The sequence below is a fragment of the Myxococcus dinghuensis genome, assembly GCF_024198235.1.
Lineage (GTDB): Bacteria > Myxococcota > Myxococcia > Myxococcales > Myxococcaceae > Myxococcus > Myxococcus dinghuensis.
On record NZ_JAKCFB010000011.1, the window covers coordinates 57,013 to 114,683 of the forward strand.

The following is a 57,671-nucleotide window of genomic DNA, read 5'->3' on the forward strand; positions in this document are numbered from 1 at the left end:
TCGATGACCTGGTCCGCGATCTCACGCAGGTCCCGGAGCTCCTCGCGCTCGGCCTTGATGCCCTCGGCCACGGTGCCGTTGGGGGCCAGCGGGTGGCGGCGGCGCGTCTCGCTGAAGCGGCGGATGAGGCTGTCGTCGCTGGAGTCGAGGAAGAGCACCTCCACGTGGTGCCCGGCGCGGCGCAGCTCGTCGAGGATGCGGGGGGCCTCCTTGAGGAAGACGCCCTCGCGCACGTCCATCACCAGCGCCATGCGCTCGATGTGCCCGCCCCCGGCCAGCTCGGTGAGCTTGGGGAGCAGCAGCACGGGCAGGTTGTCGATGCAGAAGAAGCCCGCATCCTCCAGCGCCCGGATGGCGGTGGACTTGCCGGAGCCGGACATGCCGGTGATGACGACCATTTGTTTCGCGGACGCGGTCACTCGACTTCTTCTCCAAGGGTGCGGCGCATCGCCCCTTCGGCGATGGCCCGGTTGAGCCGCTCGGCGAACTCCCGCGCCGAGTGATGGCCCTGTTGCTTCAGGAGTTGGTTGCGGGCGGCCACTTCGATGATGGTCGCCATGTTACGACCGGGGCGCACGGGTACCACCGACAGCGGGATGTCCACACCCACAATCTGCAGGTGTTTGTCTTCCACGCCCAACCGGTCGTACTCCTGATGCGGATCCCACTCCTGGAGTTCGATGACCAGTTCGATCTTCTTCTGCTCGCGGACGGCCGCGACGCCGAACAGGTCCTTGATGTTGATGATGCCCAGGCCGCGGATCTCCATGTGGTGCTTGATGACCGGGTTGCCCGCACCGTAGACGGCGCCCTTGCGGCGGATGACGTCGACGATGTCGTCGGCCACCAGACGGTGGGCGCGCATCACCAGGTCCAGGGCAATCTCACTCTTGCCGATGCCGCTCTTGCCCAGCAGCAGGATGCCCACGCCGAAGACGTCCATGAGCACGCCGTGCAGGCTGCTGGACTCGGTGAGGGCCTCGTCGAGGAAGGACTGGACCCGGGTGATGAACTCGCTGGAGAGCAGCGGCGTCTTCATCAGGGCCAGGCCCCCCGCCTCGCAGGACTCCACGAGGATGGGGGGAATCTCCAGCTCCTTGGTCACCACCACACACGCCAGGTCCTCCTGCTGGAAGAGGTTGGCCAGGGCCTCGCGCTGGCGCGGCTCCGGCAGCGTGGCCAGGTAGGAGATTTCCGTGTTGCCGAAGACCTGGACCCGGCGCGGGTGCAGGTGTTCGGTGAACCCCGCCAGGGCCAGGCCCGGCTTCTGGATGCGCGACGAGTCCACCGTGCGCGACAGTCCACTGCCTCCCGCCACGAGGGTGAGCCGCAGGTCGTAGTCGTGGTCCTCGAGCAGCTGGGAGATGCGGATGGATTTCATCGTCAGCGCCTGGATATCACCGGCGCGACGTTTTGAGGCGCCCGCCTGGAAGGGAGGCCCCCTACCTCCCCGCACACCTGCTCGCCGAGCCCATTCCCCGGCGCCTCGGGCGTTGCTAAGCCCACCCCATGTCCGACTGCCTCTTTTGCAAGATTAGAGATGGCCTCATCCCGGCCAAGGTCATCTACCAGGATGACGAGTGCCTGGCCTTCGAGGACATCAACCCCCAGGCCCCGACCCACGTCCTGTTCATCCCCCGCAAGCACATCCCCACGGTGAACGACATCTCCGTGGAGGACCAAGCAACGGTGGGGCACCTGTTCGTGGCGGCGGCGAAGGTGGCGAAGGAGCGCAGCCACGACAGCAACGGCTACCGGGTGGTGATGAACACCCACCGGGACGCGGGGCAGACGGTGTTCCACATCCATCTGCACCTGCTGGCGGGCCGTCCTCTCATGTGGCCGCCGGGGTGACGGTGGCTCGTCGGCCCGCCCGCCCTGGTGGAGTGGGCCGCGCCCCCGGGACATCGGGCGGGTGCTAGCGTGACGGGCACCGCCCGGTCGCATCGGCCATGCCCTTCTCCACTGAATCCACGCCCGCCAACCGCCGCGCGTACACGGTGCTCGCCTTGCTGCTCGCGGGGGTCGCCGGCGCGGTGAACGCGACGGGGTTCGTGGCGTTGGGCCTGCACACCTCGCACATGTCCGGGAACATGGCGTCGCTGGGGGAGTCGCTGGCGCTGGGGGAGCGGCGGATGGCGGTGCTGGCGGCGCAGGTGCTGCTGGCCTTCGTGGTGGGGGCGGTGACGGCGTCCGCGCTGCTGGACGCGTCCCGGCACCGCTCGCGGGGGCGGCACGTGGCCGCGCTCCTCGTCGAGACGGTGACGTTGGGAGGCATCGGGGTGATGCTCTCCACGGCGCATGGCTCGCGCGAGCCGCTCCTCATGTGGGGGCTGTCGTTCGCCATGGGGCTGCAGAACGCGCTCGTCACGCGGGTGTCCGGCGCGGTGGTGCGCACCACGCACGTCACCGGCATCCTCACGGACATCGGCATCCAGTTGGTGCAGATGGTGGCGTGGGTGCGCGACGGCGCGCGGGGCCGGGGCTTCGCGGGGCTCCTGCGCCGGGTGCGGGGGCTGCCCTCCGCCATCGAGTTCGAGCGCACGCGGCTGCACCTGGGCCTGGCGTGCGCGTTCCTCTTCGGGGCGACGTGCGGCCCGGCGCTCTACGTGCACCACGGGCCCGCGGCCCTGGGGCTGCCGTGTGTGCTGCTGCTGGTGCTCATCGGGCTGGACCTGGGCCACGCGGCGCACCGGCAGCCGAGCCCCGTGGCCCGGGGCTGAGGCGTCAGGGCTGGCCGGGCGTGGCGACGGTGGAGGGGCCGGGAGGGCCGGAGGAGGCCTCCACGTCCATCACCGACATGTCCGGACCGCCATGGCGAAGCACGCGCAGCACGCTGCTGCGGTCGTCCGTCCAGACGAAGTCCGGCTCGCCGCGCAGCCCCAGGCGGCGCACCCGCGCGGTGGCCCGGACGAAGCTGGTCCCCCAGGAGAACTCCCGGTCCGGGCTGAGGATCATCCAGTTGCTGCGCAGGGCGTCGCCCTGCGTGTCGTGGAAGACGTAGGCGGAGTGCATGCCCAGCGCGCGCGCGTGGGCGAGCGTCACCGGCACCAGGTCCAGGTGCACGTTGCTGATGTGCAGCGCCAGCACGCCGTGCCGGGCCAGGTGCTTCTTGTACAGGGCCACCGCCTCCGCCGTGAGCAGGTGCACGGGCACCGCGTCCGAGGAGAAGACGTCGAGGGCGAGCACGTCGAACTGGCCCGGCTCGCCGCGCTCCAGCTCGCGCTCCAGGGAGATGCGCGCGTCGCCCTCCACCACGTCCACCGTGGCGGGCGAGTCGCTCAAGTAGGAGAAGAAGCCGCCCTCCCCTCGCGCCAGGGAGATGACCGCGGGGTTGATTTCGTAGAAGCGGCCCCGGTCCTCCTTCTCCAGCAGCGCCGCGCTCGTGCCCACGCCCAGCCCCAGCACGCCCACGCGCAGCCCCGGCGGCAGCCCCACCACGGCGCGCAGCCGGCGCTGCTCGGCGATGGCCAGCCCCAGGCCGGACTCGCGGGTGAAGTACGTGGTGGGCCGGGGGCGCAGCTCCGGCATGACGTACTGCCAGCCGTGGGTGATGGCGCCGTGGCGCAGGCTGAAGAGGTGGCTCTGCGGCTTGCCCGCGTTCTGCTCCGTCACCCGCACCACGCCGAAGAAGTTGCGCGCGCTGAAGAGCGCCAGGTCCAGCTCGCGGTTGACGGAGGCGAACAGGTTGACCGTCACCATGACGAGCATCGCGCCGCGCAGCACCCGGCGGCCCCTCTGGCTCCACGTCTCCGCCTGCTCGCCCTTCACCATGCCCGCGAGGGCCACCGCGCAGCAGCCGCCGAGCGCCAACGGGTACTCCCAGTAGGCGCGGAAGAGGGCGGTGGCCACGCCGCTGACGAACAGCGCGCCCAGCACGCCGCCGGCGGAGACCCACAGGTAGAACGCGCTGAGGTGACGGGGCGCGGGGCGCAGCCGGTACAGCTCGCCGTGGCACACCATGCAGCCGGCGAAGAGGGACGCGGCGTAGGCCAGCAACTGGAGCGTCAGCGGGAAGTGCGGCCCCGCGGAGTGCGCGTGGGCCACCGCCGCGCCGGAGCCGATGAGCAGCACGGAGTAGACGGGGCGCGAATAGAAGGACTCGCGCGAGAAGGCGATGATGAAGGTGAGCAGGTAGACGGCCAGCGGGAGCACCCAGAGGAAGGGGCCCGCCGCGACGTCCTGTGACAGTTGGTTCGTGGTGGCCAGCAGGAGCACCGACGCGCAAGTGGCCAGCCCCAGCCACTCCAGCGTCGCGCGCAGCCCCGGGCGGGCCTGCGGGTCCACCGGAGCGACCTTGCGGGGCTCGCCTCGCGCCTCGCGGCGCATGGCCTCGAAGGCCTGCTGCTGGAGTGTCCCCACGTCCGGAGCTGACGTGCCCGCGGGGCCCGCGGGGTTTGCGTCATCCATCGCGAGCGCGCCGAGGCCCGCGCCCTCCGAGACACCCTCCGCTCGCGGACTCGCGACCTCAGCGACGGCGTCCGCCGCGCCTGCGGTGACGTGCGACAGGGCACTGCCCGCCTCCGCCGCGCCGACGTGCGACACGGCACTGCCCGCCTCTACCGAGCCGACGTGCGACAGGGCACTGCCCGCCTCCGCCGCGCCGACTTGCGACACGGCACTGCCCGCCTCCACCGCGCCGACTTGCGACACGGCACTGCCCGCCTCCGCCGCGCCGACGTGCGACACGGCACTGCCCGCCTCCGCCGCCCCGGCGGTGACGTCCGCGGAGCCACTCGAGGTCGACGCCGCGGCGCGCTCGTGCCGGAGCACGTCCACCGCGCACACGGCGCACGCCACGGCGAACAACACGAAGCCCACGCCGAAGCCCCAGGCCTGCGCGGCCCGCCCCACCCACGGCTCGACCAGGAACGGATAGCCCAGCAGCGCCAGCAGCGAACCCGTGTTGGACAACGCATACAGCGCATACGGCGAGCGTCCCGGGCGCGCCCGGGCGAACCAGGACTGGAGCAGCGGCCCCGTGGTGCTCAGCACGAAGAACGGCAACCCGATGCTGACCGCCAGCATCCCCAGCAGTCGGGGCACCGCCAGCTCCGCGCTCACCGGACGCCACTCGGGCCCGGGCGCCACCGGAGAGCCCATCCAGAGGGCCCTCGCCACCACCACCGTCACCGCCACCACGAGCAGGCCCAGGTGGACCCGCGCCTGCGCGCGCGGCGTCAGCCGGGACGCCAGCCCGTGGGAATACGCATACCCGCCCAGCAGCGCCGCCTGGAAGAAGAGCATGCACGCCGTCCAGACGCCGGGGGTGCCGCCATACCAGGGCAACGCGTAGCGCCCCGCCAACGGCTGGATGCCGAACAGGAGGAAGGCGCTGGTGAAGATGGCCAGGGCGTAGCGAAGCATGGTCGGACCAGGGCTAGATGGCGGGAGCCGGGGCGGAGGGAGAGCGCGGGGACCGGAGGGCGCGGGCGCCCGCGGCGAAGAGCGAGAGGGCCAGCGTCAGCAGCACCACCGCCACCACCCCGTTGACGCGGGACGCGGCCGAGCTGTCCGGCTGGAGCGCCTCGCGAATCTGGAGCACCAGGCTGGTGAGCGTGACGGCGCCCACGAACAACATGGGCACCAGCGCATAGATGTACGGCCGCTGCGTCCGCTTCAACCAGACACAGACGCCCAGGAGCGACAGCGACGCGAGCAGTTGGTTCGACGTCCCGAAGAGCGTCCAGAACGAGCGCCACGCTCCGGAGCCCGCGAGCAGCACGAACGCCAGCGGCACGCCGCACGTCACCGCCGTGGCCAGCACCGCCGCCACGCGCCCCTTCCGGCCCGCCAGCTCCTGGACGATGTAGCGCCCCAGCCGGGTGGACACGTCCAGCGTGTCGAACACGAAGGTGGAGAAGGCCATGGCCCCGAAGGTCGTGGCGAACACCAGGTGCTCCTTGCCCAGCACCGTCACCAGGAAGCGCCCCAGGCCCGCGCCGTACACCGCGCCGGGCGCCTTGCCGACCAGCTCCGCGCGCGACGCCACCATCACCGTCGCCAGGGCGATGACCGCCACGAAGCCCTCCAACAACATGGCCCCGTAGCCCACCGGCTTGCAGTGCGGCTCCTTGTCGATCTGCTTCGACGTCGTCCCCGAGCACACCAGCCCGTGGAACCCCGAGCAGGCGCCACAGGCGATGGTGACGAAGAGGAAGGGGAACAGCGCGCCCCCCGGTCCGGGCACGGAGAAGCCCGCGAAGGCCGGCTGCTGGATGGACAGCTCGCCGCTCAAGCCGCCGTAGAAGATGCCCACCACGCCCACCGCCAGCGCCGCGTAGAGCACGAAGCCGCCCAGGTAACCGCGCGGCTGGAGCAGCACCCAGACCGGCGTGAGCGACGCCACGAAGCAGTAGGCGAGGATGAGGACCGCCCAGCCCTTCGCGTCCAGCACCAGCAGCGTGGACATGCGCGTGCCCAGGTACACCACGCCCAGCGTGGCCGGCACGAAGACGAGCGTCTGCAACCACAGCGGCGGCTTGAGGAAGCGGTCCACCAGCCCCATCACCACCGCGAGCAGCAGGTACGCGATGGAGGCGAAGGCCACCGCGCCGCCGGGGTTGAAGCGGAAGGTGAGCCCCTCCAGCTCCGCGTCGCCGCTGACGAACGTCGCGGCGGTGGCGTCCGTGAAGGCGACGATGACGTAGATGAGCGCCACCCAGATGAAGGCCAGCATCGCCAGCCCCGCGGAGGGGCCCATGTGGCTGCGCACCACCTCCGCGATGGACACCGCGCCGTGGCGCACGCTCGCCACCAGCGTGGCGAAGTCGTGCATCGCGCCGATGAACACCGCGCCCACCGCGATCCAGAGCAGCGCGGGGAGCCACCCGAACTGCTGCGCGGCCAGGATGGGCCCCGCGATGGGCCCCGCCGCGGCGATGGCGCTGAAGTGCTGCCCCAGCAGGTAGAAGGGCTTCGTCGGCACGAAGTCCACGCCGTCACTCTTCGTGTGCGCGGGCGTCGCCGCCTCTTCGTCCAACCGGAACTGCCGGGAGATGAAGCCACCGTAGAAGCGATAGCCGAGCGCCAGGACCCCCAGGAACACCGCGGCAATCAGGGGAAGACTCATACCTGGAGGGTTCCCCGCCCGCGACTTCCGGTCAACACGCTGACGCGTGCTCCGGCGTGGACCTCGTCGACGACTCGCGTCATGGACCGGGACCTCTCGCGGTGCCCCCCGTCCACGCCCGTCATCGCTCCAACTGCTTCTTCACGTAGTCGTTGAACTTCCGGACCTTGGAGATGAGGTCCTGTGACGGCTCGCCCGGGGTCTCGTCGATCTGCTGCTCCAGGTCCTGGAACTTGTTGCAGACGAAGCCCAGGCCTTCGCAGGAGCGGCTCTTGGTGAGCAGCGCGAAGTTGGCCTTCGCCTCCTTCCACTCCCGCTTGAGCTCCGCCTGGGCCTTGCTCAACGGGGGCGCCGAGGCGGAGCGCGTCTTGGAGACGGCATTCCGCTTCGGCGTCGGGGGCTTGGGCGCGGGGGTCGCGCTCGCCAGCGGCGCCAGGAGGCTGTCGCCGTTGTCATCGTCTTCCGGAGGCGCGGCGACGGGCGCGGGCGCGTCCGTCTTCGTGGCCTCCGGAGGAGCCGCGGCCACCGCGGGCGCGGGCGGCGGGGCCGCGTCCTCCGCCACCTTCTCCGCGGTCGCCGTACCCGCGCCGGGGGCCGCCTGCGCGGGGGCCGCGCCCTGGGACGGAGGCGGCGGGGGCTCCGTCGGCGGGGGCGCGGACTCCGGCTGCGGCTGCGCGGGCGGCGGCGTGCGCGGCGGCGACTGCCCCAGCTTCTGTGCCGGCGTCGGCCCTCCGGGAACGGGCGCCAACCCCAGTTCCATGGCCAGCGCCTGACGCCACTCGGGGAAGAGCACCAGGGCGCCGGCGGCCATGGCGACCAGCAGCACGCCGCCGAGCGTCACCCACAGCGCCGTGGAGCTGCGCCGCGTCTCGCGCCGGGGCACGGTCGTGCGCCGAGTGTCCTCTCCCTGGACCTTCGACGCGGCCTGCGCGGCATTGGGCCGCACGGGCACCGACGTGCGGCGCGTCTCGTCGTGGGAGGGAATCGACACGCGGACGTCCGCGTCCTCCTCTTCCTCCTCGGCGACCCGCACGGGCGCGGACACGGGCCGCACCTGCGAGGAGCCCGTGCGCCGTCCCGAAGAGGACGGGCTCGGGACCGGCGCCATCCCGGGCGACGACGCGCGCGGCAGGCGGCGGGCCCCCGTCTTCGGACGCGAGGCGCGCTCCTCCTCCTCCACTTCGCGCAGCAGGGCTTCGTCCAGCACCACGCGGGGCTGGGTGTCGTCGTGCACGGCGCGCGACGGGCTGGCGGTCGGGCGCGGCGCCCGCGCCTCCGAGGCCTCGGGCGGGTGCGTCAGGCGCGGGTCGGTGTCCGCCTCACGCACGGCGCGGGGCTGCGTGTCCTCGTGGCGCTCCGGGCGCACGGGGCGATTGGCGCGCGGATGGGTGTCCATCTCCGCCAGGCGCATCGCCTGCTCGTCGTGCCCCATCTGCTCCGGCGTGAGCACCGGGAGGTCACCGGAGTCCCGCTCCTCGGCCTCCTCGGCGGAAGCCGCGGGTGCCTGCGAGCGCGAGGACGGGGCCCCCGCCCCCGGCACGAGCGCCTGCATCATCACCTGGCTGGTGCGAGGCGAGGCGCCGGACGTCGGCGGAGGCGCCACCGCCAGCCGCTGCTGGGTCGTCAGCGGCGCGGGTGGGGGCGGCGGGGGCGCGGGCGCGCGGGACGGCGCCGAGGGCGACACCGGACGCGACGCGGCGGCGCGCAGCTCCGGAGACGTGCGGTAGGGCTCGGCCCGGGGCTCGGTGGGCTCCACCATGGAGGCGGGCGGCTCGCCCACGTCCGTCTCGGACGTCACGTCCGGGGAGCCCAGCGCGCCGATGGGCTTGAGCTCCAGCTCCGTGGGCCGGGCGTCCAGCCCCGAGGGGCGCACGTCGCTCGTCGAGAACCGCGGCTCCGGCGCGGGCCGGTGCTCCGGCGCGGGAGGACGCGGCGCGGGCGCGGTGCCCGGGAGGAAGGCCTCCGGCGGGACGACGGCGATGGGGACCTCGCGCGTCATCGACGCCGGACGCGAGGCCGCGGAGGCCGCGGGCGGAGGCGGCGCGGCGGGACGGTCGAGGACCTCCGGCTGCACCTCCACGGAAGGCATGGTGTCGGAGTGGAGGCGCGCGGCGCGGGCGCGGGCCTCCTCCTCGAGGGCCTCCAACGGGAAGGCGGGGCGGGTGGACTCGTCGATGGGGATGCCCGGACGCGTCTCGCCGTCGTTCACCGGCCCGCCCGCCTCGCGGCTGCGGGGCGTGGGGTGGAAGGACAGCGCCTCCACCGGCCCGTCCAACCGGATGGTCTTCGCCGGCAGCATCGCGCCCGCCGGCAGCGTCGGACGGGGCCCGGACGCGCTGTCCTCCGGCTCGGCCCCCAGCGCGCGCACCTCGCCGGTGCCGTAGCCGCCCCGAGGCACCTCCTTGAGGCTGCCCAGGAGCCGGCGCTCGGACTGGAAGTCCGCGGCGAACAGGTCCCGCATGAACTTGCTGACGCTCTCCGGGCCCGCGCTGACGTCGATCTCCAGCAGGCACGCCTGGAGCCGCCCGCGGAACTCCTCCGCCGTCTGGAAGCGCTGCGTCGGGTCCACCTCCAGCGCCTTGCTCACCAGCGCCGTCACCGCGCGCGGGGTGAGCGGCTCCACCTCGTCGAGCGGCGGCACCTTGGGGTTGGCCACCATGGCCATCAGCTCGCCCGGGTGCAGGCCGTCGAAGGGGTTCTTGCCGGAGATGAGCTCGTAGAGGCAGAGCCCCACCGCGTACAGGTCGCTGCGGCGGTCCACCGGCTGGTGCCGCGCCTGCTCGGGGGACATGTAGAGGAACTTGCCCAGGATGATGCTGGGGTTCGTCTTCGCCGCCGACAGCCGGCTCTTGGCCAGGCCGAAGTCGACGACCTTCACCTCCCCCTCGTAGGAGATGAGGATGTTCTGCGGGGAGATGTCGCGGTGGACCAGCCTCAGGTCCTCGCCGTCGTCATCCTTCTTGCGGTGCGCGTAGGCGAGCGCGTCCAGCACCCGGCCCATGACGTAGAGGATGAAGGTGAGCGGCAGCGGCACCTGCCGGTCCCGCACCCGCGCGGCCACCTTGCGCAGGTCCTTTCCGTCGACGTGCTCGAGGGCCATGTAGGCCTCGCCCTCGTGCAGGCCCATGTCCAGCACCTGGGCGATGGAGCCATGGCTGAGGCGCACCAGCGTGCGTGCCTCGCCCACGAAGCGCTCCACGAAGTCGGCATCCTCGGCGAACTGCGGGAGGACCTTCTTGATGACGCAGAGCTTCTCGAAGCCCTGCGCCCCCTCCAGGCGCGCCAGGTAGATTTCGCCCATGCCCCCCGTCGCCAGGTGGGACAGGAGGGTGTACCGACCAAAGGGCTGGGGCCGGAACGGGCGCAGCCGAGCGGGTTGGTTGGAGGCGTTCATCGGGGGCGGGGGACCACCAGGGGAACGCATTGAACCCCGTCCGGCCCCAATCCATCAACCCGTCAACCGGCCGCGAGGGGTGTTCATCGCAGTCCAGGGTTGGTGAGCTGGCCTACATCCTCGTCGAGGACCTCGAAGGCGGCGACCTTGTCCTTGGGGGCGCGCACCACCCGCTCCCCCAGGGGCATGACGTCGAAGCGGGCCCCCACGGAGGCCAGGACCTTGCCCGTCAGGAGAATCTGGCCGGGGTTGCCCGTGGCGGCCAACCACCCCGCCAGCGCCGTGCCCTCCCCCACCGCCGCGTAGTCCGAGCGGACCTCCGTGCCGATCATCCCCACCAGCGCGCGGGTGGTGTGCAGCGCCATCCGCAGGTCGCACCGCTCGTCCAGGGGCTTGCGGCTCAGGGCCCGCTCCCAGTCCGAGCGCAGGGCCAGCGCGGCCCGCACGGCCCGCACGGAGTCCTCCCCCTTGACGAAGGGGACACCGAAGAGGGCCCGCATGGAGTCGCCGAGGAAGCCCTCCACCGTGGCCTCGAAGCTGTAGACGATGCCGCTGGCGCGGGCGTGGAAGTCGTTGAGCAGCTGGGTGGCCTTGGCCGCGCCGATTCGGGTGGCCAGGGCACCGAAGCCCACCAGTTCCACGTGCAGCAGGGTGACGACGCGCTCCTCCAGGCCCGGCAGCTTGCCCCCCTGCCGGAGGGCCTCCGTGACGCGCCGCTCCGCCACGTCCGGCGGGTGGAAGCGCTCCAGGGTGCGGCGCAGCCGCTCCTGGGTGGGGCCGCCGTCGCGCGGGGAGAACTTCTGCACGCCGGTGGCCACCATGTGCGCCACCGCCGAGCACGCATCCAGCATGACCTCCGTGGAGCTGTCGCCCTTGGCGGAGGTGTTGACGTAGAGCACGCCCAGGTACGGCGGCTCCGCGCCGATGGGGATGCACAGCACGTTGTCCACGCCGTAGAGGATGACGCTCTCGCGCGCGGAGAAGCGGCGGTCGTCGCGCACGTCGCCCACCGCGAGCGCGCGGCCCTGGCGCAGGGCCTCGTCGACGATGGCGTCGGAGACGGGCACCTCGCCCTTGGCCAGCTTGCCCCGGTGGCGCACGGCCGCGGGCACCATGGCGCCCGTGGGGTGCTTGAGCAGCACCACGGCGGTGGTCGCGTGGGTGCGCTCCAGCAGGCGGTCCATCGTCGTATCCAGGAAGGTGGACAGCGAGGTGGCCGTCGACAGGGCCTCCGCGATGCGGAACAGCAGCACCAGCGTCTCCTGCCCCACGCGTGGGCTGGCCGTCGCGATGGGCGTGGACGCGGAGAAGTCCTCGAAGGGCATGGGCCCGACGTTGTCGAGCAGGCGCAGCACGTCCGCGTCGCGCACGTTCTTGGCGAGCAGCACCGACGGCCCCACGTCCTGCCCGTGGCCGAAGCGCACCACCCCGCCCGCGCCCAGGTCCACCATCTCCGTGGCCGCGTTCTCCACCGTGTTCGGCTGCCGGACGGAGAGCGTGTTCTCCCCCAGCGCCACGGAGTCACCCGGGGACAACTGTCGAGAGCCCTGGAGGGGCGCGCCGTTGACGCGGCTGCCGTTGCGGCTGCCCAGGTCCTCGATCCGGAGGATGTCCGACTCGACGTAAAGGCGCGCGTGTCTGCGCGACACGAGGTCGCCGCCCAGGACGATGTCGTTCTCGTCCGCGCGGCCCAGGCTCGTCACGCCCTCCGGCAGATCGTAGGACGTGTCGAAGTAGCCGGGCCCGTTGATGATGATCTGCCACATCGAGTGCCCGACCTTACACGACTCTCCCGCTCCAACGGAGTGGGAGCCCATCCACGTGGAGCCGGTGGGGGGGTGACCCGGACTCACGGGCGCGGGCTTCCGCGCCGCGTCAAGACTGACAGTGAGACCGCTCCCTCGCAAGCACTCCCTGCCCTCAACGCGGGCGGTGGATGAAGACGGACTCTCCCTGGCGCACCGCGGTGAAGACGGTGAGGGGACGCTGGGCGGGGCCCTGGAGGACGCGGCCGTCCTGGGCGAAGCGGGAGCCGTGGCAGGGACACTCCGCGACGCCTTCGTCGGGGAGCCAATCCACCGCGCAATCACCGTGAGTGCAGATGCGCCACAGCGCGACGAAACACCCGGGGGTGACGTGGACGAGCACCACGTCGAGGAGGGCCTCGGGGAGGCGGACCTCGGCGTGGCCTCCGGGCGCGGCGAGCGCGGGGTGGTCCGACAGACGGACCTCCACCCAGCCCTCTTGCGCCGTCCCCGGAGGGGGCAGCCCGGAACAGGCGGCCCCCTCGGGAGGCGGGTCGAGCACCACGGCCTGCCGCCACTCCCCGCCGCACCCGCTTCCGAGCGCGGCGAGGGCACACCCTCCCCGCGCGAGCGCGAGGAGGGCCGAGCGGCGGTCCAGCGACGTCACGGGCTGACCCGCACCCGCACCAGCCGCTGGCCGTTCTTGTCGCTGACGCCCAGGAGCAGGTCGGACCCGAGCGCATCCATCCGGACCACGGACGTGCACTGGTCCGCGAAGGTCACGACGGCGGTGCGCTCGCCGACGGTGACCGCGTCGCCGCCGATGCCGGTGGACAGCGCGTAGCGCGACACGTCCGTGGCGACGAAGGTGAAGCTCGCGTCATAGGCGCCGCGCTGCACCGCCACGCCCGCGCCGAACGCGGAGGCCTGGTTGAAGTTGCTGCCCACGTCGAGCTGCGTCTGGTCGCCCAGCGCGACCGGCGCCCCGCCCGTGAGCGCCTGGGTGACGAGCGACGGCGCCACCGCGTGGACCACGTTCACGTAGTCCGGGCTGCGCGAGTAGCCGAGCACCGCGATGCCGTTGTCCGCCACGCTGGTGAAGCCGCTGCTGGCCGCCGCCGCGGGGAAGCTGGCCACCTTGACGGGGGTGAACGGGTTCGCGGACGTGACGAGGCCGAAGACGCCCAGTTCGCCGGAGAGCGTCCCCAGGCCCCCGCCGTTGACGAGCACCGCGCTCGTGTCGCCGGAAGCGAAGCTCGCGGCGGTGTAGTTCATGGGCGCGGCGACGTAGGTCGACGCGGCCGGCGTCTCGATGTCGTAGACGGCGAGGTGGCCCGGCGCGCCCGCGGCCGCCGTGGTGTAGCTGGCGACCAGCCGCTTGCCGTCGTTCACCAGGCCGCTGCCCACGAAGGCGTCGGGCGTGCCCTGGGCCCGGTCGGCCGCGGTGACGACGTCATGGAGCTTCGTGGTGGAGGGCTGGAGGTCGGGCCAGATGCCCAGCGAGTACAGCGCGGCGTCCTTGCCGAAGCCCTTCACCGCGTAGAGAGAGTACGTGGGGCCCGGAGACACGCCCAGCGCGGAGACGTCCGCCGGCAGCGTCACGGACTCCTGCGCCTGGAAGCCCGACTGGAGCTGGAGCGTGCCCAGCTTCGCGTCGTAGGTGGCGGTGTCGCACGGGTCGGAGCCGGCGTCGGTGCCCGCGTCCGTCCCCGCGTCGCCGGTGCCCGCGTCCGTCCCCGCGTCGTCCGTGCCCGCGTCCGGCCCTCCGGGCGTCTGGACGGGCACCGTGTCGCACTTCGCGTCGCGACACACCCACTCCTCCCCCGCGGGAGGCTGGCCGTTGTCGGCGCGGCAGTCGAAGGGGTCCACGCATTCGTCGGCGCAGCCCGTGCCGAGCATCGCCACCGCGAGGGTGGTCACCGCCAGCGAGACGGACTTCATCCAAGGTGTCACACGCGTCGTGTCTACGGTCTTCATTCGCATCCTCGTGCTGTGTTGCGGTCCTGCTCGGCGGGCCCGGTGACTCCGGACCCGCCGCTCTCCGCGGAGGGCCCCGTCCACACGAGTGGTGGAACGGGGCCCCGGCGGTGCTACTCGTCATCCACGGGCGGGCCCTACAGCGCCACGCCGTTCACCACCGCGACGCCATCCAGGTCGAAGCCCGCGGAGGTACCGGCCGAACCGTTGGTGCCCGCGTCCACGATGCGCACGAAGCGCGCTCGGGAGAGCCCCACCGTCGCCAGGTCGAAGCCATCACCTCCAGCGACGGCCGGGTCCGTGGCGCTGATGCCGTTGGCCGGGTTGGCCGTCACTGGCTTGACGCCCGCGCAGCCCGGGTAGCCGCCCGCCGCGTTGGTCGGCTCGCACGGGAACTCGAACCACGTCACGCCGTCGTCGCTGACGGAGACCCGCGCGCGCTCGGTGAAGGCCGCCGGGCCGCCCGCGATGAGGAAGGCGTTCTCGAAGACCAGCAGGTCCACGCCCGGCCCATCCATCACGGCGATGTCCGTGAAGCGCAGGATGATGGAGCCGCCCTTTCCCAGCGACAGCACGTCGAGCGAGCCGCTGTCGAGCCCCGCGCCCGTGGGAGGTCCGAGGACCACGTCCGGGAACCGGTCCTGGCCGAAGCCGGCACCGGGTCCCGGGGTGAACTGGACGACCTCGTCCGCGTAGGGGTCCGCGGGCTTGATCGACCCCGAGTCCTCCTGTCCCGAGTCCGGAACGACGGGCTGCTGCGTCTCGTCGCCACCGCAGCCCACGAGGCCCACGAGCCACGTGAGCACCATGCCGCGACGGAATGCCGTGAAGACGGTTTCGTTCATTGCGCCACCTGGAGCCGCACCAACCGCCGGCCGTTCTTGTCACTGAGGCCCACGAGCAGGTCGGACCCGAGCGACTGCATCGACACCACGGAGGTGCACTGGTCCACGTAGCCCAGCACCGGCGTGCGTGGCCCCACCGTGACGGTGCCGCTCATGGTCGGCGACAGCGCGAAGCGCGACACGTCCGTGGAGACGAAGTTGAAGTCCGCGTCGTAGGCGCCGCGGTTCACCGCCACGCCACCACCGAAGGCGCCCGCCGCGTTGAAGTCGCTCTCCACCGCGATGGGCGACTGGTCACCCAGCGCGAACGGGGTCCCCGTGGTGAGCGCCGCGGAGACGACGGACGGCGCCACGCCGTAGATGACGTTGACGAAGTCCGGGTTGTGGAAGAAGCCCAGCGCCGCGGCGCCGTTGTCCGCCACGGCGGTGAAGCCGCTGGCCGCCGCCCCGCCCGTCGGGAAGGTGGCCACGCGCACCGCGCTGAACGGCGTGGCCGACGTCAGGAGGCCGTAGATGGCCAGCCCCCCCGACGCCGTGTCGAGCCCGCCGCCGTTGACGAGGACCGCCGAGGTCGTGCCGTCGGAGAAGGCCGCGGCGGAGTAGTTCTTCGGCGCGGTGACGTAGGTCGACGACGCGGGCGTGACGGTGTCATAGGCCGCGATGGAGCCCGGCGCGCCCGACGCCCCCGTCGTGTAGCCCGCGAACAACCACGGGCCCTCGACCACCAGGTAGCCGCCCGCGTAGACCGCCGGCGTGCCGGCGCGGTCCGCGGGGGTGACCACGTCATAGAGCTTCGTGGCGGAGAGCTGGAGGTTCGGCCAGGTGCCCAGCGAGTACAGCGCCGCGTCCTTCCCGAAGCCCTGCACCGCGAAGAGCGAGTACGTCGGCCCCGGCGTCGAGCCCACGGCGGCGATGTTGGCGGGCAGCGGCGCGGCCTCGCCGACCACGAAGCCCGGCTCGAGCTCGAGCGTGCCCAGCTTCGCGTCGTACGGCGCGTTGTCGCAGGTCCGGACCCCACCGTCGTCCGGCGTGCCACCGTCGTCCGTCGGGCCGGCGTCCGGCGTGCCACCGTCGTCCGTCGGGCCGGCGTCAGGAGTCCCCGAGTCCGTCGGACCCGCGTCCGGCGTACCCGAATCCGTCGGGCCCGCGTCAGGAGTCCCCGAGTCCGTCGGGCCAGCGTCCGGCGTGCCCGAGTCCGTCGGACCGGCGTCCGGCGTCCCGGAGTCGGGCTGGGGCTGCTCGACCGGGGTGGTCTCGCACTTCTCGTCGACGCACACCCACCGCTCTCCCGCGGGGGGCTCGCCGTTGTCGGCGCGGCAGTCGAACTCGTCCACGCATTCGGGGTTGCAGCCCGTGCCGAGCAGGGCGACCGCGAAGGTGGTTGCCAGGAATGATGCGGACTTCGCCCAGGGAACCGCGCGCTTCCATCCAGCCGTCTTCATCAGCGTCCTCGTTCCTCTCCGCCCCCACGGGCGGGTAGGACTCCGGAGGGACACGGCCGAAGGCGCACCGGGCCACGACCGGGCCCGCGAAGAAGACGAACGCCTCCGCCGCCTCCCCTCGGAGGCCTCGGTGAATGTCCGTGCGTACGGCACGGGTCCTTGGCAGGTTTTCGGACTCGCAGGCGTGGGCGCGTGAGGACACCCACCTACTGGCCGTCGCTTCCCAGCCCTTTCGGGGCCAGTGCTTCTCGTGACGGCGTTCGTTCCTGCATACCGCTGCGGGGCAGTCCCGGATTCACACCGGGTTCCCTAGAGCCGCCGTGAACCCACGACGGCACCAAGAACAGGCGCCGGGATATGGCGGGTGACAGGCATTGTCAATGCCGCCAGGCTTCCACCTCAGGGCAGCGCGGTGACGTCGATGGCATTGGACACCGGGCGCCGTGGATCCAACGGGCAGGCCTCCAGCGCGGGCCCCTTCGCCAGGGGCGTGGAGGAGCCACGACGCTCGGTGAGCCGTCCGTCCCCCACCTCCACCACGAAGACGCGACCGGCGTTCGTATCCGCCAGGTACACCGCGCCCTTCGCCACCGCGAAGCGACTGGCGACGGACAGGTGGCAGCCCGCCGTCCCCACCTCGCAGCCGGGGTTCAGCGCATAGGAGGCCACCACCGCGTCGTCCTTCACGAGCACCAGCCCCGTGGCGCGCACGGACTTCGCCACGTAGCCGTTCGCCTCGTCGTAGATGGCCTCGCCCAGGCACGCCACCACGAGCTGGTCGCCCACCGCCTCCACGTAGCCCGCGTTGAGGCAGCGCTCCGCGCCCAGGTCGATGGCCGTCGCCGCGCCCGTCGCGGGGTCGATGCGCGCGAGCATTCCCGGGCCGTTGGGACGATAGCTATTGAACGGATTGAGATTGGTGAGCGCCACGTAGACGGCCGAGCGCGTCGCCACCACCGAATACGGCAACGCCATCACCACGCCGCCGTCGAAGGGCTTCAGGTCCAGCCCGGTGAGCGGAATCGTGTCCACCCTGCGAGGCTGCTCGGGCTGGGAGATGTCCACCCGCGCCACGGCGTTGCCGAACTTGAACTGGGAGCCGCCCGTCCCGAAGAGCGGGATGTAGAGCATGTCCCCGAAGCGGGCCAGCGCCTGCGGGCTGGTGTTCGCGCCCAGGTGGAGCTGCCCCACCGTGCGCAGCCCCAGCCCGTTGCCGTGCGCGGCGCCCTCGCGCTCGAGCACCTGGAGCGTGTTGTTCACCGAGTCGACGACGTAGACGTAGGGCGGGTCCACGAGGATGTCGTTGGGGGAGCCGGACGTCGCGCCCAGCGAGTCCTCCTCCACCAGCACCCCCAGGGCACCTCCCGCCGCCTGGAGCAGCTTCCCGTTCGTCATGTCCGCGGCGAGCACGAAGCCGTCCCATGACGCGAGCGCCTGCACCCCCGCGCCGAACTGCCGCCGGGGCCCGAGCTGGTCCGAGCCCGCCTGGATGCCCACGAGCTGCCCGTTGGTGAAGCAGGCCGCCACCACGTCGTAGACACACCGCCCCGCGTGACAGGACTGCACGTCCGGACACGCGTTGCCGCACGCGCCGCAGTGGAGCACGTCCGAGCCCGCGTCCACGCACGCGCCCGCGCAGCGCAGCAGCCCATCCGAGCACCCCTCCTGGCAGCGCCCCGCCTCGCACACCTGCCCCGCCGCGCAGGCCAGGCCACACGCGCCGCAGTGGGCGACGTCCGACGCCGTGTCCACGCAGGCACCACCACACGACTGGGTCCCCGCGCGACAGCCGCAGGCGCCGTCCTGGCATACCTCCGCGACACCACACGCGCTGCCACACGCGCCACAGTTCTGCGCGTCCCCCACCAGGTCCACGCAGGCGCCCTCACAGACGGACAGGCCCGCCGTACACACCGCGCCCTCGTCGGGACAGCCCGTGAGCGAGAGCGCGACCACCGACAGCAGCAACACGACCAGCGGCGGAGACTCAGCGGGGCGGGACGCGCGGGGCATGGGAATCCTCGGGGGTGGGAGGTGGGGTGGCGTCCCGGTCCAGCGACACCGCGAGCGACACGTACGCGGCGCGGCCCGGCAGCGGGAAGCCCGTGAAGTCATACGCTCGCGAGTCGAGGAGGTTCTTCACCTCGACGGAGAGCGTCAGGTCCGGCGAGCGCAGGAAGGTGCTGGAGGCCCCCACGCTCAGGAAGGTGCGCGAGGGCAGGCTGCGCGTGCCCGTGCGGTTGACGAGCTGCGAGGACTGGTAGAGCACCTCGGTCCGCGCGTTGAGCCAGTCCGGCCCCGCGCGCACGCGGCCCACCCACTTGTGCCGGGGCCGGTACGGCAGCGGCTGGTTGAAGAAGCGCGGGTCGCCCAACCGGTTCTGCGTGCGCAGCCACGTGTAGCTGCCGCTGGCGGACAACCAGGTGAAGGGCCGGGCCTCGCCCTCCAGCTCCGCGCCCCACACGCGCGCGGCGTCGAAGTTGTATGGGCGCGCCAGCATCGGCGGATACAGCTCGTAGGCGATGAGGTCCTCGTAGAGCGCCGCGAAGCCGCCCGCGGTGAAGCTCCACGCCGCGTCGTCCCGCGCGTCCGGCTGGGACGACCCCGTCACCGCCGCGTCCGCGTACAGCGCGCGCTCGGGCCGCAGCCCCGGGTTCGGAAGCAGCGTGCCCTGGCGGATGTACAGCTCCAGGAAGGACGGCGCGCGGTGCGACTGTCCCGCGTTGGCGCGCAGGCCGAAGCCCCCACCCAACGACACGGAGGCCCCCAGCTTCGGGGACACGAGCCAGTAGGGCCCCACCCGCTCCAGCCGCATCGACGGCACCACGGACACGACGCCGTCGAACAGCCGCCACTCGTCCATGGCCATGACGCTGCCGCGCCACCACGACGCGCGCTGGTCGTCGCCCGTGTTCGTGACGCCCTCCCCCGACGACGCCACCGTCAGGGTGAGCGCGTGCGCCGCGCCCAGGGAAACGCGGCCCTCCAGCTCCACGCCGCCCACCGTGTGCCGCTGCGTGCTCCCGTCGCCCGCGAGCCCGCCGGACAGGTCGAGGCCATCGCTGCGCACGTAGCCCCGCGCGCTGCCCTGCGCCCCCGCGTCGCCGAGCCCGCCGGACCAGCGCAACCCCAGCGAGAGGCGATCCAACCCCTGGCGCCCCTCCGACTGGGGGTTCTGCACCGTGCCGGGAATCGCGCGGTTCTCCAGGGCCAGCTCGGTGAGCACGTCCAGGCGCGAGCCCCCCGGCAGGCGGCGCCGGTAGCGCAGGAGCGCGCCCCCGCCTCGCGCGTCGTTGCGCGCGCGCGCCTCGGAGCTGAGGGGGTTGTCGTCCACGGCGGGGAGCTGGTCGAACTCGTAGGTGAAGTCCCCGTCCGAGCGCCCCGCGTGCACCAGCAGCAGCGCCTGTCCGTCCAGCAGCGGCCCCGTGGCGGCGACGTGGCCCAGCGCCGTGTTCCAGCTCCCGTAGGTGACCTCGCCGCTGGTTCTGAAGGTCGACGAGGGCGCGCGCGTGACGATGTTCACCGCGCCGCCCAGTCCTCCGGCGCCGTAGCGGGCGCCCGCGCCGCCCCGCAGCACCTCGAAGCGCTCCACCAGCGCGGCGGGCACCTGGGACAGGTCCGCCATGCCTCCCGCGCCGTTGAGGGGGATGCCATCCAGGAAGACGAGCACGCCGTTGGACGCGGCGCCGCGCACGACCAGGCTCTTGCTCTGCCCGTACCCGCCGGAGTCCTGCACCGCCAGCCCCGCCGAACCCACCAGCAGCTCCGCGGAGTCACGCGCCTCCCCCGTGCGCCGCGTCGCGTCGATGACGGTGATGGCGCCCGTGGGGTCCCTGCGCTCGGGCGAGTCTGGCGGCGGCGGGGCCTTGCCCCTCACCACGGTGCCGCGCGTCGGCGGCGACTCCGGGGGTGTCGCGGGGGACGGCTCGGCGGGGTCAGCGCCCGTGGCGGTGTCGGTGGACTGGGCATGCGCGAGGGGCGCGACGCCGAGCGCCAGCCAGACGAGAGACCTCGCGAGAAGGGTGCGCCGCATGCCCCGCCTTCCGCTCTCTCCATCGAAGAGAGAAGGCCAGTCGCGCGTGCCGTGGGACGGCACATCGCACCCCGGGGCAGGTCTCCTGACTCATGGGCCCTCGCCGCAGGCGCACAGCGCGTCGGGCTGCCCAATCACAGTGGCGGGACCGCGCCGGATTCGCACCGGCTTCCCTCTTGAACGCCCGACATGGGCACCCCAGGGCCGCCCCCTTCTAGGGGGTCACCCCCCGCGCGTCAAGCGCACCCCGGACGCCAGGGCCCAGGCGTGCGCGTACTGCTCGAAAGCGCTCGCCTGGAGGAAGACCAGCTCCGCGCCACCCAGGCGCAGCGTCGTCATGCTGAACAGCGGCGAGGGCCGACCGGGGACGATGAGCACCCCGTCCTGGAACGTGCCGAAGTGGCTCTCCAGGTCGGTGACGCTCCACAGCTCCGTGTGCGGCTCCGGACGGAACCGCGCGTGCTGCCGGGACACGGAGGGCTCCGACAGGACGATGTCGCAGTCCGGACTGCGCCCCACCGTCACCTCATTGCCCTGGCCGGGGCCGCGCGAGCGCAGCTCGAAGACGACGGGCTCCACGGCCCGGGGAGGGATGCGCCCGGACATCGTGGGCGGCTCCACCTTCGCCAGCGGACGCGGACGGCGCGGCATGGAGTCCCACACCAGCACGGGCCAACCGACATCCCGCATCACGCCTTCCCGGTCGTCCTGGAACTGTCGCAGCAGGGTGGGAAGGCGGTGGACCACGGTGGTTCCTCCAGCAGGGCGGGAGAGCGAGCGCAAGCTGTGCACGCTCCCGTCTGCTGTCCACCCCCATGCTCACGATTGGACGTCTTTGGCCAGAGTCCTCCAGTACCAAGGCTCACTTTCCGGAGCCGCAGGCGCTCCCCAATGCCAGCACGTCCGCGTCGTAGTGCAGCGCCAGCGTCCCCGAGGACTCGATGTGGCGCACGAAGAGGGAGCCGAAGACCTCCGCGTTGCCGCTCAGGTTCAACGTGGCGTCGGGCGCGTAGAGGTTTCCCGCGATGACGCTGCCCGCGGAGATGCCCAGCGCCCCGGTGCCCGCCACGTACACCCGGGTGCGGGCGGGTGCGTCGGGCGAACCCAGCGCAAGCGCGCCCGCGACCGTCATGTCCGCGCCGATGAACAAATCCAGTTCCCCTGGAGGGACCACCTGGATGGAGAGCCGCTCGCCGATGACGACGCCGTCGCGGACGAAGAGGGCGGTGCGCTCGCGGATGACGAGGTCCAGGCGGCCCTCGCCCTCGATGCCGGACAGGTAGAAGCGGCCGCAGGGCAGCTCCAGCGAGCGCTCGCCGGTGAAGCCTCGCAGCGTGTCCGCGTCCAGGCCGATGGCCGCGTTGTGGTTGCGCGTGGCGTGGTTGGCGATGAGGCCCGGGATGTCCATGCGCGTCGACGTGTCACACGCGCACGGCGCCACGGACGCCACCGGCTCGCGGCTCAACTGCGTGGCCTGCACGGCGCCGGACATGACGCGCCCCTCGGGGACGGCGAGCCGCCCGTCGACCTTCAACGACGCCAGGCCGACGTCGCCACGCACCCAGGCATCCCCAATCACCTCGGCGGTGACGTCGCCCGTGAGCGGGCCGCCGCTGTAGAGGAGACCTCGGACCGTCAGCGAGCGCCCCAGCCGGATGCCGTCCAGGCCGCCCGCGCTCAGCTCGCCGCCGACGTCCACCCTGTCGTTCGCGGCGAGCCCCCCGTTGGTCGCCACGCCTCCGCCCACGCCGCCCGGCGTGTACTTGCCCAACGAGCTGCGGAAGGCATCCGTGGTGAGGGAGGCGCTGAAGGCGAGCCGGTCGCACGAGCACAACGCGTGACGGAACGAGCGCTCGGCAAGGTGTCCGGTGCAGACCTTCTCGTCGGTGACGCTGGACCCCTCCAACAGCAACGGCCCGCTCGAGGCACAGAAGGCGGCGAGCTCGTCCTCCGGGTCCTCGCTGCTGCTCGTCCCGCTGTCCGGCGTGGACACCGGGCCCACGCTGCCATCCGGCGCGCCGATGATGGCCACCGGGTCTCTCACGGTGCAGGCACCGAACGGGAGACTCCCCGCCAGACAGGCCCACAGGACGAAGCGCCACGACGCGACGGAGCACGACGGCGGGAGGACGGGACTCATCGACCGGAAATCTCCCTCAGACGCGCACGCGCCGCCACCGCATGGGGCGAATCGGGGTGGTGCGACAGGAACTCCTCCAACGCCTGACGCTCTTCCGCTGCGTTCCCGAGGACACGGTGGGCCTCCGTGATGCCCTGGCGCGCTTCCTGCTCCAGCACTCCGCCCGGCCACGTCCTCAGGGCCGTCTCGAATTGACGGAGCGCGCCGCGCGCGTCGCGCAGGTGTTCCAGGCGCAGCGAGCCGGAGGCGACCCGTGCCACATACGCGGACATCGCCCGTGGCTGGGCGCGGATGACCCGTTGGTAGACGGCCTCCGCCTGCTTCCACTCGCCCGCCGCGCGGTGCGTGTTGGCCAGGCGCATGAGGTCCTCCACCTGCGCGGGAGTCGCCACGGGAGCGACCTGGGCCTCCACCGGGCCCCGCGAGCCCGCGCCACGGGCCACCGAGACCTCCGCCGAAGGGCGCGAAGCACCCTCCCTCCTGGCGCCAATCCCCGTCGAAGCCTCTGCGTCCTCCGCGTCGCGAGGAGCCCCTCCCCGCACCGAGCCCGGAACCGCTTCCACAGCGTCCGACGAGCGAGGGACCGACTCCTGCCCGGCGGGGCTCCCGGTGGGTGCCGAGGCCCGCGCTGGGGAGACGGAGCCCCCCACCCGCGCCTCGGGCCCCGGCGCGCCCTCGTCCGCGTCCGCCCCGGCCCCGTGCCGAATCCCCTCCGAAGGCGCGGACGTGTCCCCTCCACGTGCGCGGGGCGACCCACCGGAAGCGCTCGAGGCGGGCTCCCGGTGGGAGAACCACCACACGGAGGCCGCCGACCCCAGCACGAGGAGGGCGCCGCCCGTCACCAGGACCCAGGGCCACCTCCGTCGAGCCGGGCGCGGCGGTGGCGGGGCCTCCTCGAACGCGGCGAGCAGCGCGGCCTGCACCAGCGCCGCGGACTTCTGTCGGGAGATGCGGCGCGCGGGTCCCTGGCCCCCATCCAACGGTGGGAGCGCGTCCGACAGACCGCCCTCTTCATCCGGGATGTGGCTCATTCAGTCCCCCCGCCCGGCGCGTCCCCATCCTCCCCCACCAGCGCGCGCAGGGCCGCCTTGCCCAACCGCAAGCGGCTGCGAATCGTCTCGAAGGCAATGCCCAGCTCGTTCGATACCTCCACCACGCTCAAGCCAAGCACATGGTGCAGCACCATGGCATGTCGCTGCTCGTCCGGAATCCGGTCCAGCAGCATCACCACCCGCCGCCGGTGGACGTACTCGTCCGGGGGCGCGTCCTCGGACGGGACGGCCATCAGCTCCGCGGGCTCCTCGCCCCGACGCGCCTCGCTGCCTCGCGCGCGCTTGAGCCAGGCGAACGTGGTCCGGGCCACCACCCGGTCCGCCCAGGACTGGAAGCTCCCCTCCCCGCGATAGGTCGACAGCCCCCGCAACAGCGCGATGAGCGCCTCCTGGGAGATGTCCTCCACGTCCACGTCCCCCCGCACGAGGTAGCGGACCAGGTTGCGCACCCGGGGCAACAACTCCAGCAACAGCGACTCGGCGGCCTCCTTCTTCCCCTGGATGGCGGCGTGGATTCGCGGGTCCCCCCCGGGACGCGCTCGACCGATGGCTTCGGGACCCGGGCTCGTCATCGACTCCATGGAGGGAGGCCGCGGCGAAAACGGGTCATCCGAGCTCACGGCAGGACCACCAGCGACACCCCCAGCCGCGGTCGGACGGCCTGCCCCGTGTTGCGAGGGACGAAGATTCCGTTCTCGGAGTACCCGAGCACCGGCCGCCCCACCACCGTGTCCAGCGCGACGCCCACCTCCACCGCCGCCATCCGCGCGAAGCGCCACCGGAACGACGTGTCGGGTCCGACGAGCAGCGCGGGCGTGAAGCGGGGCTGCGTGGCCTCGATGCCCTGGAAGAGCGGGTCCGTGGACCGGTCGAAGACGTGGACGCCCACGCCCGCGCCCAGCCCCCACCGGAACGCGCCAGCCTCGAGCAGCGGCACGTCCGCCCACAGGCCCGCGGTGTACTGCTGCAGGTGCACGACGGTGCGCGAGTCCCGCAGCTTCGAGGGGAGTCCGGCGAGGAACTGGAGGCGGATGCGCACCCACCGCAGCTCCCAGCCGGACGCGAGCAGGATGGCCCGGTGGCCCGAACCGGCATAGCCGTCCCACGCCGTCACCCCGCCCACCAGCAGTTGCCAGTGCACCGTCGACGTGCGCCGGGCCGCGGGGGGCATGGACCACAGCTCCGGCGGGACGGGGACCTCCTCCGGCTCGGGTTCGACGGGGAGCGGCTCGGACGGCGGCGCCACGGCCGTGACGACCTCGCCCAGCGGCTTGCCGGCCTCCACGGCGCGCAGGGCGGAGCGCACCACGAGCGCCACCGCCTCCGCGCCCGCGGACCACTCCAACGTTCCGGGCCGCCCCTCCACGCGCGCGGTGCGGACGAAGAGGTGCCGCCCCCCGGGCTCCAGGAAGTGCACGCGCAGCTCCGGCCCCTCGCGCTCGAACCAGAAGACGGCGCGCGCCTGGTAGGACTCCGCGAGCGACGCCCCCGTGAGCCAGCGCTCCTGGAGTGTCCCCTGGAACGGAGGGCCCGGCATGGCACGCAACTCGACGGGCAGGTCGCTGCCCTGCCCCCGGACCCGCTCGAGCAGCGCCGCGTCCTCCTCGGAGGAGATCCTCGCCAACGCGAGCCACGACGCCGGTTCGCTCGCGCCCGCGCGGAGGCCGACGCACAGCGCGACGGCGAGCACCGCCCGGATCCACACGACGCCCCATGCCATACCGCGAAGGCTAACGTCTCGCGCGAGGGCCCGGGAAGCCCCGGGGCCTCCCGCACCCGGCTCGAACAAGCGCACGGCAAAGACGTGCTCTGTCTGCAACCATCCGGGATGCGGAGGGCTTCACGCCTTGCATTCCGGAGGGCGTGCGCGCCGGGTCAGCGCTGGGCGTTGGGCGCGGCGGCGGCGCGCAGCTCGCGGCTGACGCGCTCCGCCTCGCGGAAAACCCTGAGCAGGTTGCCGCCGAGGATCTTGTGGAGCTGCTCGCGGGTGTAGCCCCGGGCGAGCAGCGCCTCGGTGATGCGCGGCAGGTCCGCCACGGAGTCGATGCCCTCGGGGGTGGAGTTGATGCCGTCGAAGTCCGACCCCAGCCCCACGTGGTCCACGCCCGCCACCCTGGCCACGTGGTCGATGTGGTCGACGAGCGACTCGAAGGGAGGCCGCTTCACCCGCGCGGCCAGCTCACGCCCGAGCGCCGACTCCTCGCGGAAGCGCGTGGCCGCGTCCGCGTCCTTGTTCCGGGCCGCGAGCGCCTGCTGGGCGGCCTCCCGCGCCGGGGCCCCCGCCGCGTACTCCCGCCGGTACGCGTCGTCGATGAACATGGAGAAGAAGTTCACCATGACGACGCCCCCGTTGGCGGCCACGGCCTTGAGCATCTCGTCCGTCATGTTGCGCGGATGGTCCGTGAGCGCGCGCGCCGACGAGTGCGACGCGATGACCGGCGCCTTCGTCACCTTCAACGTGTCGAAGAACGTCTTGTCGGACACGTGGGAGATGTCGACGAGCATGCCCAGCCGGTTCATCTCCCGCACGACGTCCCGCCCGAAGTCGGTGAGGCCGTCGTGGTGCTTCACCTTCTCGTCCTGGAGGTCGCCGGACGAGTCGGCCCACCCATGGGTGTTGGACCACGTCAGGGTCATGTACCGCACGCCGAGCCGGTAGAAGTCGCGCAGCACGCCCAGGTCGTCCTGGATGGCGTGCCCGCCCTCGACCCCCATCAGCGCCGCGAGCTTCTTCTGCTTGCCGGTGCGCGCCGCCACGATGTCCTTCGAGGACAGGGCCAGCACCAGCTGGTCCGGGTGCCGCTCCACCGCCGTCAGCACCGCGTCGATGAGCCGCAGCGCGCGGTGGGTCTCCTGCCCGGCGAACGCCTTGGGCTCCACCCAGATGGAGAAGAACGCCGCGCCCAGGTTGCCGGCGCGCGCGCGGGGCAGGTCCAGGTGGCCCACGTCGCCGGCGGGCGGGGCCGCCAGGTCGAAGCCCTCCTCCAGCATGCGCAGCGGCGTGTCCACGTGCGTGTCGATGACGAGCGCGGACTCGTGGATGGCGCGCGCCTTCGCGGACACGGGCGTGGACGGGGGGGGCGCGGCGAGGACGGGGGCGCCGAACACCAGCATCGCGGCGAGGACGGAGCGGTTCACGCGGGGACCTCGGGGGGGAGGAAGTCCGGGGACTCTCCCACGACCCCCGCCGGGCTTGAAGCCAGGGCTGGCCCCGGGGCGACGCGGGGCCCTCTCACCGCGCGGAAGCCGGGTGTGCGTCCGCGCCCGTCCCCGCGCGTGGACGGCTTCGCGCGCCGTGTACGCCAACCTGCGCCGCGCTCCGAGGAGGACGCCGCTGGCACGGCGACTGCTCAAGCCCGGGACAGACCTCAGGCGGTCGAGCCGACGAGGCGGTCGCGCCGTGGTGGCGCGAGGCGGAGTGTGGAGGTGGCTGATGCTGATGGCGGGGAAGCGGCTGGCGGTGTTCTCCATTCGCGAGGGCAAGGGCGGGAGCATCTGGGTCCGGGCGGGGAGCGCCTTCGTCAACAAGGATGGCTCGCTGAACGTGCTGCTCGACGTGCTGCCGCTGGACGGCAAGCTGCACGTGCGCGAGGCGGCGGAGAAGCGGGAGACGCCCGGCGCGGGCGGGCGGTACGCGGGGGAGCTGGGGCTGGACGCGGTGCCGGCGGGGGGCCATTCGTGAGGGCGGTCTGGGTGGCGCTGGCGCTGCTCTCCCTGACGACCCCGGGCCTCGCGGACGCGGCGCGGCTGCGCACACAGTACTCGGGGGTGGTGAACCTCAACGACGCGACGGCGGCCCAGTTGGACTTGCTGCCGGGCGTCGGAGAGAAGGCGGCGCAGCGCATCATCGAGCAGCGCACGCGGCGGCGCTTCCAGCGGGTGGAGGAGCTGGTGCGGGTGAAGGGCTTCGGCAAGAAGCGCTTCCTCAAGCTCAAGCCCCACCTGTCGCTGGACGGCCCCACCACGCTGAAGGTGGAGCAGGTGCTCCCGCCTCCCGCCGAGGGAAAGGAGGTGGTGGCCACGAACCGATGAAAAGCCTGGATTGAACCCTTCGGAAAGAGGGGCGCCGCCCGCTCGGACGACCTCCGCGGCGGGTGGCGCTCCGTGGGTGCCCGGGAAGCGACCAGGCGGGATGCAAGAGTGGTTTGTATCCGGCCCCCGGCTGATAGAGCATCCGCCGCCATGACCCGACGACTCGCTACCCTGCTCACCGCGCTGCCCGTGTCGGCCGCGCTGGTCGCTCCGCCCGTGCTCGCCTGCACCAGCATGCTGGTCAACAAGGGGGCCACCGCGGATGGCGCCACCCTGATGACCTACGCCGCCGACGCGCACGAGCTGTACGGCGAGCTGTACTACACGCCCGCGCGCCGCCACGCGGCCAACGCCCAGCGCGACATCATCGAGTGGGACACCGGCAAGTTCCTCGGCCGCATCCCCGAGGCCCCGGCGACCTACTCCGTCGTCGGCAACATGAACGAGCACCAGGTCTCCATCGGCGAGTCCACGTTCACCGGCCGCAAGGAGCTGGAGGGGCCCGCGGGCATCGTCGACTACGGCTCGCTCATCTACATCGCGCTGGAGCGCTCCAAGACGGCGCGCGAGGCCATCCAGGTGATGACCGGCCTCGTCGCCGAGCACGGCTACGCGTCCACCGGCGAGTCCTTCTCCATCGCCGACCCCAAGGAGGCGTGGCTCCTGGAGATGATCGGCAAGGGCGAGGGCCAGAAGGGCGCGGTGTGGGTCGCGCGCAGGCTGCCGGACGGCTACATCACCGCGCACGCCAACCAGGCGCGCATCCAGCAGTTCTCCCAGAACGACCCGGAGAACACGCTGTTCGCCCCGGACGTCATCTCCTTCGCGCGCGAGAAGGGCTGGTTCAAGGGCGCGGACAAGGACTTCAGCTTCGCGGAGGCATACAACCCGCTCGACTTCGGCGGGCAGCGCTTCTCCGAGGCGCGCGTGTGGAGCATCTTCCGGCGCGCGGCGCCGTCGCAGAAGCTGGGCGTGGAGCTGGTGGACGGCTCGTCGCCGGGCAAGCGCCTGCCCCTGTGGGTGAAGCCGGACAAGAAGCTGTCCGTGCAGGACGTCATGGGGCTGATGCGCGACCACTTCGAGGGCACCGCGCTGGACATGTCCAAGGACGTGGGCGCCGGCCCCTACGCGGTGCCCTACCGCTGGCGGCCCATGACGTGGGAGGTGGACGGCAAGCAGTACGTCCACGAGCGCGCCATCTCCACGCAGCAGACGGGCTTCTCCTTCGTGGCCCAGATGCGCGCGTCCATGCCGGCCCCCATCGGCGGCGTGCTCTGGTTCGGCGTGGATGACACGTCCATGACCGTCTACACGCCCATGTACGCCGGCATCCGGCAGGTGCCGCGCAACTTCGCCCAGGGCGTGGCCAGCCGGGGCAGCTTCTCCTGGGACTCGTCCTTCTGGGTGTTCAACTGGGTCTCCAACCAGGCCTACGCCCGCTGGAGCGACATGTCCGTCGACGTGCAGAAGGAGCAGGGCGCGCTGGAGGGGCAGTTCCTCGCGGACCAGGCGGACATCGAGAAGACGGCGCTGGAGCACTACAAGCGCAGCCCGGAGGAGGCCCGCCAGTACCTCACCGCGTACTCGGTGCAGCAGGGCGAGAAGGTCCACGCCCGCTGGAGGAAGCTCGGGGAGTCGCTGCTGGTGAAGTACATCGACGGCAACGTCCGGGACGAGCAGGGCAAGGTGAACCACCCCAAGTACCCGGAGAGCTGGTACCGGCGCATCGTCCAGGAGAACGGGAAGAAGCTGGAGATGCCCAAGGAGCCGGAGCCGGCCAAGCCGGTGGCGGCCCCCGCGCCCCCGCCCCCTCCCACCCAGAAGCCGGCGCCCGCCTCCAAGCCCACCGTGGCCCCCGCGCCCTGAGGCCCGGACGACGCCTTCCTGCCCGGAAAATCACCTCATGTTTCAAGGGTATCGGGGACTTCCACTGCCTCCCGGCCGCCGAGCCGGGGGGCGTCTGGAATCCCCGCCGGCCCCCTGCCAGGGGCGGGTGTCCGGCGGTCCACGCGAGCACGGGTGTGATTGGAACGCCCATGTCTTGCCCGTGACTGATACACAACGGATTTTCCACGGCAGGGGGTCCGTGTCGCGCTAGACCTCCTGCGGCTCAAAAGACTTGCAGAGACAGGGAGGCGGCAGGTGAGGGAAGATGAGGTCATGAAGGACACGGCCAATGGGGAGCCAGAACCCCACGAAGGCGAGCGGCCCAAGGGGCCGCCGCTCGGTGAAGTGCTCGAGTTCATGCGGCTGCTGTGGGCGGTGGACCATGGGCTCCAATCCACGTCGAAGCGCATGGAGTCGACGCTGGGCCTCACGGGTCCGCAGCGGCTCGTCATCCGCCTGGTGGGACGCTTTCCCGGCATCACCGCGGGGTCGCTGGCGCAGATCCTCCACGTGCACCCGAGCACGCTGACGGGGGTGCTCAAGCGGCTGGAGAAGCGCGGGTTGCTGGAGCGCAAGTCGGATCCGCTCGACGGGCGCAAGGCGCTCTTCGCGCTGACCGAGTCGGGCCGCGCGCTCGACATCCCCTCCGAGGGCACCGTCGAGTCCGCCGTGCAGCGCGTGCTCGCGAAGATGTCGCGCAACCGCATCCTGTGTACCCAGGACGTGCTGACCGCGCTCGCGCAGGAGCTGGGAGGCGTGCCCTCCACGGCGGAAGAAGAAGTCCCCGCCGAGCCGGATGCCCAGAAGTCGGTCACCCGCTGAGCGGCCGTTCCACACCCCTCTTCAGTCGTTTCCGCCGCTCCGGAGTCTTGCGCGCCCTGACAGGCGCCCCGGTCCAGACAGGAGGCGTCCCCCCGCGCCTCCCGTCCTCACGTCGTCGGCCCCTCTCCAGGCGCCGCCCCCGGAGCACGGCCCCCCGAGTCACCCAGGACACACGCCGGGCCCGTTTCCCGGGGATGGGCCCGGGTGCGTCGCGCGTTGCCTCCCGGACCCTCTCCCGGCCGCCTCCTTCCGGCGGCGGACACCCCGCCTCATCCGTATGAAATCCGTCGGCCCAAGCACCTCGCGGCCCGTCGGACGTTGCTAGAGAATCGGGAAATAGCCACCCCCGCCGGGGGTTGCTCCGACACCGAGCGGACAGGACAGCGTGAACCTCGAGACACCGCAGAGCCCAGGCCCCGAGCTGCCGCCCCCGCCCCCGCCCCCTCCTCCGGAGCCTCCGGGCCGGGTGGAGCGGTCGCCGCGGGGCCAGGGCGTGGCGGCGCTGCTGTCCGCGGTGCGCTCGCGCCAGCGCCGGCACCTGTGGGTGCAGGGGCTCGCGCTGGGCCTCGCCGTCGCGGGCGCGCTGTGGGTGGGCGGCGGCTTCCTGGCGCTGGTGGCGCCGCGGCTGGGCGGCTCGCTGCTGGGGCTGGCGGTGCCCGCGGGCGTGGCCGTGGCGTGTGTCTTCGGCCTGTGGCTCTCCGGCCGGCAGGTGGGGGACGACACGCGCACGGCGCGGCTGGTGGGCGCGCGGCGCCCGGAGCTGTCGCTGGACGTGCTCGCCGCCGTGGAGCTGATGCGCGAGCAGGACGACTCGCCGGCGCGCGGCTCGCCGGAGCTGGCGGACGCGTTCCTGGGGCAGATGGACACGCGCGTGCGCACGGTGGACGTGCGCGCGGTGGTGGATGACCGGCCGCTGCGCCGCTCCGCGCTGGCCTCCGGCGGCGTGCTGGTGCTGCTGGTGGGGCTGATGGCCCTGTTCGGTGACACGTGGTCCGCGGGCCTGACGCGCGTGCTGGAGGCCGCGCGGAGCCCGGCGGCGCGCGCGCAGGTGGAGCCCATCACCGGGGACATCGAGCTGACGTACCGCTACCCCGCCTACACCGGCCTGGCGCAACGCACGGTGCCCGGCACCAACGGCGAGGTGAGCGCGCCGGCGGGCACGGAGGTCGTGCTCAAGACGCGCTCGGACCGCCCCGTGGAGCGCGCGGAGCTGGTGGTGGAGGGACAGGCGGTGCCCCTGCGTGTCACCGGCAACCGCGACCTGGAGGGCAGCTTCGTCGCGAAGCAGGGCGGCCACTACCACTTCGCGTTCTACGGCCCCCGCGACAAGGCGCTGGCGGTGGGGCCGGACATCCCGCTCAACGTGGAGGCGGACAAGGCGCCGCAGGTGACGCTGATGACGCCCGCGGCGGAGCTGGAGGTGGACCCCGGCCAGAAGGTGACGCTCAAGTACGAGGCCACGGACGACTATGGCCTGTCCACCCTGGCGCTCGTCTTCCGCGCGCCCGGCGCGCAGCAGGACACCCGCGTGCCCCTGCGCCGCGAGGATGGCCGCCGCAGCCGCGACACGTACACCTGGGACCTGGGCGGCCTCAAGCTGGGCGCCGGAGACCGCGTCACCTACTTCATCGAGGCGCAGGACAACGACGCGGTGGAGGGGCCGAAGAAGGGCGTCAGCCGCACGCAGGTGCTGCGCATCTACTCCGCCGCCGAGCACCTGCGCGCCGCGCTGGAGAAGGTGGAGCAGCTGTGGGGCCGCATGGTGGACCACCTCGCGGACCGGCTGGAGGGCCCCGAGCGCGCGAAGCAGAAGGACGTGCAGGCCATCGCCGCCGCGGGCTCCGTGGACAGCACCGGCCAGCAGCTCATCTCCGACATGCGCGCGCTGGCGCAGGAGCTGTCGCGCGAGCGCGACGTGCCGAGCGAGCTGGTCAGCGCCCTCTCCAACATCTCCGAGTCGCTGGGCAGCCACATCCACGGCACCGCGGACTACCGCCGCCTGTACCTGCGCACGCAGCGCGCCCGGGGCGACGACTGGGGCACGGGCAACCGGCTGGCCGCGGGCCTGACGGAGGAGATCTCCGAACTGGAGAAGGACATCCTCTACCTGGAGTCGCTCTTGGACCGGCAGAAGCTGGAGGCCATCCAGGAGCTGGCCAAGCAGCTTTCCAACGAGCGGCGCGAGCTGTCGCGGCTGGTGGAGCAGTTCAAGGCCAACCCGGACGAGGCCTCGCGGCAGGCCGTCATGGAGCAGATCCAACAGCTCAAGCAGCGCATCCAGGAGCTGATGCAGCGCATGGCGGAGATGCGCAAGGGCATCCGCGACGAGCACCTCAACGCGGAGGCGCTCAACGAGCTGATGAAGGACCAGGACCTCCAGAGCGCCCTCGACGAGGTGGAGAAGCTGATGCGCGAGGGCAAGACGGACGAGGCGCTCGCGAAGCTCCAGGAGCTGGGCATGCAGATGGACGAGATGCTCAAGAACCTGGACGAGGCCAACGAGGAGTTCGGCGGGGAGCAGCACCCGGAGCTGGCGGAGAAGTTCGGCAAGTTCATGGAGGACCTGAAGGGCACCGTGGACGAGCAGCAGAAGGTGGCGGACCAGACGCGGCAGTTGCGCGACCAGGCGCGCAACCAGAACCGGGAGCGGCTCACCCAGCGCGGCGAGGGCATGAAGGACGAGCTCCTGCGCAAGGTGCAGCAGGCCCAGCAGAGCTACGACAAGCTCAACCCGGAGCACCTCAACAGCCGCGCGGCGCGACCGCTGGAGGAGGCCCAGTCGGAGCTGCGCAACGTGGAGAACGCGCTGAAGGTGAACGACTTCGACCTGGCGGCGGAGGCGGCGACGCGGGCCGAGGACGCGGCGCGGCAGCTCTCCGCCATGGGCGAGCAGCAGAAGCAGCTCGACGAGATGTTCGGCAACCCGCCCGAGGTGCGGCAACAGTCCGCGGACCTGGCGCAGCGGCTGGAGCGCGACGCGCGCAACGTGCAGGACGTCAACCGGCAGTTGCAGTCGCTCTTCCCTCCGCCCGGCTCGCAGATGTCGCAGCAGGACAGGCAGCAGTTGCAGCAGCTTGCCCAGCAGCAGCAGCAGCTGGAGCAGCGCGCGCAGGGGCTGCGCCAGCAGATGGAGGAGATGGAGCAGATGGCGCCCCTGTTCGGCGAGGAGGCCGCGCAGCAGATGGAGGGCGTGGGGCAGCGCATGGGCGAGGCCTCGCAGCGGATGCAGGGCAAGGACCCGGGCCGGGGCTACGGTGAGCAGCAGGCCGCGTTGGAGGGGCTGCGCCAGTTCCAGCAGCAGATGCAGCAGGGCCAGAAGGGCGGCAAGGGTGGCCTGCCGCTGCCTCGGGGCATGAGCGGGCGGCAGCGCGGCAACAGCGGGCGCGACCCTCGGGAGAAGGTGGAGCTGCCGGACGAGGACGCGTTCCAGGCGCCCAAGGAGTTCCGCAAGGACCTGCTGGACGCGATGAAGCAGGGCGCGCCGGAGAAGTACCGCGAGCAGGTGAAGCGCTACTACGAGGAGCTGGTGAAGTGAGCGACCGTCGCATGAGCCGCTGGGTGGCGCTGGTGCTGGGCGTGGTGGTGGCGCTGCCCGTCGCCGCGCAGGACGCCTCGCTCAAGGACGAGGTGAAGGAGCGCCTGGGCCGGGTGGAGAAGGGCCTGGACGACTGGGACGTGCCCGGCGCGAAGCGCGAGCTGACCGAGGTGGCGGCGCTGATTCCCTCCGACGTGGAGCCCCTGAAGTACTACCAGGGCCGGGTGGCCTTCGAGGAGGGCCGCTACGACGACGCGGTGGGCCTGCTGGAGGGGGCCAACATCGAGGACAAGCCGGGCAGCTACCTGCGGCTGGCCAAGGACACGCGCGACATCGTCAAGAACCACCAGCGCGCGGAGAGCACGCACTTCGTCTTCCTCTACCCCAAGGGCAAGGAAGAGGTGCTGGTGCCCTACGCGCTGGAGACGCTGGAGGCCATCCACCGCGCCATGGCGGAGGACCTGGGCTGGACGCCGCCGCAGGGGAAGATTCGCGTCGAGGTGGTGAACAACGCGCGGGAGCTGTCGCGGGTCAGCACGCTGACGGAGAAGCAGATCCGCACCACGGGCACCATCGCCATCTGCAAGTTCAACAAGCTGATGGTGACCAGCCCCAAGGCGGTGGCGCAGGGGTACGACTGGCAGGACACGCTGGCGCACGAGTACATCCACCTGGTGGTCAGCCAGATGAGCGGCAACACGGTGCCCATCTGGTTGCACGAGGGCCTGGCCAAGTTCCTGGAGTCGCGCTGGCGCGGCAAGGCGGGCCTGGCGATGACGCCGTCGACGCAGGCGCTGCTCGGCAAGCGGGTGAAGGCGGACACGCTCATCCCGTTCGAGAAGATGCATCCGTCGATTGCCCTGCTGCCCACGGCGGAGGACGCGGCCACCGCGTTCGCGGAGGTGTTCTACGCCATCGACTACGTGTACCAGTCCAAGGGCGCGGCGGGGCTGCGCGCGGTGGTGCACGAGCTGAAGGCGGGGCAGACGGACCGCAAGTCGGTGGAGGCGGCGATGGGCATGCCCTTCCCCCTCTTCGAGAAGGCGTGGCTTTCGCACATCAAGAAGCAGCCCTTCCCGGCGGAGCTGGTGCCGCGCGACGACCGCGTGGTGTTGAAGGACGACGCCAAGGGCAAGGTGAAGGCGGACGGGGAGAAGAAGGGGCGTGAAATCTCCTTCGGCGACTTCAACGAGGTGGCGGAGGTGCCGGCGCGCAAGTTCGCGCACCTGGGCGAGCTGTTGCGTGAGCGCAACCGCGTGAAGGCCGCCGCCGAGGAGTACGCCAAGGCGCACAAGCTGGTGGGCGACAAGTACGAGTCGGTGTCCAACAAGTACGCGCTGGCGCTGCTGGAGCTCAAGCAGTTGGACGAGGCGGAGTCCGTGCTGCGTGGGAGCCTGCGCGTGCACCCGGGCTCGCCCGCCACCAACGTCCACCTGGGCCGCATCCTGCTGCACCGCAAGGACTACGCGAAGTCGAAGACGGCCTACCTGGAGGCGCTCGCGTCGGACCCGTTCGACCCCGAAATCCACGTGGCGCTCACGCGCATCCACGGGGCGCTGGGGGAGACGGCGCTCGCCTCGCGCGCCAAGGCCGCGACGGTGGTGCTCACCGGCCTGGAGGCCTCCGAGGTCGACAAGCTCGCACAGCAGTTCCTGCGTGAGGAGGGCGACCTGTCGGAGATGAACGTCGGCGGCGCCACGCCGGCCACACCGGCACAGCCCCCGGCGCCCGCGAGCGGCGTGGGACGCTAGACCTCCTCGAACCGAGTGCCCGTGACGTGGGCATCCTCCAGGGCGCGCTTGATGTCGTCCGAGACGATGAGCGCGATGTCCCATCCCCAGGTGCGGAAGACCTTGGCACGCCCCACCTTCGTGGGGTCGATCCGCATACCGTAGACGCTGCGGTACTCGCCGAGCTTGTCCGGCCGCTCATCCTCGGGCTTCCAGTACAGCACCTCTTCCGTCGCCGCATCGTCGATGCACCGGATGAGCTTCGTGGCCACGAGGATCTGGTACTCGTCCGGAGAGCCTTGAACGGCGACTGGGAGCAGTTGTACGTCGTCCGGAGCGAGTTCGGCGAACAGGGTAGCCACCCGGACGTTCACCACGACGGTCCTGCCCGCTCCAGCCATGTTGAACTCACGCCGACGCCCCGTCTCGTCAATCGGCACCGTCATGCGGCGATAGGACTGGACGCGCTGGCCCGACGTGAACTCCCTCATGTTCTCCAGTTCCCGCCCCTGCGAATCAACGGGAGTACCCAGGTACCAGTTCTCCGACAGCACCTCTTCATCGAGCCTGAAGTATCGGGAGTGATTCGACATGGAGGGCCTTCCAGGGACTCACCCACCCTGGGTCAAGAGGGTGTTGAGCAGCGTTCCGGGAGTCTGGACCTCCTTGGCCAGATTCCGTAGCTCATTCGTGAGGGCCGTTCGGCAGTCCGCCACGCGCCGACAAACGCCCATCGCACTCTCCAGTCGATCCAACACATAGCGGTGATACTTGAGGGGATGGGGGCCTTTGTGGCCCACGACCTCGACGATGTTCTCGGAATCCTTGAGGTCCATCCCCGCTCTCGCGAAGAGCCTCCGAAAGCGAGGCGTCCAGGGCCCGCCGCGCGCGGTGGAGACCTCGTTCTTGTTGGTGGCGATGTGATGGCGCTCGCTTTCCCCACTGCGCATCCCCTGGTTCGCCATGGCGAGCGCGTTGGGGGCGAGCGCGACGGTGAAGCCCTCGGCGGTCATCGCGACGGACCGCACGCTGCCCACGGCCGCGAACTGGAAGCCTGCCTGGCGCTCCACGGCCAGGGCCGCCGGCGCGGAGCCGGGCAACCTCGCTGACTTCGCGGCCAGCCCCACGGTGCTGCCCACGGCCGCCGTGGCCAGCATCACGAACACACGCGCCGCGTTCTCTCCGAGGACCTCACCGTACGCCTCCCCCGCCGCGCTGAGCTGTGCGTAGTTCCGGGCCTCGTCCACCCTCCGCACCAGCGTCAGCCACCCATCCAGCAGGCGCCACACCGTGTCCACGCCGAGGTACGCGATGGCGAGCGCCGTCATCGTCGCCGCGACACCCTTGGAGAAGGGCTCGGGCAGCGCCCAGAGCAGCAGGTACACCGCCACCGAAGCGGTGAGCGTCGCCATGACGGCGGTCGGGTCCGTCATGGCTCCCAGTGCCTCGGCGGTCTCGTCCCATACCGAGTCCATGGCGATGGCCAGGGCCCAGGTGTACTTGCCGTCGCTGCCCAGCAGCGGCCCTTCCTCCAGCAACCGCAGGCAGTCCCCAGGTCGGTCCTTTCGCTCGCACCACTGCCCATAGGCTCGCGTCAGCGGGTCGTCCGCGTAGGACGCCAACAGGTGGGGGCCTTCGCCATCCGTGCGCTGGGGAATCAACCGTGAGGAGCGCGGCTCGTACCCATACACCCCACTCCGGGACGGCACACCGAAGAGAACCCGGGCCTCCTGCATGGGGTTGCGGGCGGGGCGGACATCCCGCGCCAGCTCCACCATGGCCTCCTCGAACTCCTCATCATCGAGTTCGGCCTCGCGCACCTCCGCGCTGGATTCCTCGTGGGGAGTGACGACGAAGGAGTCCTGCCCCGTCTCGAGGCGTACGACCCGACTCGCCGCGCACCCCGTGCCCACCCACAACCAGAGCAGCGACACCGCCCAGCGAACGACCATGAGGCATCCCCCCGGAGCGCGGCCCGTTCGAGGACGGGCCACCCCAAGGGATACCAACCCGAGCTGACACGCCTCCGCGGAGGCTACTTCCGGAAGACGGGGAGCCCCTTGCTGATGCGGTCGAAGAGCGCTCCCTTGTCCAGTCGCGGCGGGTCCTCGTCATCCTCGTCATCCTCGTCATCCTCGTCATCGGACGTCGAGCTTCCCTCGAAGACCTCCGCGACGAAGAGCGCTTGCAGCGCCTCCGACACTCCAGTGCCATACCCCTGGCTGTACCTGTCGATGTCGAAGTGGTGCTCGGCATCGACGGAGCCGTCAACCGCGTGGTCATCCTCGATGACGACCCGGGCGTGGATCCACGAGGCGGACAGGAGGTGGTCGTTGTAATAGCCGAGCACCACGTCGCGCGCCTCGATGTCGCGCCCCACGGAGAACTCTCCGTCGGTGTAGAGCCCGTGGCACTTCAGGTCGCCCAGGATATTGACCAGCGAGTCGTTGCCCGTGTCCCTCACCACGCCGTGGACGACGACGGAGCCCGTCACGGCGAAGGCCCTGCGAATCCACACGTCCCCCTCCACTTCCAGGTCCCCGTGGTGGAAGAAGGGCGTGAGCAGCACCACCGGCCCCTTCAGGTGAATCTTGCGCGGCGCCACGCCGAGCGTCCCCATCACCAGCCGGAGCTTCTCGAGCGCGCTCTCCGGATCTCCGAAGCTGTGCAACCCGGTGGCGACCTCCTGGGCCGAATCGAACGCGTGGGAGAAGGCCAGCTTCCGCGCTCCCAGGGCCACGCGGACGGCCTGGGCGTCGACGGGGAACGGCGCGAAGGGGTCCTCGCTGAGAGCCAAGGGAACACTCGCATTGCCCCCCGCGGCCTCGAGCGCCTGGATGCTGGCGATGAAGCCGGGAGTCCGCTTGTTGTGCGTGACCCAGACCTCGTCTTTCGTGCGCAGCGCGACACCGAGCGGCGTCCGTCCGAGCCCATCGATGGCGTTCACGTCGGCGCCTCGCTCCAGCAGGAGGCGGATGTGGTCGGCCTGACCCGCCCTCGCGGCGCTGTGCAGGGGCGTCAACCCCTGCTCCGTCCTCGCGTCGATGGCGGCGCCCGCGTCCAGCAGTTCGCGCAGGACCTTGACCCCGGCGCCGGTGAAGGCGCCGCTGTGCGCGTCCTTCACGTCCGCTCCCGCCGTCGCGCCAGCCGCGCGAAGCACGCGGATGAGCTCCAACGCACGCGACTCGGCGGGAGAGTCCGCTTCCGCGCCATGCGCCACCATGAGCAGCACCGGCTGCCCGTGACTGTCGCGCGCGTTCACCTCCGCGCCCGCGTCGATGAGCGCCTTCACCACCTCGACGTCCGGCAACGGGTCCGACTTGGAGTTGGGCCCCCTCACGGCGAGATGGAGCACCGACTGTCCATAGCGATTACGCCCGTTCACGTTGGCGCCCCGCGACACCGCCTGTCTCACCGCCTCCGCGTCGAGCGCTGCCCGCCAGCGGGCCTTGTTCTCGCAGAGGTCCACCAGCACCTGGGCCACAGGGTCTTTCGGCTGCTCCGTCATCGTGAGTCCTCTTCGGTGAACCGCGCTCGGCGCATTATCGGGGCGCCTTCTCGAAGTGTCACATAGGCTGGGGACACGCGCTCCTCTTGGAGAGGGGCCTCCTCGGAGAGACTCCGTCGCGCATCCGACGAGGCCTTCCGACACCTCGGGAGGAGCAAGGCACGCGCCGCTTCGCTCGTGGCAGGGCAGGGCCTCCCCACCCGCCCCTCGCTTCCTCCAGGGACTCCCTCACGTGGATCGACCCACGGGCCTCCCGGCGGCTGGAGGGCGCGGGTGTGGCGGCCATGCATGGGGCCCGCTGTTCGCCCTCGTCTCGATGTCGAGCACGGCCAGGGGCGCAACACGCGCGTGCGGAGCTTCCTCGTGGTGGGCGTCGGGCTCGTCCTCCAGGCCACCCTGATCGCCGGACACGTTGCTGTTCGTGGCGTACGGCGGGTGCGCGGTGTTGGAGCCGCTGGTCATCCCCCTCGCCAGCGGAAGCTTCGGGTCAGCGTTGCATCCCCGCCTCGCGGCCCTGACGCTCGGCGCGCTCTGCGCGATCGCGATGGCCATCACCGGCAGGGCCTTCCTCCTCTTCGGCCGCCGACTGGAGGACCTGCGCTCCCCTCGGGACGTCCTCGCCCCCCCACGCAGTGACGACGGTCCCTCACGGAGGGGCGTGAGCAGGGACACGCGGGGCCTCGGCTCCGTCGGAGAAAAATCGCCCCCCGGGTGAGGGGGTTCACGCGCCTCCCACGTCATCTCCGTTACGCCCCACTCCGGGGCGGCGGAGACATCGTGATGAGATACTCCCTATTCGCAGCGCTCGTGCTGCTGGCCCTCGGCACGGCCAGCGCCGCCAGCCCGGATGGTCACCTGAGTTCGACGGCGCCCACGGGCAACACCGGCGGCGACCTGTCCGTGACGTCGACCGGTCAGGCAGTGGCATCCATTCCCATCCAGGTCCCTCCCGGCATCGGCGCGCTGTCCCCTTCGGTCGACATCCACTACAGCAGCCACACCGAAAGCGGAGAGCTGGGCGTGGGGTTCTCCCTCGCCGCGACCTCGAGCATCAAGCGCTGTGGCCGCATCATGAGCGACGACGCCGCGCTCCACGCCATCACCTTCAAGGACGAGGCGAACGAGAGCCACCCCGAGTTCCCGGCGGACTGGCTCTGCCTCGACGGCATGCGACTCATCGGCCTGGAGAACGGGCTGAAGATCGGCCGCGTCTACCGCAAGTACAGCGACGACGGCAGCCGGGTCATCGCCCGGACCTCGGATGACGGTCGCCCCGGCTTCGAGCTGCAATTACCGGATGGCTCGAGCCACTTCTACGGCACGGACGACCAGAGCCGTGTCTACAGCTTCGACATCGACGTGACGGGAGGTCCCGTCAAGAAGCCCTACGAATGGAAGCTGACCCGCGTCCGGGACCCGCACGGCAACGCGATGACCTACCACTACGTCTTCACGGACAACCTCACCGACCCGCTGGGGACGCACTCCCGCCTGGACCACCGGCTGAGCGAAATCCGGTACGTCAACAACACGCGCCGCGTCACCTTCCAGTACGAGCGCCTGCCTCAAGAGGAGATCTTCGACGGCTTCTTCTCGTTCACTCGCTACCGGCAGTCCTTCCGGCTCGAGCGCATCTCGACCTTCGCGCCGTCCGCCATCGCCACCGCTGGCGAGCGCATGGTGCGCACCTACGTCCTCACCTACAGCAACAGCGCATCGACGACGAAGCGCTCACTCCTGCAGAGCATCCAGGAGTGCGTCCAGGAGAACGGCGCCGCGGTCTGCAAGCGCGCCACCGAGTTCACCTGGCAGGCCGGCGGCTATTACGGAGACATCCTCCTCGACGACAAGCACGGCGACTTCGCCTTCGACGAGCGGCTCTTCCCCGTGCACGGCATCCCCGAGCAGGACCACGAGGCCGTGTTCCAGATGCTCCAGCTCGACGGCAACCAGGATGGGACCACCGACATCCTGGTCGCCCCCTGGTGGGAGGGCGGACAGGCCCAGAACTGGAGCTTCTGGGCCATCCGTCCCTCTCCGCAGGACTCGCAGATCATCGACACCGGCATCCCGGTGCGGGCCCCGCTGCCCATTCCCCAGACGCCGGTCGAGGTCTGTGATTACGCCAAGAACTGCCACACCTATCTGCTGCCCGGAGACGCCATCTCCAGCGCGACCTTCGAGCTGGACGGCGACGACCGCACGGACGTCCTGGTCCCCTTCGGTGACCACTCCGACCAGCCGATGCTGTGGGGATTCGCACCGAACCTCCAGGTGCTGCGGCAGACGCCGGGCCTCCCCCAGGCCTTCTCCGTCGCGGACACCTATATCCCCTACACCCATCACGCCTTGATCGTCGCCCCCGGTGACTTCAACGGCGACGGGCTCTCCGACCTGATGGTGTGCGTCGAGAGCGACACCCGAGGCTCCTATTTCAACCCGAAGAACGGCTCCAAGACGCTGCCACCGGACCTGGAGGGTTCGACCCTGTATCAGGGGCACTGGGTCTACCTGGAGAACAGGAGCTACCTCAATCCCTACACCTTCACGCCGGTGACGCTGGAGACCTTCCCGTGCTCCGCGCTGGACAAGATCCATGTCATGGACTTCGACGGCGACGGCACGGACAACCTGCTGACCATCGCCGGCTATGACCGCAGCGGGGCCCACCTCGCGTCCAAGCCCGGCCAGTGGCCTCCCCTGTGGGAGAACGGCGCGTGGTTCAGCCCGGAGCAGCTCCGCGGCAAGACCTACCAGGCCCTCGTCTTCCACCGGAAGCTCGGCCAGCACGCCGGGGAGTATGACTTCTACACCCGGAACACGGGGCTGCCGTTCGACTACTACCAGCGTCTGCACGCCGCCAACGGGGGCAACCGCGCCTGCCTGGACACGTACGGGGCCTTGTGCCGGGGCAATGCAATGGGCTCCGACCTGGTGGGCGACCTCAACGGCGATGGGTTCCCGGACGTGGTCCGCTTCGAATCCGAGGCCACCCTCGCGGCGAACGGCCTGAGCCCCTTCGTGAACCAGAAGGACGGCAAGCTGCTGCCGGACGTCGGCGCCGCCTGGGCAGGACGCATCGAGGTGTGGCTCAACATCGGCGGCTTCTTCGTGCGCAGCCATGACTGGATGCAGACCCTCGGCGCCACCTCGTTCCACGCGCAGTTCCTCTCCGCGCGCCTCGTCGACTGGGACCGCGATGGCCGCGACGAGCTGCTCATCCGCAACGGCGTCCCCTCGGACACCAACGCCCAGCCCATGGTCATCAAGTATTCCCTCCAGGCGGGCGCCCCCCTGCAATGGAGCATGACGACGCTGCCGCCACTCCCGTGGCTGCTGGACGAGCGCGCGCTCTCGCTGGGCGACTACAACGCCGACGGCCTCATCGACGTGCTGGTGCGCACCCGCAGCCCCGACAACGACAGCGACCCGTCCAACGACCCCTGGCTGCTCGACTTCCACGTCCGCCAGGGCGACGTCCCGGACCTGATGCAGCGGCTCACCAACGGGAACGGCGCGAGCTGGATGGCGCTCTACAAGCCCATGTCCGACCTGGACGTCTACCGCGAGGCCTTCGTCCCGCTCCCGGGGCTGGAGAGCGCCGTGGACGCCAACCGGGTCTTCGACACCCGTCCCCTCGTGGCCACCCTGCTCTCACCGACAGGCATCTCGCCCACGGTCGGCTCACGGAAGACCGATTACTTCTACAAGAACGCGCAGCAGCTCCTCCAGGGGCACCAGTTCCTGGGCTTCGAGCATCGCAGCGTCCACGACGACGGGGCCACCGGCCCCGACGCGCCGTTCGTGGACTTCTTCAACGTGCGGCTCGAGACCTATTCGACCCGCACCGCGCTCATCAATCACAACGGCCGGGCCGCGCCCCATGCCGGCAAGCTGCTGCAATCCGTCACGTTCCGGAATGATTCGAACCCGGGGGGCCCCGACCTCGCCGTCCTCACGCAGAACCGATACACCCTGGTCCCCCGAGCGGACTTCCACGGGGACCCGGACTGGCAGGTGCCGCCCGAGTGGTTCGGCCCCTGCGGCTACCAGGTCAACCAGGGGCAGTGCGCGTCCTACTTCTTCTCCACCCTGACGCGCTCCACGGAGGTGAGGACCTTCGAGAAGTTCGACTCCTGGAGCTGGACCTATGGAGGGTTCCACTGGACGAAGCTGACACCGGAGCAGTTCGCGGAGATGGCGGACGCGGACGCCCAGGTCGGCATCTTCCCGCTGAAGCACACCAAGCGCGGCTACTCCACGTTCCCCGACGCCGAGAACCCGAACGACACCCACGACTACGACGAGCTGGGCTTCCCGACGCGCTTCTACTCCGAGGACCTGATCTCCGGCGCCAGGTACGAAACCGACCTGACCTACGAACACCGGCTCAATCCGTGGCAACTGGGCCTCGTCCGTGAGGAGAAGCTCACCCACAAGGTCCCCGGCTCCCTGCCGGAGTCCAGGACGCGCACGGTCCAGACCACGTATACGCCCCAGGGAGAGCCCAACCTCGTCATCGTCGAGCCCACCCTCGCCGAGTACCGCTACAGCACCCGGTATGGGTATGACTCGTTCGGCAACACGTCCACCGTCCTGACCTGGGACGGCGAGGGCAACGAGCGCGGCCTCACCCTCCAGTACGCCTCGGACGGCGTCTTCCCCGTCACCCTCACCAACGGGCTGGGACACACCTCCACGCGCCGCTGGGAACCGGGCATGGGACTGGTCCTCTCCGCCACCTCGCCGGATGGGGTGAAGTCCATCAGCGACTACGACGGCTTCGGGCGCCCGACCTTCAGCCAGACCTGGAGCCAGGACACGGCGATGACGCCGGGCACGTCCATCACCTACGAGCCCCTGGCGTTCATGCCCCCCAGGGTCATCGTCGAGGCCCCGGGCCTGGGCTACTCGGAGACGACCTTCGACGAGCTGGGCCGCCCGGTGCAGTCCGTCAGCAAGGGCTTCAAGGGAGAGTACGAGGTCCTCAACCATGCCAAGTACGACTATCGCGGTCGCCTGGTGCGCGTGTCCCATCCGGCGAAGACCGGCGAGTCCCCAATCTGGACGCGCATGGAATACGACAACCGCGACCGCCTCGTCGAACGCGTCGCCCCGGGGAACATCGAAGGGGTCATCACGACGCGCTGGCTCCATGACGGCTTGAAGACGACGCAGATCGACCCGGACGGCAACCGGACGTGGCTCCTCTCCGACACGCGCGGGAACATCGTGCGCACGGCGGACGGACACCGGGAGGAGACGCCGGGCACCGCGACCGAGCTGTGCTACCGCTACGGCCACTTCGAGGGCCTGAACCGCATCGAACCCTGCCAGCCGACCGCCCTGCGCGCCCCGACCCAGTTCCTGCTGGACCTCTACAACCGGCGGCTGGTGATGGACGACAAGCAGACGGGGCAGCAGACCTTCGACTACGACCCGCTCGGCCAGCTCCGGACCTCGCTCGACGCGCGCGGCCAGACGCTCATCTACGAGTACGACGACCTGGGGCGGCCCACGACCCTCGTGGACTCGGAGGGAGGAAGCGCGACGTGGACCTATGACGTGACCCGTCCCGGGTTCCCGCACCAGTCGGTCTCGCGCGACGGAATCACGATGACCCACCTGTACGACGCGTTCGGGCGGTCGGCCTCCACGGACTGGACCATCGACGGCGAGGTCTTCCGGATGCAGACGACCTATGACGCGTTCGGCAGGCCGGGAGCCCTCCGCTACCCGACCCAGCTCACCGTGACGATGCAGTACGACGACTTCGGGAACCTGCTGCGCCTCGATGGCTTCGAGAATCCCGCGACGGGCTTCAACCTGTGGGAGCAGCTCAGAGCGGACCCCTACGGCGGCACCGAGGAGGAGCGCTTCGGCAACGGCATCGTCACGACGCGGACCTTCCACGGGGAGACCGGACGGCTCGAGTCGATCCGCTCCGTGCTCCAGCCCCAGGGCGCGGCCACCACCGTGCAGGACCTGCGGGTGGAATGGACCAAGACCATGGACCTGCGCAAGCGGGTCGACGCGCTCGCCAACCAGAGCGAGTCCTTCGTCTACGACCCGAAGCACCGCCTCCTCGAGACGAAGGCCACGAAGGGAGGCGCCACCCAGGACGCGAGCTTCACCTACGACCCCTTCGGCAACCTGCTGGAGCGCCCGGACGTCGGCGCCTACACGTATCACGACGAGCGCCTGCAGAGCGCGGGGGACGCCTCGTTCTGGTACAACGACAACGGCGAGCTGATTGCCCGCTCGGTCGACGGCGTCAACACGGCGCTGACGCATGACCCGCTCGGACGCGTCAAAGCCATCTTCAGCCTGCCGACGTTCGAGCTGGCGTTCGACTACGACGCGCAGGGCAACCGCGTGCGCCGCTTCGACGCGCAGAGCGGACTCGAGACGCTGACCATCGGCGAGTGGTACCGGCGCGAGCGGAACGTGAAGGAGCCCTTGAACTCGGCGCGGCACACGCACCGGGTCCAGGTCGGCAACGCGACCGTCGCCGAGCTGACCCGCGTCTACGACGCCCAGGGCACCATCGTCGACTCCGATACCCACTTCCTGCTCGCCGACGAGCTGGGCTCGACCACCGTCGTGACGGACGACACGGGCGCGGTGGTGGAGCGGCGCAGCTACACCGCCTGGGGCCAGCCACGCGATCCGCTCGATTGGACGCAGTCCGCGCTGTTCAGCACCGCCTCCCTGGTCACCCGGGGCTTCACCGGCCACGAGGGCCGCGACGACGGAGGCTTCACCTTCATGCGAGGGCGGATGTACGACCCGTCGGTCGGACGCTTCATCAGCCCCGACCCCATCGTCCAATCGCCCTTCGCGCTCGCCGACCTCAATCGCTACAGCTACGCCTGGAACAACCCGGCGAGCGTGACCGACCCGACCGGCCTGTGCGAGGAGACAAGCTGGAGCGGGCCGGGCACTCGAGGCACAGGCGGCGGCATGTCCTTCCGTCGCCCCAGGCCGTGCAACGAAGGACGCGGCGGCACCGCCGACATCGACCCGCTCGTTCCAGAGCACGGAGGAGACTCGGGCCCCGGCTCCGGAGGAGGGGGCGGCGACGGCGGCGCCAACCCGAGCAACCCCGGCAACGCCCAGCACGAGTACTCGCGGCCCAAGGCGAACGTCGACCCCGTTCCCGTGCCGTCCAGCGAGGCGGCCTCTGGCCCGGTGCCGACCCAGCGCGACGCGCCAGCGCCCTCCAAGCGACAAAGGAAGGCGTCCGCAGCGATGGAGCGAACGAGGCAACTTCACGACCTGGAGAAGCGACTGGACGAGATCTCCGCCGCGCTGAGAGGGCTCTCGTTCGACCTCGAGCAATTCGACCAGCGCGCCCTCGAAATCCAGAAGGCCGCGCACGACATGAGCGCCAGGGCCGCAAAGGACCGCGAGGCCTGGGAGCTCAAGACGAAGGAGCAAGCGAAGGAGCGTCGGCGGTTCAATCGCCTCGTCTCGCGGTGGTCGCGACGCGCGGCCTTCGGCCTGGGCCTCGTCGGGGCGGGCATGAGCGCCCCGGTGGCGGCGGGCCTCGGGGCTTTCGGTGTAGGGCTCGGGTACCTCACGCAGTCGGTCACCGCGGATACCAGTCCCCTCACCACGATTTCGAACCGTGCCGCCGCGCTGGGAACCATGGATGACCTGGCCGCCCTCCGCTACGGAGCGAGGTTCGGAACGCTAGGCTCCTTGGTGGGCTGGTTCGGCTTCGTCCAGGGTGTGTCCGACGAAGTCATGGACCAGCTCACGCCAGAAGAGTGACCAGGTCCGCGGGAGCGGAGCGCCACGAGGGTGCCCGGCAGGTCCGGCGGGCGCCCTCGTGAGTCCGCTCCAGGGGAGGAGAGAAGCGCTCGCCGCCTCGCGCAGGGCAAGGCAGGGCCGCCCCGCCCTCCACCCTCCCCTCCCGCTCGCGGTGCCCCTAGCTTCCTCCATGGACTTCCTCGCGTCGGTCGTCCCCCTGGCGGCCCGGTTGATGGAGGGCGCGGGTGTGGCGGTCATGGCGTTGGGCCCGCTGTTCGCCCTCGTCAGGATGTTGAGCACGGCCAGGGGCACGCGGAGCGGCGACAACTACCGGCGCTTCCGCCTCGACCTGGGCCGCGCCATCCTGCTCGGCCTCGAGTTCCTCGTCGCCGCCGACATCATCCGGACCGTCGGCGACGCCCCCACGATGCAAGGCGTCCTCGTGCTCGGACTCATCGTCATCATCCGCACCTTTCTCAGCTTCACTCTGACGGTGGAACTGGAAGGACGGTGGCCATGGCAGTCGTCGCGTGAGCCGTCGATACATGCTCGCTCCGACGACGAGCGCTCCGCCTGACACTCGCGCCGTCCAAGCCTGTTCCGCCGGAGACGGGGTTCGGGCCAGGACGCGCGACAGGTCCATCCGACCCTTCGCCAGGCGCGCCCTGCTGACCCTGGGCACCCTCACCACCGGCTGCTCCAGCAACCGCGGCGCCATCTGCGACGAGCAGAAGGAGTGCTTCGACATTCCTTGAGACCTCCAGACGCGAACGGGGCCCGCGCGATGAACGCCGCGGGCCCCGGGTGACGCCTCGAATCGACTACGCGAGGACTAGCGCGTCCACTGGTCCAGCCACGCCAGCACCTCGTCGTGCCACTGGAGGCTGTTCGCCGGGCGGAGCACCCAGTGGTTCTCCTCCGGGAAGTACAGCAGCTTGGAGGGGATGCCCCGGCGCTGGAGCGCGGTGAACGTGCCCAGGCCCTGCGTCTCCACCACGCGGAAGTCCTGGCCGCCGTGAATCACCATCATCGGCGTCTTCCACTTCGCCACGTGCTCGATGGGGCTGTGCTTGCGGTAGCCCTCCGGGTTGTCCCACGGCGTGCCGTTGTGCTCCCACTCCGGGAACCACAGCTCCTCGGTGTCGAAGTAGCCCATCCGCTCGTCGAGGATGCCGTCGTGGTTCACCAGGCACTTGAACCCGTCCGCCCAGTTGCCGGCGATCCAGTTGATCATGTACCCGCCGTAGCTCGCGCCCAGCGCGCACTTCTTCTCCTTGGAGATGAACGGGTAGCGCTGGAGCGCCGCGGCCAGGCCCTTCTGCAGGTCCTCCAGCGGCTTGCCACCCCAGTCGTCGCGGATGGCGTCCGTGAAGGCCTGCCCGTAGCCCGTCGAGCCGTGGAAGTCGACCATCACCGCCACGTAGCCCCGGCCCGCGTACACCTGCGGGTTCCACCGGTAATGGAAGTGATTGCCGAACGAGCCCTGCGGACCGCCATGGATGAGGAAGGCCAGCGGGTACTGGCGCTTGGGGTCGAAGTCCACCGGCTTCACGACGTACGCGTGCACCGTCTCGTTGTTCCACCCCTGGAACTGGAACTGCTCGAAGCCACCGAAGCGCACGCGCGCGAGCGCGTCCTCGTTCACCTGGGTGAGCTGCCGCGCGCCGGTGCCGTCCGCGTTCATCACGAACAGGTCCGCGGGCGAGTCCAGGTCGTCGTGCACGTAGACGACGCGGCCCCCCGCGGCCGGCTGCGGCGAATCATCCGTGCCGTCCTTGGTGAGCTGGCGCACCGGGCCGCCGGCCACGTCCAGCGCGAACACCGGCTGCTGGCCCAGGTGGTTCGCCGTCGCGTACAGCGTCTTGCCGTCCGCGCTCCAGGCGAGGCTGCCCGCGGAGCGGTCCCAATCCTCTGCGAGCACGCGCTCCTGGCCGCCCGGCCACGTGCGCACGATGACGCGGTAGCGGTCCGCCTCGAAGCCCGGCCGCGACATGGCCAGGTACGCCAGCGACTTGCCGTCCGGGCTGAACACGGGGCTGGTGTCGGTGGCGCGGTTCTTCGTGGTCAGCTTGGTGGGCTTCACCTTGCCGTCGATGGGCGCGACGAACAGGTCCAGGTCCGTGGACCAGGACTCCGTCCGGCCCACGTCCCGCGCGGTGAAGACGACGCTCTTGCCGTCCGGCGTGAAGGTGTACTCCTCCGGGCCGCCGAAGGGCTTCGACGGGCCGTCCGCGTCCATGCCCTTCATCACGTCCACGGCCGTGCCGCCGGCCACGGGGACGACGAAGATGTGCGAGCGGCGGCCGTCCTTCCACGTGTCCCAGTGACGCGCGAAGAGCTTGTCGTAGGTGCGGCCGGTGGCCTTGCGCTTGGAGCGGTCCGCCTCGCGCTGGGTGTTGCAGTCCAGCGAGGTGCAGTCGGGGAACACCTCCAGGGACACGGCGAGCTGGGTGCCGTCGCGCGACACGCGGAAGGTGCCGACGTCCAGGGGGAGCTTCGTCACCTGGAGCGGCTCGCCGCCGTCCACCGGCAGGCGCCACACCTGGGAGGAGCCGCCGCGCGAGGACAGGAAGAAGACGCTCTTGCCGTCCGGGGCCCACACCGGGTCGGAGTCCGAGTCCGGGTGCGAGGTGAGCTGGCGGGACGAGGCCTCGCCGTCGAGCGAGACGAGCCACAAGTCGTTGCGGCCCCGGTTGGCTTCCAGGTCCGTGGTCCGGAGCACATAGGCAACCTGCTTGCCGTCGGGGGAGACGCGCGGGTTGCTCAGCCGGCGCATCGAAATCATGTCCTGGTGGGTGAACGGCTGGGTCCGGGCGGGCGCCGGGGCGGCGCCGAGGGCCAGGGCCGCGACTAGCGACAGCGGCAAGGTGTCCTCCTGGGTGGGGCCGCGCGCCAGCCTCCAGCTCGGTGCGCGGACGTGGCTTTCGGGGGTGGACGGTGCCCGCTCCTCCGGGCGCTGTCCACCTCGGGCCGCCTGAACAGGGGGCCGGCCCCGGTATGCCCGGCCCCGGTGGAATTCGCGGACAGCGGAGGCGACCCGGACCGGCGGAAAGCATGACGTGGCGCGGCGCCCCGGTTAGTCACAGCCCCATGAGCGAGCCCATCACCGTCCGCGTCTGGTCCGATTTCGTCTGTCCCTGGTGCTACGTCGGCCTCCAGGAGGTCAAGAAGCTCCAGCGGGACTTCGACATCCACGTGGACTGGCGCCCCTTCTTCCTGCGGCCGGAGACGCCTCCGGAGGGCCTGCCCCTGCCCGCCCACATCCGCGAGAAGATGAAGGACCCGAACAACCCCCTCAAGCAGCGCGCCGCGGCCGCGGGCCTGAAGATGGTGGACCGGGACGTGATTCCGTCCACCCGGCGGGCCCACCAGGCGACCGAGTACGCGCGCACCCAGGACAAGCTGGAGCCCTTCCACGCCGCCCTCCTGCGCCGCTACTGGAGCGAGGGCCAGGACCTCTGGCAGTGGGAGACGCTCCGGGGCGCCGCCGAGGAGGTGGGCCTGGACGCGGACGCGCTCCAGCGCGCCGTCGAGGAGGGCCGCTTCGAGCAGGTGGTGGAGGACCTGGTGAGCGAGGCCCGCGCCATGGGCGTCAACGCCGTGCCCACCTTCGTGCTCGGCGACCGCTACGGCATCCAGGGCGCGCAGGACTACGCCGTGTTCAAGCAGGCCATGGAGAAGCTGGGCGCGAAGCCCCGCTGACCCGGGCGCGGCGCGCCTACAGCCCCGTCAGCAGCACGAGCATCCGCCACGGCGTCTCGGGGCCGCCGTCCCCCGACAGGCCCCGGGCGAGCCCGTGCAGCTCCGGGGACTGCTCCAGGTGCTTGGCCGCCAGTTGGAAGCACTCCACCGCCGCGGCATCCAGCCGGGCGCGAGCGTCCGGGGACTGGAGGAGGCCATCGCGCTCGCACAGCGCGGCCGCCTCCGGGTGGCCCAGGAGCAGCCAGCGCGCCACGGCCGCGCGCAGCGACAGCTTGAACACGTACTCCATCACCGAGGCCGCGTCGGTGAACGGGTGGCGCAGCCAGTGGTTCACCGCGTGGTGGCGGGAGTACTGCTCGAGGCGCGCTCCCCACACGGGCTCGAGGACCGCCCGCCGCGCGGCATGGCGGGACCAGCGGACCTCGGCGGACGCCTCCGCGCCTCCGTAGGAGTCGAGCACCGCGTGCGCCAGCGCCAGGAAGCGGGGCGCGCGGACGGAGGCCAGGCGCGCCTGGAGCGCGGCGGCGCAGATGCCCGCCCAGGGTGCTCCCGGCAGCGACACCGCGCCGTAGCTCGCGCGCAGCGCGTCGAGCACCTCCGGGACGTCGAACGGGAGGAGCACCTCGTCGAGCCGTGCCTCCGCGCCCGCGCGGGGCTCGCCGCGGAACGCGTCGGTGCCCCGGAAGTAGAGGCCCTCCAGCCGCTGCGCCAGTTGCCCGAGCATGAACAGGCGCGCGCCGAAGGGCGCCTCACGGTGCTGGAGGATGCGCAGCGCGAGCCCCCGGACGCGCTCCGCGTGCCGGGTCCATCCGTCCTCCGCGTCCCCGCCGCCCAGCTCCCGCGCCAGCTCCGGCCGCACCGCGAGCGACGGCGCGGCGGACTCCACCTCCAGCGCGTCCTCGGAGAGCAGGCACAGGCGCACCACCTCGGGGCAACCGAAGGAGCCCGCCACCTCCAGCCGCGTGTCCCTCCGCGTCACCGCGCGCGGGAACAGGGCGCAGGCATCCGGCAACGCCGCCTCGCCGTGCCGGTGGTGCAGCGAGCACAACCTCCGTTCATCGAGGAAGGCGCAGTGCCCGTCGTCCCGCTTCGCGACGTACGCGACGTCGTCCTCCGAGCCCGCGTCCGGGTTGGGGACGACGAGCGCCTCGACGCGCGCCGCGTCGGGGCCCTGGGCGACGACCTCGCGCATCAGCCGCCAGCGCGTCTGGCTCACCGGGACGACGAGCCCCGCGCAGCAGGTGTCCTCGCAGGCGTCCGCGAGGCACTGGAAGCGCGTCATGTACCGGGGCGCGGCGGCGGTCATGGCCCTCCTGGGGCTCAGGCGTCGGACCTTCCGTGCAGCGGGTCGTCCGCCAGGGGCTCGGTGCTCCAGTCCTCGTCGAAGGCCTCGCGGTCCAGTTGGGCGAAGAGGCGCACCACGCAGTCGCCGCAGATGGCGGCGCCGTCCGTCCCGGGCAGGAGGCGGCTCGCCTCGTGCTCGAAGACGCCGCAGAACGAGCAGCGGCGCTGGACGGACGAGGCGCTCATCTACTTGCGCCCCAGGGCCTTCTTCACGAAGCCCCAGAAACCACCGGCGCGCTCCTTCAGGTCCGCGCCGCGTCGCTCCTCGGCGGCCTTCACCGACTCCTTGCTCACCTGGAGCTGCTTCTGGAGCTCCTCGGGGGAGTAGCGCGTGGCCAGCGTGGCCTTCACTTCCTTGCGCGTCGAGTACTCACGCGCCTCGACGTGCAGCACGCATTCCGAGTCGAGCTTGATGGTGACGGCCACGCGCACCGAGCCCTTCGGGCCCTTGGGCAGCCCCTCGATGCGCACCGTGCCCAGGTACTCGTTGGCGGAGATGTGGTTGTCCTCGCCCTGGAAGACGGACAGCTCGAGGGTCTCCTCGTTGTCCTTGTTGGTGCTGAGGGCGAAGGAGCGCTGGGCGGGCAGCGGGCTGTTGCGCTCGATGACGCGCTTGAAGGCGCCGCCGGGCATGGCGAGGCCCACCGTCATGGGCAGCACGTCGATGAGCACCACGCTGCTCACCTTGTCGACGGAGCCCGAGTAGAGCGCCGCGCCCAGGGCCACCGCCTCGTCCGCGTTGACGCTGGCCTGCGGCCCCTTGCCGAACAGGCCCTTGAGCTTGTCGCGCACCAGCGGCATGCGGCTCATGCCGCCCACGAGGATGATGTCGTCCACCTCGCTCGCCTTGAGCTTCGCGTCCAGGAGCACGTCGCGCACCACGTCCACGGTGCGGCTGAGCAGCGGGTCGCAGATCTTCTCCAGCTCCTGTCGCGTCATCACCACGCGCAGGTCGCGAGGACGCCCCGCGTCGTCCATCATCAGCATGGGGATGTGGACCTCGAAGCTGGCGCGCTCGGACAGCGCCATCTTCGCGCGCTCGGCCGCGTCGCTCACGCGCGACAGGGCGATGCCGTCGCCGTTGAAGGCCAGCCCCTCCTTCTCCTGGAAGCGCGCCAGGAGGAAGTCGACGATGAGGTTGTCGAAGTCGATGCCGCCCAGGAAGATGTCGCCGCCGGTGCCGAGCACCTCGAAGACGTTCTTCTCGATCTTGAGGATGGTGGCGTCGAAGGTACCGCCGCCCAGGTCGTAGACGAGGACCTTCTTGTTCAGCTCGCGGTTGAGGCCGTAGGCGAGCGCGGCGGAGGTGGGCTCGTTGAGGATGCGCTCCACCTTGAGGCCCGCGAGGATGCCGGACTTGCGCACCGCCTCGCGCTGCGGCTCGGAGTAGTACGCGGGCACCGTCACCACCGCGCGCTCCACCTTCTGGTTGAGGTGGGCCTCCGCCATCTCCTTGCACTCGCGGAGGATGATGGCCTGCACCTCCTCCAGCGACAGCACGCTCTCCCCCAGCCGCACGGCGGCGCGGCCGGCGGCGTCCGGGACGATGTCGTAGTGGAAGCGCTCGCGGACCTGGTTCACCACGGCGCTGTCGTAGGGACGGCCGACGAGCCGCTTGGCGCCGTAGATGGTGTGCTGCGGGCGCAGCACCAGCTGGCTCTTCGCGCGGTGGCTGACGAGCAGCTTGGCCTGCGCGTTGAGCGAGATGATGGAGGGGATGGTGTTGTAGCCCTCGCGCGAGCGCAGCACCGTGGGCCGCCCGTTGGAGAGCAGCGCGACGCACGAGTTCGTCGTCCCCAGGTCGATGCCGATGACGGGGCCGGTGCCGGTGATTTGCGGCGGGGGCGGCAGGAACACCGTCTTCGGCAACCCTCGCTCGTCGAGCGCGGGCGCGGACGCGGCGGGCTTCGCGACCGTGGGCGTCAGCAGCGTGGGCGTCCCCACCGGCTCCGGGGCCCGGGGGGCCTCGCGCCGCACGTTGGGCAGCGCCTCGGCCACCGCGGCGGGGGGCGGGGGTGGAGGCGCCACGGCCGCGGGCGGAGGCGGAGGCGGACGCGGCGCGGCGGGCTGCGCGACGGGCACCGGGGTCGCGACGGGAGGCGGCGGCGGACGCGACGCGGCGGGCTTCGCCACGCCCGGCGCGGTGTTCGTCTCCATCACCTCGAAGTCGAAGTCGAAGTCACCGTCGGAGATGCGCGAGCCGGTCGTGGGCGCGGGCGGAGGCGTCGTGCGCACCGGCGGCGGCGCGGCGGGCGGCAGCTCGTCCACGGCGTCGCTGAAGTCGAGGTCGAACTCGAGGCTCCCGCTCCGGGGCTTCGCGGCGGCGGCCGCGGGCGGAGGCGGCGGCGCGACGGGACGCGGGGGCGGCGCGACCGGCGCCTCCTCCACGGCCTCCGACAGGTCCAGGTCGAACTCCAGCGGACCGCTCGCGGACGGCGGCGGCGGCGCGGGCGGCGGCGCGGGGCGCGGCGCCCCAGGCGGCTTCGGAGGGGGCGCATCCTCCATGGCCTCCGACAGGTCCAGGTCGAACTCCAGCGGACCACCCGCGGACGGCGGCGGCGCGGGCACCTGCCTCGCGGGCGGCGTGTCCATCGCCTCCGACAGGTCCAGGTCGAACTCCAGCGGACCGCTGGCGCGAGGCGCCGAGGGCGCGGCGGAGACCTCCTCCTCCACGGTGATGCCCACCTCGATGGGCACCTCCTCGAGCGGCTGGCCCATGGCCACGGGCGCGTCGGCCGTCAGCGCGTCGATCTCGAAGTCGAGCCCGGGCAGCGGCTCGTCCACCTCCGCCACCTCGACGGACGCGCTGCCCGGCGGCGGCGTGCTCGCGATGAGCTCGTCGAGCGGGATGTCCACGTCGTCGTCCGCGGACGGCGGCGGAGAGAAGTCGAAGGGCTCGTCGAGCGCGGAGGCCGCAGGCGCCTCGATGTCGTCGAAGAGGGAGTCGAGCGCGGCGCCCCCGGAGGCAGGCGCGGGCGCCGCCCGGGCGACGGCCGGGGCCGCGACGGGCTTCACCTGCACGGGCGAGACGGAGGGCGCCATGGGCGCGACGGCCGGCGCGATGGAGGGCGCCAGCGGCGCGACGGAGGGCGCGATGGACGGGGCAATGGACGGCAGCGGCGCGGCGGCGGGTACGCCCCCGGAGACCGGCTTGCGCAGCAGCATCATGTCCACGAGCGAGCGGCTGGGCTCGTCGAGCTCCTGGAACTGGAGCCCCATGCCCGGAGGGCCCGCGGGGTCGCCCACGTCGCGGACCCAGCGGACCTCGGCGGTGCCGCGCAGCACGCGCAGGCCCCCGGCGATCTGCACCTCGAACTTGACGGGTGTCCCCACGGGCTGCGGGGTGCGCGAACGGATGAACATCCCGCCCGGGCTCAGGTTGGTGGCGAACTCCTCCGCGAAGCTCCCCACGCTCTCATGCTTGAGCTTCACCAACAGACCGACCGCCTTCCGGTCCGTGGTGCGCCTGCCTTGATCCATGACGCACCACCATCGCGGTCCGGAGCGCCGCGCTCAAGAGGGTTTTGACCCCTTGGCCGCCCGACCGGCCATTGGTGGACGTCAGGTGGGCCCGTGGCCTACCTGCACCTCCCTGGCAAAACGCTATCCTCGCGGGACGGAGGAGACCCAGGCATGAGCACGCTCCCACTCACTGCGTCCGTGGCCGCTCGCACGACCTGGCTCGTCGACCGGCGCCACGACCTGATTTCCACGGTGGGAGGACTGGGCGCGAGCCTCGCGCTGGTCGCACTTCACGTCTGGGGTGGGGTGAGCGCCCCCGTGTTGTGGTGGTCCTGGGTCCTGGTGCTCGACGGCCCCCACCTGTTCGCGACGGTGTCGCGCACCTACCTGGACGCGCGGGAGTGGAGGACGCGGCGCCGGCTCCTCGTGGGGAGCCTGGCGTGGTTCGGCGCGGGGCCGCTGTGCTTCGCGGTGTCGGTGGCCCTGGGGAGCAAGCTGCCGTTCGTGTCGTTCCTCACCTTCGCGTCGCTGTGGGCCTACTGGCACGTGGTGCGGCAGCACTACGGGTTGATGGTGCTGTACCAGCGCAAGGGCGGCGAGTCGTCCCCGGTGGACCGGCGGCTGGACAGCGTGACGCTGTACGTGGGCCTGCTGGCGCCCTTCGTGGCGTTCGCGGTGACGCACCCGAGCGCGCGCAGACAGCTCGGCCTGACGGGCGCGCCGACCTGGGAGTCCACGCTTTCGGCGGCGTGCTTCGCGCTGGCGCTCGCGGGGGTGGTGATGAACGGGGCGCGGCAGGTGTGGCGCTGGCGCGCGGGCCCACCGGTGAACGGGCCGAAGCTCTTGATGATGGGCGCGGCGCTGGGGTTGTCCGCGTTCGTCTTCTGGCCTTCGGTGGCCGCGCGGATGGACTTCATGATGTTCGCCGTGGCGGTGACGGCGTTCCACAACGTCCAGTACCACGGCGTCGTCTGGTTCTATCACCGCAATCGCTATCACTCACAGGGTGCGGACACGGCGTCGTTCGGCTGGGCGCCGAAGGTGAGCCAGCGGTTCTTCATCTACGTGGCCTGCGGCGTGGCCTTCACCCTGCTGTATCGCGGCCTGGGCTGCGGCTTCGGCACGCATCCGGGCTGCGGCGGCTTCGACACGAAGCTGGCATTGGGCGCGGGCCTGACGCTGCGCGACTTCATGGCGGGCCTCATCTGGGGCTTCGCCCTGCACCACTACTACCTGGACCAGCGCATCTGGCGGGTGAGTCGGGACGCGGGGCTGAACCGGGACTTGAAGCTGGCCCCACCGACCCGTTGATGGGGTGCAATTGCCCCTGGAACACAAAAGCAAATCGCACATCAAGAACCAGCGTCAGACCTTCCATTCATAGTGCGCGACGCGATGGCGCTCGGCGATGGGGACGCCCGTCACCCGGGCGCCAGGCGAGCCGTGGGGCGCTTCAAACCCACACACTTCACGCCCTTGAATGGAGACTCTCATGCTGTTGTCCGGAAGCTCATCGAGCGCCACGCGCGCGCTGCTCATCACCTGCGCCTGCCTCCTGTCCGCCTGCGGCCAGGAGAAGGCGGAGGTTCCCTCGCCGGATGCGCTCAAGTCGTTGAGCACCGGCGTGTGCGGTAACGCCATCGTCGAGGAGGGAGAGCAGTGCGACGACGGCAACAACGACCTGGGCGACGGCTGTACGCCCCTCTGTACCCGCGAGCTGATCTGCTTCAACGGCACCTGTGAGGCCGTCTGTGGCGACGGAAACGTGATGTCCCCCGAGGACTGCGACGACGGGAACACGGTCAACGGCGATGGCTGCTCGTCGACCTGCCAGCGCGAGCCCGGCTCCCTCTGCGTCAACATCACCGAGCCCCCCGCCGACTTTCTGAGGATCCCCATCGTCTACCGAGACTTCCGAGGCTACGACCTGCCCCCGATGGCCGGCCTGCCCAGGGGACACATCGACTTCGAGAACTCCAACATGGGGGCGGAGGCGGGCATCGTGAGCAACACGCTCGACACCCAGGGCAAGCCCATCTACGCCAAGGCCGGCATGTCCTCGGCGAACACGCACGGGAAGGCGGCCTTCGACCAGTGGTACCGGGATGTGCCCAACGTGAACATCACCCGGGCCGAAAGCCTGATGCTCACCCACGTGGGCAATGGCCAGTACCTCTTCGATGACGCGACCTTC

At 71.3% G+C, this 57,671-nt stretch carries 38 protein-coding genes and 2 riboswitches (2 of these 40 only partly in view); of the genes, 13 read left to right on the top strand and 25 right to left on the bottom strand.

Translation table 11 applies throughout. The annotated features are described in order from the left end of the window. Positions 1 to 398: the beginning of an RNase adapter RapZ gene (gene rapZ, locus LZ198_RS16975; protein WP_253973171.1), read on the bottom strand. It extends 445 nt beyond the left edge of the window; only the first 398 of its 843 coding nucleotides appear in the window; the start codon lies at positions 396 to 398; its stop codon lies off the left edge, out of view. Between the two features lie 17 nt (positions 399 to 415). Further along, entirely contained in the window at positions 416 to 1,381 is a 966-nt protein-coding gene (gene hprK / locus LZ198_RS16980; RefSeq protein ID WP_253973026.1) for an HPr(Ser) kinase/phosphatase, read from the bottom strand. A 128-nt stretch (positions 1,382 to 1,509) separates the two neighbouring features. Between hprK and LZ198_RS16985 the strand changes: the two genes are divergently transcribed. Both LZ198_RS16985 and LZ198_RS16990 read left to right on the top strand, forming a co-directional pair. Next, positions 1,510 to 1,854 carry a histidine triad nucleotide-binding protein gene (locus tag LZ198_RS16985; RefSeq protein WP_253973027.1) on the top strand — a complete coding sequence of 115 codons (345 nt, stop codon included), beginning with the start codon at positions 1,510 to 1,512 and terminating at the stop codon, positions 1,852 to 1,854. A gap of 98 nt (positions 1,855 to 1,952) precedes the next feature. Then, the gene (locus LZ198_RS16990) at positions 1,953 to 2,723 is read left to right on the top strand and encodes a YoaK family protein (protein ID WP_253973028.1); all 771 of its coding nucleotides are present in this window, start codon (positions 1,953 to 1,955) and stop codon (positions 2,721 to 2,723) included. 4 nt (positions 2,724 to 2,727) lie between these two features. Here LZ198_RS16990 and LZ198_RS16995 read toward each other — a convergent pair whose 3' ends face one another. From LZ198_RS16995 to LZ198_RS17070, 16 genes are all read right to left on the bottom strand, one after another. Further along, complete coding sequence (locus tag LZ198_RS16995; RefSeq protein WP_253973029.1) at positions 2,728 to 5,367, bottom strand: ferrichrome ABC transporter permease; 2,640 nt, start codon at positions 5,365 to 5,367, stop codon at positions 2,728 to 2,730. Positions 5,368 to 5,380: 13 nt separating this feature from the next. Next, positions 5,381 to 7,072: a carbon starvation CstA family protein gene (locus LZ198_RS17000; RefSeq protein ID WP_253973030.1), complete on the bottom strand. Its 1,692-nt coding sequence runs from the start codon at positions 7,070 to 7,072 to the stop codon at positions 5,381 to 5,383. A gap of 121 nt (positions 7,073 to 7,193) precedes the next feature. Then, positions 7,194 to 10,466 (bottom strand): serine/threonine-protein kinase, encoded by a 3,273-nt coding sequence (locus LZ198_RS17005; RefSeq protein ID WP_253973031.1) that lies wholly within the window; start codon positions 10,464 to 10,466, stop codon positions 7,194 to 7,196. A gap of 83 nt (positions 10,467 to 10,549) precedes the next feature. Continuing rightward, on the bottom strand, positions 10,550 to 12,232 hold the full coding sequence (locus LZ198_RS17010) for an FHA domain-containing protein (protein WP_253973032.1): 1,683 nt from the start codon (positions 12,230 to 12,232) through the stop codon (positions 10,550 to 10,552). Between the two features lie 154 nt (positions 12,233 to 12,386). Further along, entirely contained in the window at positions 12,387 to 12,878 is a 492-nt protein-coding gene (locus tag LZ198_RS17015; RefSeq protein ID WP_253973033.1) for a QcrA and Rieske domain-containing protein, read from the bottom strand. Next, positions 12,875 to 14,188: a hypothetical protein gene (locus tag LZ198_RS17020; protein ID WP_253973034.1), complete on the bottom strand. Its 1,314-nt coding sequence runs from the start codon at positions 14,186 to 14,188 to the stop codon at positions 12,875 to 12,877. Before LZ198_RS17020 ends, LZ198_RS17015 begins: the two co-directional genes overlap by 4 nt. A gap of 137 nt (positions 14,189 to 14,325) precedes the next feature. Further along, positions 14,326 to 15,033 (bottom strand): cell surface protein, encoded by a 708-nt coding sequence (locus tag LZ198_RS17025; RefSeq protein ID WP_253973035.1) that lies wholly within the window; start codon positions 15,031 to 15,033, stop codon positions 14,326 to 14,328. Beyond that, entirely contained in the window at positions 15,030 to 16,475 is a 1,446-nt protein-coding gene (locus LZ198_RS17030; protein WP_253973036.1) for a hypothetical protein, read from the bottom strand. The genes LZ198_RS17025 and LZ198_RS17030 overlap by 4 nt, the downstream gene beginning before the upstream one ends. Positions 16,476 to 16,619: 144 nt before the next feature. Further along, positions 16,620 to 16,832, bottom strand: a riboswitch (cobalamin riboswitch). Between the two features lie 42 nt (positions 16,833 to 16,874). Next, on the bottom strand, positions 16,875 to 18,488 hold the full coding sequence (locus LZ198_RS17035) for an MXAN_6577-like cysteine-rich protein (protein WP_253973037.1): 1,614 nt from the start codon (positions 18,486 to 18,488) through the stop codon (positions 16,875 to 16,877). Continuing rightward, positions 18,463 to 20,508 carry a TonB-dependent receptor plug domain-containing protein gene (locus LZ198_RS17040; RefSeq protein ID WP_253973038.1) on the bottom strand — a complete coding sequence of 682 codons (2,046 nt, stop codon included), beginning with the start codon at positions 20,506 to 20,508 and terminating at the stop codon, positions 18,463 to 18,465. Before LZ198_RS17040 ends, LZ198_RS17035 begins: the two co-directional genes overlap by 26 nt. 58 nt (positions 20,509 to 20,566) lie before the next feature. Further along, positions 20,567 to 20,725, bottom strand: a riboswitch (cobalamin riboswitch). Positions 20,726 to 20,730: 5 nt separating this feature from the next. Further along, complete coding sequence (locus tag LZ198_RS17045) at positions 20,731 to 21,255, bottom strand: FHA domain-containing protein (protein ID WP_253973039.1); 525 nt, start codon at positions 21,253 to 21,255, stop codon at positions 20,731 to 20,733. Between the two features lie 115 nt (positions 21,256 to 21,370). Further along, positions 21,371 to 22,648: a DUF7305 domain-containing protein gene (locus LZ198_RS17050; protein WP_253973040.1), complete on the bottom strand. Its 1,278-nt coding sequence runs from the start codon at positions 22,646 to 22,648 to the stop codon at positions 21,371 to 21,373. Beyond that, on the bottom strand, positions 22,645 to 23,679 hold the full coding sequence (locus LZ198_RS17055) for a tetratricopeptide repeat protein (RefSeq protein ID WP_253973041.1): 1,035 nt from the start codon (positions 23,677 to 23,679) through the stop codon (positions 22,645 to 22,647). Before LZ198_RS17055 ends, LZ198_RS17050 begins: the two co-directional genes overlap by 4 nt. After that, positions 23,676 to 24,272, bottom strand: a complete 597-nt coding sequence (locus LZ198_RS17060) for an RNA polymerase sigma factor (protein WP_253973042.1) — start codon at positions 24,270 to 24,272, stop codon at positions 23,676 to 23,678. The genes LZ198_RS17055 and LZ198_RS17060 overlap by 4 nt, the downstream gene beginning before the upstream one ends. Before the next feature lie 44 nt (positions 24,273 to 24,316). After that, a complete protein-coding gene (locus tag LZ198_RS17065) occupies positions 24,317 to 25,420 on the bottom strand; it encodes a hypothetical protein (RefSeq protein ID WP_253973043.1) in 1,104 nt (367 codons plus the stop codon). Between the two features lie 155 nt (positions 25,421 to 25,575). Further along, on the bottom strand, positions 25,576 to 26,838 hold the full coding sequence (locus tag LZ198_RS17070) for a dipeptidase (RefSeq protein WP_253973044.1): 1,263 nt from the start codon (positions 26,836 to 26,838) through the stop codon (positions 25,576 to 25,578). Positions 26,839 to 27,133: 295 nt separating this feature from the next. Between LZ198_RS17070 and LZ198_RS17075 the strand changes: the two genes are divergently transcribed. From LZ198_RS17075 to LZ198_RS17100, 6 genes are all read left to right on the top strand, one after another. Next, complete coding sequence (locus LZ198_RS17075; RefSeq protein ID WP_253973045.1) at positions 27,134 to 27,382, top strand: hypothetical protein; 249 nt, start codon at positions 27,134 to 27,136, stop codon at positions 27,380 to 27,382. Further along, on the top strand, positions 27,379 to 27,732 hold the full coding sequence (locus LZ198_RS17080) for a ComEA family DNA-binding protein (RefSeq protein ID WP_253973046.1): 354 nt from the start codon (positions 27,379 to 27,381) through the stop codon (positions 27,730 to 27,732). Before LZ198_RS17075 ends, LZ198_RS17080 begins: the two co-directional genes overlap by 4 nt. A 150-nt stretch (positions 27,733 to 27,882) precedes the next feature. Next, positions 27,883 to 29,598, top strand: a complete 1,716-nt coding sequence (locus LZ198_RS17085) for a dipeptidase (RefSeq protein ID WP_253973047.1) — start codon at positions 27,883 to 27,885, stop codon at positions 29,596 to 29,598. Between the two features lie 294 nt (positions 29,599 to 29,892). Then, on the top strand, positions 29,893 to 30,441 hold the full coding sequence (locus LZ198_RS17090) for a MarR family winged helix-turn-helix transcriptional regulator (protein ID WP_253973048.1): 549 nt from the start codon (positions 29,893 to 29,895) through the stop codon (positions 30,439 to 30,441). Between the two features lie 385 nt (positions 30,442 to 30,826). After that, entirely contained in the window at positions 30,827 to 33,976 is a 3,150-nt protein-coding gene (locus LZ198_RS17095) for a DUF4175 family protein (RefSeq protein ID WP_253973049.1), read from the top strand. Positions 33,977 to 33,987: 11 nt separating this feature from the next. After that, a complete protein-coding gene (locus LZ198_RS17100; RefSeq protein ID WP_253973172.1) occupies positions 33,988 to 35,727 on the top strand; it encodes a peptidase MA family metallohydrolase in 1,740 nt (579 codons plus the stop codon). Here the strand turns inward: LZ198_RS17100 and LZ198_RS17105 are convergent. The 3 genes from LZ198_RS17105 to LZ198_RS17115 all read right to left on the bottom strand — a co-directional run bounded on the left by LZ198_RS17105 (position 35,724) and on the right by LZ198_RS17115 (position 39,214). After that, positions 35,724 to 36,299 (bottom strand): imm11 family protein, encoded by a 576-nt coding sequence (locus tag LZ198_RS17105; protein WP_253973050.1) that lies wholly within the window; start codon positions 36,297 to 36,299, stop codon positions 35,724 to 35,726. The two genes, LZ198_RS17100 and LZ198_RS17105, sit on opposite strands and share 4 nt — an antisense overlap. An 18-nt stretch (positions 36,300 to 36,317) precedes the next feature. Further along, a complete protein-coding gene (locus LZ198_RS17110; protein ID WP_253973051.1) occupies positions 36,318 to 37,658 on the bottom strand; it encodes an AHH domain-containing protein in 1,341 nt (446 codons plus the stop codon). Between the two features lie 83 nt (positions 37,659 to 37,741). Next, entirely contained in the window at positions 37,742 to 39,214 is a 1,473-nt protein-coding gene (locus LZ198_RS17115) for an ankyrin repeat domain-containing protein (RefSeq protein ID WP_253973052.1), read from the bottom strand. Positions 39,215 to 39,994: 780 nt separating this feature from the next. Between LZ198_RS17115 and LZ198_RS17120 the strand changes: the two genes are divergently transcribed. Together LZ198_RS17120 and LZ198_RS17125 are read left to right on the top strand one after the other, a co-directional pair. Further along, positions 39,995 to 46,990: an RHS repeat-associated core domain-containing protein gene (locus LZ198_RS17120; RefSeq protein WP_253973053.1), complete on the top strand. Its 6,996-nt coding sequence runs from the start codon at positions 39,995 to 39,997 to the stop codon at positions 46,988 to 46,990. Between the two features lie 169 nt (positions 46,991 to 47,159). Beyond that, positions 47,160 to 47,546 (top strand): DUF1622 domain-containing protein, encoded by a 387-nt coding sequence (locus LZ198_RS17125; RefSeq protein ID WP_253973054.1) that lies wholly within the window; start codon positions 47,160 to 47,162, stop codon positions 47,544 to 47,546. A 255-nt stretch (positions 47,547 to 47,801) separates the two neighbouring features. Here the strand turns inward: LZ198_RS17125 and LZ198_RS17130 are convergent, their stop codons facing one another. Next, the gene (locus tag LZ198_RS17130; protein ID WP_253973055.1) at positions 47,802 to 49,835 is read right to left on the bottom strand and encodes an alpha/beta hydrolase family protein; all 2,034 of its coding nucleotides are present in this window, start codon (positions 49,833 to 49,835) and stop codon (positions 47,802 to 47,804) included. Between the two features lie 224 nt (positions 49,836 to 50,059). On the opposite strand from LZ198_RS17130, the gene LZ198_RS17135 reads away from it, so the two are divergent. Next, positions 50,060 to 50,671 (top strand): DsbA family oxidoreductase, encoded by a 612-nt coding sequence (locus tag LZ198_RS17135; RefSeq protein WP_253973056.1) that lies wholly within the window; start codon positions 50,060 to 50,062, stop codon positions 50,669 to 50,671. A 16-nt stretch (positions 50,672 to 50,687) separates the two neighbouring features. On the opposite strand, the gene fliB is transcribed toward LZ198_RS17135, so the two are convergent. The 3 genes from fliB to LZ198_RS17150 are packed head-to-tail and all read right to left on the bottom strand — an operon-like array spanning position 50,688 to position 55,495. Continuing rightward, positions 50,688 to 51,977: a flagellin lysine-N-methylase gene (fliB, locus tag LZ198_RS17140; protein ID WP_253973057.1), complete on the bottom strand. Its 1,290-nt coding sequence runs from the start codon at positions 51,975 to 51,977 to the stop codon at positions 50,688 to 50,690. Positions 51,978 to 51,991: 14 nt separating this feature from the next. Further along, positions 51,992 to 52,201 carry a ClpX C4-type zinc finger protein gene (locus tag LZ198_RS17145; protein WP_253973058.1) on the bottom strand — a complete coding sequence of 70 codons (210 nt, stop codon included), beginning with the start codon at positions 52,199 to 52,201 and terminating at the stop codon, positions 51,992 to 51,994. After that, complete coding sequence (locus tag LZ198_RS17150; RefSeq protein WP_253973059.1) at positions 52,202 to 55,495, bottom strand: TIGR02266 family protein; 3,294 nt, start codon at positions 55,493 to 55,495, stop codon at positions 52,202 to 52,204. 153 nt (positions 55,496 to 55,648) lie between these two features. Between LZ198_RS17150 and LZ198_RS17155 the strand changes: the two genes are divergently transcribed. Both LZ198_RS17155 and LZ198_RS17160 read left to right on the top strand, forming a co-directional pair. Further along, complete coding sequence (locus LZ198_RS17155; protein ID WP_253973060.1) at positions 55,649 to 56,788, top strand: hypothetical protein; 1,140 nt, start codon at positions 55,649 to 55,651, stop codon at positions 56,786 to 56,788. Between the two features lie 181 nt (positions 56,789 to 56,969). Then, on the top strand, positions 56,970 to 57,671 hold the start of the coding sequence (locus tag LZ198_RS17160; protein WP_253973061.1) for a DUF4215 domain-containing protein. Its footprint extends 804 nt past the window's final position; the window shows 702 of its 1,506 coding nt (coding positions 1-702); its start codon is at positions 56,970 to 56,972; the stop codon falls past the right edge of the window.

Bases quoted from the DNA above. Each gene is read 5' to 3' on its own strand.
- hprK (WP_253973026.1), bottom strand. From the start codon at position 1,381: ATGAAATCCATCCGCATCTCCCAGCTGCTCGAGGACCACGACTACGAC.
- LZ198_RS16985 (WP_253973027.1), top strand. From the start codon at position 1,510: ATGTCCGACTGCCTCTTTTGCAAGATTAGAGATGGCCTCATCCCGGCC.
- LZ198_RS16990 (WP_253973028.1), top strand. From the start codon at position 1,953: ATGCCCTTCTCCACTGAATCCACGCCCGCCAACCGCCGCGCGTACACG.
- LZ198_RS16995 (WP_253973029.1), bottom strand. From the start codon at position 5,367: ATGCTTCGCTACGCCCTGGCCATCTTCACCAGCGCCTTCCTCCTGTTC.
- LZ198_RS17000 (WP_253973030.1), bottom strand. From the start codon at position 7,072: ATGAGTCTTCCCCTGATTGCCGCGGTGTTCCTGGGGGTCCTGGCGCTC.
- LZ198_RS17005 (WP_253973031.1), bottom strand. From the start codon at position 10,466: ATGAACGCCTCCAACCAACCCGCTCGGCTGCGCCCGTTCCGGCCCCAG.
- LZ198_RS17010 (WP_253973032.1), bottom strand. From the start codon at position 12,232: ATGTGGCAGATCATCATCAACGGGCCCGGCTACTTCGACACGTCCTAC.
- LZ198_RS17020 (WP_253973034.1), bottom strand. From the start codon at position 14,188: ATGAAGACCGTAGACACGACGCGTGTGACACCTTGGATGAAGTCCGTC.
- LZ198_RS17025 (WP_253973035.1), bottom strand. From the start codon at position 15,033: ATGAACGAAACCGTCTTCACGGCATTCCGTCGCGGCATGGTGCTCACG.
- LZ198_RS17030 (WP_253973036.1), bottom strand. From the start codon at position 16,475: ATGAAGACGGCTGGATGGAAGCGCGCGGTTCCCTGGGCGAAGTCCGCA.
- LZ198_RS17035 (WP_253973037.1), bottom strand. From the start codon at position 18,488: ATGCCCCGCGCGTCCCGCCCCGCTGAGTCTCCGCCGCTGGTCGTGTTG.
- LZ198_RS17040 (WP_253973038.1), bottom strand. From the start codon at position 20,508: ATGCGGCGCACCCTTCTCGCGAGGTCTCTCGTCTGGCTGGCGCTCGGC.
- LZ198_RS17050 (WP_253973040.1), bottom strand. From the start codon at position 22,648: ATGAGTCCCGTCCTCCCGCCGTCGTGCTCCGTCGCGTCGTGGCGCTTC.
- LZ198_RS17055 (WP_253973041.1), bottom strand. From the start codon at position 23,679: ATGAGCCACATCCCGGATGAAGAGGGCGGTCTGTCGGACGCGCTCCCA.
- LZ198_RS17060 (WP_253973042.1), bottom strand. From the start codon at position 24,272: ATGACGAGCCCGGGTCCCGAAGCCATCGGTCGAGCGCGTCCCGGGGGG.
- LZ198_RS17065 (WP_253973043.1), bottom strand. From the start codon at position 25,420: ATGGCATGGGGCGTCGTGTGGATCCGGGCGGTGCTCGCCGTCGCGCTG.
- LZ198_RS17075 (WP_253973045.1), top strand. From the start codon at position 27,134: ATGCTGATGGCGGGGAAGCGGCTGGCGGTGTTCTCCATTCGCGAGGGC.
- LZ198_RS17085 (WP_253973047.1), top strand. From the start codon at position 27,883: ATGACCCGACGACTCGCTACCCTGCTCACCGCGCTGCCCGTGTCGGCC.
- LZ198_RS17090 (WP_253973048.1), top strand. From the start codon at position 29,893: ATGAAGGACACGGCCAATGGGGAGCCAGAACCCCACGAAGGCGAGCGG.
- LZ198_RS17100 (WP_253973172.1), top strand. From the start codon at position 33,988: ATGAGCCGCTGGGTGGCGCTGGTGCTGGGCGTGGTGGTGGCGCTGCCC.
- LZ198_RS17105 (WP_253973050.1), bottom strand. From the start codon at position 36,299: ATGTCGAATCACTCCCGATACTTCAGGCTCGATGAAGAGGTGCTGTCG.
- LZ198_RS17110 (WP_253973051.1), bottom strand. From the start codon at position 37,658: ATGGTCGTTCGCTGGGCGGTGTCGCTGCTCTGGTTGTGGGTGGGCACG.
- LZ198_RS17115 (WP_253973052.1), bottom strand. From the start codon at position 39,214: ATGACGGAGCAGCCGAAAGACCCTGTGGCCCAGGTGCTGGTGGACCTC.
- LZ198_RS17120 (WP_253973053.1), top strand. From the start codon at position 39,995: ATGAGATACTCCCTATTCGCAGCGCTCGTGCTGCTGGCCCTCGGCACG.
- LZ198_RS17125 (WP_253973054.1), top strand. From the start codon at position 47,160: ATGGACTTCCTCGCGTCGGTCGTCCCCCTGGCGGCCCGGTTGATGGAG.
- LZ198_RS17135 (WP_253973056.1), top strand. From the start codon at position 50,060: ATGAGCGAGCCCATCACCGTCCGCGTCTGGTCCGATTTCGTCTGTCCC.
- fliB (WP_253973057.1), bottom strand. From the start codon at position 51,977: ATGACCGCCGCCGCGCCCCGGTACATGACGCGCTTCCAGTGCCTCGCG.
- LZ198_RS17145 (WP_253973058.1), bottom strand. From the start codon at position 52,201: ATGAGCGCCTCGTCCGTCCAGCGCCGCTGCTCGTTCTGCGGCGTCTTC.
- LZ198_RS17150 (WP_253973059.1), bottom strand. From the start codon at position 55,495: ATGGATCAAGGCAGGCGCACCACGGACCGGAAGGCGGTCGGTCTGTTG.
- LZ198_RS17155 (WP_253973060.1), top strand. From the start codon at position 55,649: ATGAGCACGCTCCCACTCACTGCGTCCGTGGCCGCTCGCACGACCTGG.